Annotated in this window: 58 protein-coding genes and 4 pseudogenes (1 of these 62 only partly in view); 35 read left to right on the forward strand and 27 right to left on the reverse strand. The window is 62.0% G+C overall.

Going from position 1 to position 54,244, the window contains the following annotated elements; translation table 11 throughout:
* On the forward strand, positions 1-877 hold the final stretch of the coding sequence (locus tag HJB91_RS17140; protein ID WP_221155546.1) for a BTAD domain-containing putative transcriptional regulator. It extends 1,130 nt beyond the left edge of the window; the window shows 877 of its 2,007 coding nt (coding positions 1,131-2,007); its start codon lies beyond the left edge, outside the window; its stop codon occupies positions 875-877.
* 341 nt (positions 878-1,218) lie between these two features.
* Here the strand turns inward: HJB91_RS17140 and HJB91_RS17145 are convergent, their stop codons facing one another.
* The gene (locus tag HJB91_RS17145; RefSeq protein WP_210628625.1) at positions 1,219-3,558 is read right to left on the reverse strand and encodes a glucose/quinate/shikimate family membrane-bound PQQ-dependent dehydrogenase; all 2,340 of its coding nucleotides are present in this window, start codon (positions 3,556-3,558) and stop codon (positions 1,219-1,221) included.
* A 141-nt stretch (positions 3,559-3,699) separates the two neighbouring features.
* Complete coding sequence (locus HJB91_RS17150; RefSeq protein ID WP_221155548.1) at positions 3,700-5,202, reverse strand: YdiU family protein; 1,503 nt, start codon at positions 5,200-5,202, stop codon at positions 3,700-3,702.
* Positions 5,203-5,461: 259 nt separating this feature from the next.
* Between HJB91_RS17150 and HJB91_RS17155 the strand changes: the two genes are divergently transcribed.
* Positions 5,462-6,919 (forward strand): MFS transporter, encoded by a 1,458-nt coding sequence (locus tag HJB91_RS17155; protein ID WP_221146860.1) that lies wholly within the window; start codon positions 5,462-5,464, stop codon positions 6,917-6,919.
* A gap of 34 nt (positions 6,920-6,953) precedes the next feature.
* Here the strand turns inward: HJB91_RS17155 and HJB91_RS17160 are convergent, their stop codons facing one another.
* Both HJB91_RS17160 and HJB91_RS17165 read right to left on the reverse strand, forming a co-directional pair.
* Complete coding sequence (locus HJB91_RS17160) at positions 6,954-7,478, reverse strand: DUF1697 domain-containing protein (protein ID WP_221146861.1); 525 nt, start codon at positions 7,476-7,478, stop codon at positions 6,954-6,956.
* A gap of 40 nt (positions 7,479-7,518) precedes the next feature.
* Positions 7,519-9,627, reverse strand: coding sequence for a S9 family peptidase (locus tag HJB91_RS17165; RefSeq protein ID WP_221155549.1), 2,109 nt, complete (start codon positions 9,625-9,627; stop codon positions 7,519-7,521).
* Positions 9,628-9,881: 254 nt separating this feature from the next.
* Between HJB91_RS17165 and HJB91_RS17170 the strand changes: the two genes are divergently transcribed.
* Positions 9,882-10,271, forward strand: a complete 390-nt coding sequence (locus HJB91_RS17170; protein WP_064801273.1) for a DUF930 domain-containing protein — start codon at positions 9,882-9,884, stop codon at positions 10,269-10,271.
* A gap of 101 nt (positions 10,272-10,372) precedes the next feature.
* Complete coding sequence (locus HJB91_RS17175) at positions 10,373-11,158, forward strand: polysaccharide deacetylase family protein (protein ID WP_221122631.1); 786 nt, start codon at positions 10,373-10,375, stop codon at positions 11,156-11,158.
* A 54-nt stretch (positions 11,159-11,212) separates the two neighbouring features.
* Here the strand turns inward: HJB91_RS17175 and HJB91_RS17180 are convergent, their stop codons facing one another.
* Together HJB91_RS17180 and HJB91_RS17185 are read right to left on the reverse strand one after the other, a co-directional pair.
* Positions 11,213-12,505 (reverse strand): FAD-binding oxidoreductase, encoded by a 1,293-nt coding sequence (locus HJB91_RS17180; RefSeq protein WP_210628619.1) that lies wholly within the window; start codon positions 12,503-12,505, stop codon positions 11,213-11,215.
* An 18-nt stretch (positions 12,506-12,523) separates the two neighbouring features.
* Entirely contained in the window at positions 12,524-13,690 is a 1,167-nt protein-coding gene (locus tag HJB91_RS17185; RefSeq protein ID WP_210628618.1) for an AI-2E family transporter, read from the reverse strand.
* A 223-nt stretch (positions 13,691-13,913) separates the two neighbouring features.
* Here HJB91_RS17185 and HJB91_RS17190 point away from each other — a divergent pair, with 223 nt between their 5' ends.
* Positions 13,914-14,297, forward strand: a complete 384-nt coding sequence (locus tag HJB91_RS17190; RefSeq protein ID WP_221146863.1) for a hypothetical protein — start codon at positions 13,914-13,916, stop codon at positions 14,295-14,297.
* A 7-nt stretch (positions 14,298-14,304) separates the two neighbouring features.
* On the opposite strand, the gene HJB91_RS17195 is transcribed toward HJB91_RS17190, so the two are convergent.
* Positions 14,305-15,165 (reverse strand): VOC family protein, encoded by an 861-nt coding sequence (locus HJB91_RS17195; protein WP_221155550.1) that lies wholly within the window; start codon positions 15,163-15,165, stop codon positions 14,305-14,307.
* Positions 15,162-15,254, reverse strand: coding sequence for a twin-arginine translocation signal domain-containing protein (locus tag HJB91_RS17200; RefSeq protein ID WP_221146865.1), 93 nt, complete (start codon positions 15,252-15,254; stop codon positions 15,162-15,164). Before HJB91_RS17200 ends, HJB91_RS17195 begins: the two co-directional genes overlap by 4 nt.
* Before the next feature lie 187 nt (positions 15,255-15,441).
* On the opposite strand from HJB91_RS17200, the gene HJB91_RS17205 reads away from it, so the two are divergent.
* The 4 genes from HJB91_RS17205 to HJB91_RS17220 all read left to right on the forward strand — a co-directional run bounded on the left by HJB91_RS17205 (position 15,442) and on the right by HJB91_RS17220 (position 18,194).
* A complete protein-coding gene (locus tag HJB91_RS17205; RefSeq protein ID WP_210628614.1) occupies positions 15,442-15,861 on the forward strand; it encodes a universal stress protein in 420 nt (139 codons plus the stop codon).
* A gap of 161 nt (positions 15,862-16,022) precedes the next feature.
* Complete coding sequence (gene trhA / locus HJB91_RS17210; protein ID WP_210628613.1) at positions 16,023-16,691, forward strand: PAQR family membrane homeostasis protein TrhA; 669 nt, start codon at positions 16,023-16,025, stop codon at positions 16,689-16,691.
* Between the two features lie 76 nt (positions 16,692-16,767).
* A complete protein-coding gene (locus HJB91_RS17215) occupies positions 16,768-17,319 on the forward strand; it encodes a GNAT family N-acetyltransferase (protein ID WP_405047663.1) in 552 nt (183 codons plus the stop codon).
* Between the two features lie 173 nt (positions 17,320-17,492).
* Positions 17,493-18,194, forward strand: coding sequence for a pentapeptide repeat-containing protein (locus tag HJB91_RS17220; protein ID WP_210628611.1), 702 nt, complete (start codon positions 17,493-17,495; stop codon positions 18,192-18,194).
* 63 nt (positions 18,195-18,257) lie between these two features.
* Here HJB91_RS17220 and HJB91_RS17225 read toward each other — a convergent pair whose 3' ends face one another.
* A complete protein-coding gene (locus HJB91_RS17225; protein ID WP_168294277.1) occupies positions 18,258-18,530 on the reverse strand; it encodes an usg protein in 273 nt (90 codons plus the stop codon).
* 281 nt (positions 18,531-18,811) lie between these two features.
* Here HJB91_RS17225 and groES point away from each other — a divergent pair, with 281 nt between their 5' ends.
* From groES to HJB91_RS17245, 5 genes are all read left to right on the forward strand, one after another.
* Complete coding sequence (groES, locus tag HJB91_RS17230) at positions 18,812-19,126, forward strand: co-chaperone GroES (protein WP_210628610.1); 315 nt, start codon at positions 18,812-18,814, stop codon at positions 19,124-19,126.
* A 49-nt stretch (positions 19,127-19,175) separates the two neighbouring features.
* Positions 19,176-20,804, forward strand: coding sequence for a chaperonin GroEL (gene groL, locus HJB91_RS17235; RefSeq protein ID WP_221122632.1), 1,629 nt, complete (start codon positions 19,176-19,178; stop codon positions 20,802-20,804).
* Positions 20,805-20,898: 94 nt separating this feature from the next.
* On the forward strand, positions 20,899-21,321 hold the full coding sequence (locus HJB91_RS30810) for a hypothetical protein (RefSeq protein ID WP_221165067.1): 423 nt from the start codon (positions 20,899-20,901) through the stop codon (positions 21,319-21,321).
* Between the two features lie 86 nt (positions 21,322-21,407).
* Entirely contained in the window at positions 21,408-22,502 is a 1,095-nt protein-coding gene (locus tag HJB91_RS17240) for a glycosyltransferase family 4 protein (RefSeq protein ID WP_210628607.1), read from the forward strand.
* An 18-nt stretch (positions 22,503-22,520) separates the two neighbouring features.
* The gene (locus HJB91_RS17245) at positions 22,521-24,731 is read left to right on the forward strand and encodes an amylo-alpha-1,6-glucosidase (RefSeq protein ID WP_221146869.1); all 2,211 of its coding nucleotides are present in this window, start codon (positions 22,521-22,523) and stop codon (positions 24,729-24,731) included.
* A 38-nt stretch (positions 24,732-24,769) separates the two neighbouring features.
* Here the strand turns inward: HJB91_RS17245 and HJB91_RS17250 are convergent, their stop codons facing one another.
* Positions 24,770-24,991: a hypothetical protein gene (locus tag HJB91_RS17250; RefSeq protein ID WP_210628605.1), complete on the reverse strand. Its 222-nt coding sequence runs from the start codon at positions 24,989-24,991 to the stop codon at positions 24,770-24,772.
* 214 nt (positions 24,992-25,205) lie between these two features.
* Here HJB91_RS17250 and HJB91_RS17255 point away from each other — a divergent pair, with 214 nt between their 5' ends.
* The 4 genes from HJB91_RS17255 to HJB91_RS17270 all read left to right on the forward strand — a co-directional run bounded on the left by HJB91_RS17255 (position 25,206) and on the right by HJB91_RS17270 (position 26,942).
* Positions 25,206-25,682, forward strand: a complete 477-nt coding sequence (locus HJB91_RS17255) for an Hsp20 family protein (protein ID WP_210628604.1) — start codon at positions 25,206-25,208, stop codon at positions 25,680-25,682.
* 54 nt (positions 25,683-25,736) lie between these two features.
* The gene (locus HJB91_RS17260) at positions 25,737-26,246 is read left to right on the forward strand and encodes an Hsp20/alpha crystallin family protein (protein ID WP_210628603.1); all 510 of its coding nucleotides are present in this window, start codon (positions 25,737-25,739) and stop codon (positions 26,244-26,246) included.
* Positions 26,247-26,311: 65 nt separating this feature from the next.
* A complete protein-coding gene (locus HJB91_RS17265) occupies positions 26,312-26,560 on the forward strand; it encodes a hypothetical protein (protein WP_210628602.1) in 249 nt (82 codons plus the stop codon).
* A gap of 16 nt (positions 26,561-26,576) precedes the next feature.
* Entirely contained in the window at positions 26,577-26,942 is a 366-nt protein-coding gene (locus HJB91_RS17270) for an SPW repeat protein (protein ID WP_210628601.1), read from the forward strand.
* A gap of 178 nt (positions 26,943-27,120) precedes the next feature.
* Here HJB91_RS17270 and msrB read toward each other — a convergent pair whose 3' ends face one another.
* Positions 27,121-27,531: a peptide-methionine (R)-S-oxide reductase MsrB gene (gene msrB / locus HJB91_RS17275; RefSeq protein ID WP_184458808.1), complete on the reverse strand. Its 411-nt coding sequence runs from the start codon at positions 27,529-27,531 to the stop codon at positions 27,121-27,123.
* 187 nt (positions 27,532-27,718) lie between these two features.
* Between msrB and HJB91_RS17280 the strand changes: the two genes are divergently transcribed.
* Positions 27,719-27,934 (forward strand): hypothetical protein, encoded by a 216-nt coding sequence (locus HJB91_RS17280; protein ID WP_210628599.1) that lies wholly within the window; start codon positions 27,719-27,721, stop codon positions 27,932-27,934.
* A gap of 456 nt (positions 27,935-28,390) precedes the next feature.
* Entirely contained in the window at positions 28,391-28,822 is a 432-nt protein-coding gene (locus tag HJB91_RS17285; protein WP_010060045.1) for a MucR family transcriptional regulator, read from the forward strand.
* Between the two features lie 377 nt (positions 28,823-29,199).
* On the opposite strand, the gene HJB91_RS17290 is transcribed toward HJB91_RS17285, so the two are convergent.
* Together HJB91_RS17290 and HJB91_RS17295 are read right to left on the reverse strand one after the other, a co-directional pair.
* Positions 29,200-29,622 carry a SufE family protein gene (locus tag HJB91_RS17290; RefSeq protein ID WP_210628598.1) on the reverse strand — a complete coding sequence of 141 codons (423 nt, stop codon included), beginning with the start codon at positions 29,620-29,622 and terminating at the stop codon, positions 29,200-29,202.
* 497 nt (positions 29,623-30,119) lie between these two features.
* Positions 30,120-30,608, reverse strand: a complete 489-nt coding sequence (locus HJB91_RS17295) for a DUF5330 domain-containing protein (RefSeq protein WP_221155551.1) — start codon at positions 30,606-30,608, stop codon at positions 30,120-30,122.
* A 452-nt stretch (positions 30,609-31,060) separates the two neighbouring features.
* On the opposite strand from HJB91_RS17295, the gene HJB91_RS17300 reads away from it, so the two are divergent.
* The 4 genes from HJB91_RS17300 to HJB91_RS17315 all read left to right on the forward strand — a co-directional run bounded on the left by HJB91_RS17300 (position 31,061) and on the right by HJB91_RS17315 (position 35,841).
* Positions 31,061-32,602 carry a HAMP domain-containing sensor histidine kinase gene (locus tag HJB91_RS17300; RefSeq protein WP_221155552.1) on the forward strand — a complete coding sequence of 514 codons (1,542 nt, stop codon included), beginning with the start codon at positions 31,061-31,063 and terminating at the stop codon, positions 32,600-32,602.
* On the forward strand, positions 32,574-33,527 hold the full coding sequence (locus HJB91_RS17305) for a peptidoglycan-binding domain-containing protein (protein WP_210628595.1): 954 nt from the start codon (positions 32,574-32,576) through the stop codon (positions 33,525-33,527). Before HJB91_RS17300 ends, HJB91_RS17305 begins: the two co-directional genes overlap by 29 nt.
* A gap of 106 nt (positions 33,528-33,633) precedes the next feature.
* Positions 33,634-35,082, forward strand: a complete 1,449-nt coding sequence (locus tag HJB91_RS17310; protein WP_221122646.1) for a methyl-accepting chemotaxis protein — start codon at positions 33,634-33,636, stop codon at positions 35,080-35,082.
* Between the two features lie 414 nt (positions 35,083-35,496).
* The gene (locus HJB91_RS17315; RefSeq protein WP_210631667.1) at positions 35,497-35,841 is read left to right on the forward strand and encodes a DUF1491 family protein; all 345 of its coding nucleotides are present in this window, start codon (positions 35,497-35,499) and stop codon (positions 35,839-35,841) included.
* Between the two features lie 19 nt (positions 35,842-35,860).
* Here the strand turns inward: HJB91_RS17315 and HJB91_RS17320 are convergent, their stop codons facing one another.
* Positions 35,861-36,910 (reverse strand): hypothetical protein, encoded by a 1,050-nt coding sequence (locus tag HJB91_RS17320; RefSeq protein ID WP_221155554.1) that lies wholly within the window; start codon positions 36,908-36,910, stop codon positions 35,861-35,863.
* Positions 36,911-37,725: 815 nt separating this feature from the next.
* Between HJB91_RS17320 and HJB91_RS17325 the strand changes: the two genes are divergently transcribed.
* Positions 37,726-37,893 (forward strand): hypothetical protein, encoded by a 168-nt coding sequence (locus HJB91_RS17325; protein ID WP_221122637.1) that lies wholly within the window; start codon positions 37,726-37,728, stop codon positions 37,891-37,893.
* A gap of 51 nt (positions 37,894-37,944) precedes the next feature.
* On the opposite strand, the gene HJB91_RS17330 is transcribed toward HJB91_RS17325, so the two are convergent.
* The 3 genes from HJB91_RS17330 to HJB91_RS17340 form a co-directional block, all read right to left on the reverse strand.
* Entirely contained in the window at positions 37,945-38,496 is a 552-nt protein-coding gene (locus HJB91_RS17330; RefSeq protein ID WP_210628592.1) for a DUF1254 domain-containing protein, read from the reverse strand.
* On the reverse strand, positions 38,489-39,076 hold the full coding sequence (locus tag HJB91_RS17335; RefSeq protein WP_210628591.1) for a DUF1214 domain-containing protein: 588 nt from the start codon (positions 39,074-39,076) through the stop codon (positions 38,489-38,491). The genes HJB91_RS17330 and HJB91_RS17335 overlap by 8 nt, the downstream gene beginning before the upstream one ends.
* A gap of 174 nt (positions 39,077-39,250) precedes the next feature.
* The gene (locus HJB91_RS17340) at positions 39,251-41,437 is read right to left on the reverse strand and encodes a transglycosylase domain-containing protein (protein WP_221155556.1); all 2,187 of its coding nucleotides are present in this window, start codon (positions 41,435-41,437) and stop codon (positions 39,251-39,253) included.
* A gap of 194 nt (positions 41,438-41,631) precedes the next feature.
* On the opposite strand from HJB91_RS17340, the gene HJB91_RS17345 reads away from it, so the two are divergent.
* On the forward strand, positions 41,632-42,108 hold the full coding sequence (locus tag HJB91_RS17345; protein ID WP_210628589.1) for a YcgN family cysteine cluster protein: 477 nt from the start codon (positions 41,632-41,634) through the stop codon (positions 42,106-42,108).
* Positions 42,109-42,114: 6 nt separating this feature from the next.
* On the opposite strand, the gene HJB91_RS17350 is transcribed toward HJB91_RS17345, so the two are convergent.
* Positions 42,115-42,675 carry a TetR family transcriptional regulator gene (locus HJB91_RS17350; protein ID WP_221124235.1) on the reverse strand — a complete coding sequence of 187 codons (561 nt, stop codon included), beginning with the start codon at positions 42,673-42,675 and terminating at the stop codon, positions 42,115-42,117.
* Between the two features lie 106 nt (positions 42,676-42,781).
* Here HJB91_RS17350 and HJB91_RS17355 point away from each other — a divergent pair, with 106 nt between their 5' ends.
* The gene (locus tag HJB91_RS17355; RefSeq protein WP_221155558.1) at positions 42,782-43,696 is read left to right on the forward strand and encodes an SDR family oxidoreductase; all 915 of its coding nucleotides are present in this window, start codon (positions 42,782-42,784) and stop codon (positions 43,694-43,696) included.
* On the opposite strand, the gene HJB91_RS17360 is transcribed toward HJB91_RS17355, so the two are convergent.
* Both HJB91_RS17360 and HJB91_RS17365 read right to left on the reverse strand, forming a co-directional pair.
* The gene (locus HJB91_RS17360) at positions 43,687-43,851 is read right to left on the reverse strand and encodes a hypothetical protein (protein WP_176439425.1); all 165 of its coding nucleotides are present in this window, start codon (positions 43,849-43,851) and stop codon (positions 43,687-43,689) included. The genes HJB91_RS17355 and HJB91_RS17360 overlap by 10 nt on opposite strands.
* Positions 43,852-43,890: 39 nt before the next feature.
* Positions 43,891-44,208, reverse strand: a complete 318-nt coding sequence (locus HJB91_RS17365) for a hypothetical protein (protein ID WP_210628586.1) — start codon at positions 44,206-44,208, stop codon at positions 43,891-43,893.
* Between the two features lie 29 nt (positions 44,209-44,237).
* Here HJB91_RS17365 and HJB91_RS17370 point away from each other — a divergent pair, with 29 nt between their 5' ends.
* Complete coding sequence (locus HJB91_RS17370) at positions 44,238-44,402, forward strand: hypothetical protein (RefSeq protein WP_210628585.1); 165 nt, start codon at positions 44,238-44,240, stop codon at positions 44,400-44,402.
* A gap of 6 nt (positions 44,403-44,408) precedes the next feature.
* Here the strand turns inward: HJB91_RS17370 and HJB91_RS17375 are convergent, their stop codons facing one another.
* The 3 genes from HJB91_RS17375 to HJB91_RS17385 form a co-directional block, all read right to left on the reverse strand.
* Entirely contained in the window at positions 44,409-44,789 is a 381-nt protein-coding gene (locus HJB91_RS17375) for a VOC family protein (RefSeq protein WP_210628584.1), read from the reverse strand.
* Positions 44,790-44,953: 164 nt separating this feature from the next.
* Positions 44,954-45,859, reverse strand: a complete 906-nt coding sequence (locus tag HJB91_RS17380) for a S1C family serine protease (RefSeq protein WP_210628583.1) — start codon at positions 45,857-45,859, stop codon at positions 44,954-44,956.
* A gap of 149 nt (positions 45,860-46,008) precedes the next feature.
* Complete coding sequence (locus HJB91_RS17385) at positions 46,009-46,953, reverse strand: AraC family transcriptional regulator (protein ID WP_221155561.1); 945 nt, start codon at positions 46,951-46,953, stop codon at positions 46,009-46,011.
* 114 nt (positions 46,954-47,067) lie between these two features.
* On the opposite strand from HJB91_RS17385, the gene HJB91_RS17390 reads away from it, so the two are divergent.
* The 3 genes from HJB91_RS17390 to HJB91_RS17400 all read left to right on the forward strand — a co-directional run bounded on the left by HJB91_RS17390 (position 47,068) and on the right by HJB91_RS17400 (position 50,134).
* Positions 47,068-48,033, forward strand: coding sequence for an SDR family NAD(P)-dependent oxidoreductase (locus HJB91_RS17390; RefSeq protein WP_221124233.1), 966 nt, complete (start codon positions 47,068-47,070; stop codon positions 48,031-48,033).
* A gap of 108 nt (positions 48,034-48,141) precedes the next feature.
* A complete protein-coding gene (locus HJB91_RS17395) occupies positions 48,142-49,545 on the forward strand; it encodes a PLP-dependent aminotransferase family protein (RefSeq protein WP_210628580.1) in 1,404 nt (467 codons plus the stop codon).
* Positions 49,546-49,765: 220 nt separating this feature from the next.
* Complete coding sequence (locus tag HJB91_RS17400; RefSeq protein ID WP_221124232.1) at positions 49,766-50,134, forward strand: DUF983 domain-containing protein; 369 nt, start codon at positions 49,766-49,768, stop codon at positions 50,132-50,134.
* 2 nt (positions 50,135-50,136) lie between these two features.
* On the opposite strand, the pseudogene HJB91_RS17405 reads toward HJB91_RS17400, so the two are convergent.
* Together HJB91_RS17405 and HJB91_RS17410 are read right to left on the reverse strand one after the other, a co-directional pair.
* A pseudogene (locus HJB91_RS17405) lies at positions 50,137-50,292 on the reverse strand (LysR family transcriptional regulator); the annotation flags it as partial.
* Positions 50,289-50,383 (reverse strand): annotated as a pseudogene (locus tag HJB91_RS17410) (glutathione S-transferase); the annotation flags it as partial. The pseudogenes HJB91_RS17410 and HJB91_RS17405, both read right to left, overlap by 4 nt.
* Here HJB91_RS17410 and HJB91_RS17415 point away from each other — a divergent pair.
* Both HJB91_RS17415 and HJB91_RS17420 read left to right on the forward strand, forming a co-directional pair.
* Positions 50,380-50,637 (forward strand): annotated as a pseudogene (locus HJB91_RS17415) (DUF1348 family protein); the annotation flags it as partial. The pseudogenes HJB91_RS17410 and HJB91_RS17415 overlap by 4 nt on opposite strands.
* Before the next feature lie 20 nt (positions 50,638-50,657).
* Complete coding sequence (locus HJB91_RS17420; protein WP_210628578.1) at positions 50,658-51,218, forward strand: TetR/AcrR family transcriptional regulator; 561 nt, start codon at positions 50,658-50,660, stop codon at positions 51,216-51,218.
* Between the two features lie 9 nt (positions 51,219-51,227).
* Here HJB91_RS17420 and HJB91_RS17425 read toward each other — a convergent pair whose 3' ends face one another.
* Positions 51,228-51,389 (reverse strand): hypothetical protein, encoded by a 162-nt coding sequence (locus HJB91_RS17425; RefSeq protein ID WP_210631716.1) that lies wholly within the window; start codon positions 51,387-51,389, stop codon positions 51,228-51,230.
* Between the two features lie 156 nt (positions 51,390-51,545).
* On the opposite strand from HJB91_RS17425, the pseudogene HJB91_RS17430 reads away from it, so the two are divergent.
* A pseudogene (locus tag HJB91_RS17430) lies at positions 51,546-52,240 on the forward strand (hypothetical protein).
* Between the two features lie 13 nt (positions 52,241-52,253).
* A complete protein-coding gene (locus tag HJB91_RS17435) occupies positions 52,254-52,559 on the forward strand; it encodes a Dabb family protein (RefSeq protein ID WP_210628576.1) in 306 nt (101 codons plus the stop codon).
* Between the two features lie 262 nt (positions 52,560-52,821).
* On the opposite strand, the gene HJB91_RS17440 is transcribed toward HJB91_RS17435, so the two are convergent.
* Entirely contained in the window at positions 52,822-54,045 is a 1,224-nt protein-coding gene (locus HJB91_RS17440) for an MFS transporter (RefSeq protein ID WP_221155562.1), read from the reverse strand.
* Positions 54,046-54,244: the final 199 nt, after the last annotated feature.

Raw genomic sequence — 54,244 nt, forward strand, 5'->3', positions numbered from 1 at the left:
GTTCGATCTGCAGGATCAGATTGCATCGAGCATTGTTGGCGCAATAACGCCGAAAGTGGAAGAGGCGGAGATCGAGCGCGCCAAACGCAAGCCGACCGAGAGCCTTGACGCCTATGACTGTTATCTCCGCGGGCTGGCGGCCTTCGATCGGACGGTGACCAACAGATCGGTCGTCGACGAGGCCTTGCGGCTGTTCACGAAGGCGATCGAGCGCGATCCGGATTTTGCCATCGCCCATGCCCGGGCGGCGCGCTGCTATGCGACCCGGAAGAGCAACGGCTGGATGGTTGATCCCGGCACCGAGATTGAAGAAGCGACCCGATTGGCGAGAAGAGCCGTCGGACTCGGCTGGGACGATGCAGTCGCGCTCTCCTACGGGGGATATGTGCTCGGTTATGTCGGCGGCGATCTCGATGAAAGCGCTGCTTGTATCGATCGGGCCCTCTTCCTCAACCCGAACCTCGCCATTGCCCTGGGCGTCAGCAGCTGGGTGCGAGCCTGCCTGGGCGAGCCGGACAAGGCCATCGAACACGCCGCTCTGGCCATGCGCCTGAGCCCCTTGGATCCGCGCCTGTTTGCCTGGCAGTTCAACACTGGGCTGGCTCACTTCTGCGCCGGTCACTACGACGATTCCGCCGCCTGGGCGGCAAAATCCCTGCGCCACCAGCCGAACTACCCGAGCGCGATGCGTGTGATGGCGGCGGCCCACGCCATGGCCGGGCGGAGCGCGGAAGCAGGGGAAACGATTGCGCGACTGCACCTGCTGGATCCGGCGCTTCGGCTTTCGAATCTCGCCGACATTCTGCCACCGTTCCGGCGGCCGGATGACCGCAACCGCTATATCGAAGCCCTTCGTATGGCCGGATTGCCGGAGTAGGCATGCGGCGAAGGAGTTCAATCCGATCTTTGCCGAAGTCGGCCGCATGATTGTCGAGATGGTTTGAGGGAGGAACATGCGAACGGTAGGATCGACAGATCTCCGGTGCGCCCGGAAAACTCCTCCCCAACCCCTCCCCACAAGGGGGAGGGGCTCACCCGCAGCGGGATTTTGCCACTAACATATGCCGCCACATGCTGAGGCGTCGGGGATGAATTTCGACGGTGCAGCAGAGTAGTCTCTCCCCCTTGTGGGGAGGCGAAGGGGTTTTCTCCGAGGTCAGTGTTTTCCTTATACCGTTCAATCGCGTTTGAATGCGGCTCAAGGCCCTGCCTCTCCCATCACGGCAGCGTGTAGGCGATCACATAATCACCGGGCTTGGTGCCGACCGAGCCGTGGCCGCCGGCGACCATGACGACATATTGCTTGTTGTCGTCGGTGGTATAGGTCATGGGCGTTGCCTGGCCGCCGGCCGGAAGGCGCGCCCGCCAGAGCTCGCGTCCGTTCGTCACGTCGTAGGCGCGAAGATAATTGTCGACCGCCGCACCGAGGAAGGCGACGCCGCCCTTGGTCAGCATCGGTCCGCCGATGCCGGGCACGCCGACCTTGAAGGGCAGCGGCAGCGGCGTCATGTCGTGGACCGTGCCGTTCTTGTGCATATAGGCGATCTTGCCGGTGCGCAGATCGACGCCGGCGACATAGCCCCAAGGCGGCGCCTGGCAGGGGATCTGCATCGGCCCGAGGAAGGGACCCATGAAGACACCGTAAGGCGCGCCGTCATTGCGGTTGAGCCCCTGTTCGCTGCCCTTCTCGTCCTGGCCTCGCGGCGGAATGTCGGCCGCCGGCACCAGGCGCGAGGTGAAGGCGAGATAGGTCGGCATGCCGAACATGATCTGCCGCTCCGGATCCACCGCCACCGAGCCCCAGTTGAAAGTGCCGAAATTGCCGGGGTAGACGATCGTTCCCCCGAGAGATGGCGGCGTGTATCGGCCCTCATAGCGGTAGCGGTGGAAGTCGATACGGCAGAGGAGCTGGTCGAACAGCGATACGCCCCACATGTCCTTTTCCTTCAGCGGCTCGGGCGAAAAGGTGAGGTCGGAGATCGGCTGCGTCGGCGAGGTATGATCGCCGGTGACCGCGCCGCCGGGCGCCGGGATTTCCTTGACCGGGATGATCGGCTCGCCGCTGCGCCGGTCGAGCACATAGAGATCGCCCTGCTTCGTCGGGCCGACGAGGGCAGGAACCACGCTGCCGTCCGGTTTGGTCAGGTCGATCAGCGCCGGCTGGGCCGGCACATCCATGTCCCAGAGGTCGTGATGCACCGTCTGGCGCACCCAGCGCAGCTGGCCGCTGGCGATATCGAGCGCAACGATCGAAGAAGAGAATTTCTCGACATTGTCGCTGCGGCCGATGCCGATCTGGTCGGGCACCTGGTTGCCGAGCGGGATATAGACCATGCCGAGCGCCTCATCGACGCTGAAGACCGACCAGCTGTTCGGCGAATTGGTCGTATAGGTCTGGCCATCGGCGATCGGCGTCGTTACGTCCGGGTTGCCGGAGTCCCAGTTCCAGATCAGCGCGCCGGTCCTGACGTCGAAGGCGCGGATGACGCCGGACTGCTCCTCGGTGGAATAATTATCGTTCACCGCCCCGCCGACGATGATCTTGCCGGCCACCGCGACCGGCGGCGAGGTCGAATAATAATAGCCGGCCGGATTGAAGCGCATGCCGGTTTCCAGATGCAGCACGCCCTGATCGGCAAAGCTGGTGCAGATCTTCCCGTCGGCCGCATCGAGCGCGATCAGCCGGGCGTCTGAGGTCGGCAGATAGACACGCTCGGCGCAGGGCTGGCCGGCGGCGACATCAGGATCGGCATAATAGGTGACGCCGCGGCAGGTCTGGTGCTGCCGGTTGGGATTCATGCCCGAATTGGCGTCGTATTTCCATTTCTCCTTGCCGGTCTTGGCGTCGAGCGCAATCGCCCAGTTATGCGGCGTGCAGAGATAGAGCGTGTCCTTCACCTTCAGCGGCGTCACCTGATAGGTCGTCTCGCTGATATCCTCCGGCCGTTTGACGTCGCCGGTCTGATATCGCCAGGCTTCCTTCAGAGTCGAGACATTCTCGACATTGATCTGGTCGAGCGGCGAATAGCGCTGGCCAAAGGGCGTGCGGCCATATTGATGCCATTCGCCGTCGGGCACGTTCCCGCCGAGGGCGGGGGTGGCGGCGGCCGCATCCTTCGGCAGATCGCCGGCCAGATCGTGCGGGTCCGTCGTCATCGAATAGACGGCGACGAGGATGGCGAGAATGACGGGCACGGCGAGCGGCCATGGATTGGCGCCGTAGGTGATGCCGGTCGGGCTGCGAAAGCCGAGCGGCCGGCGGATCCACGGCGTCAGCAGCCAGAGGCCGAGCAGGATGATGACGCCGCCGCGCGGACCGAGTTGCCACCAGTCGAAACCGACCTCCCAGACCGCCCAGGCGAGCGCTGCGACGACGAGCACCGCATAGACCCAGAGCGCCGCCGCCTTGCGCATTAACAGTAGTCCGGCGGTGATGAGGAACATCAGGCCGGCAAACAGATAGAAGATGCTGCCGCCGAGCGTGATGAGCCAGAGCCCCCCGCCACCGAGCGCGACCCCGATGATGATGAAGAGAATGGAGGTGATGACGAGCGCCATAAGGCTGTCTCCCGCTTGGGTTAGCCGGGTGGGGGATCAGCGGAAAAGTACCGCCGGTCAGGCAGATAGAGCGAGGGAGATGCTATTCAACGGCTGCATTTGCCGCAGGCGGGTGTCACGGTACGGTTGTATTGAAGCCGCTTACGTCCCGCAGAAAGTCTGCAGCACCCGTTCCTCCGGCTTCGGAGGTTCCATATAGGCGGTGAAATCCGGCTGGTTTTCGTAGGGCTTCGACAGCACGGTCAGCAGCGCCTCGAACAGCGAGAAATCGCCGCGCTCGACCGCGGCCTCGAGCGCCTGTTCGACCCGGTGATTGCGGGGAATGAAGGCTGGATTGACGCGGCGCATGGCGCTGGCGCGTTCGACCGCCGTCTGCGGATCGCGCGAGAGTCTCTCGCGCCACTGCATCAGCCAGGGCCGACAGGCCTCCGGTTCCCGGAAGCTCCTGGCAAAAGCGGGCTCCGCGCCGTCGTCGCCGGCAAGATCGGCGAGCCGCCGGAAGGCCAGGGTGAAATCGGCGCCCTGCGCCTGCATCAGCGACAGCAGCGCCTGGACGAGGTCGAGATCGCCGTCCTCTTGACCGGTAAGGCCGATCTTATCGCGCATGCCGGCCAGCCACGCAGCCTGGAACCGCTCGCCATAGGCCCGGATCACCGCATTGGCCTTGTCGACCCCCTTGTCCGGCTCGGTATCGATCAGCGGCAACAGCGTTTCGCCGAGTCGGGCAAGGTTCCACTGGCCGATGGCCGGCTGATTGGCATAGGCATAACGGCCATGCTGGTCGATCGACGAGAACACGGTCGCAGGGTTATAGACATCCATGAAGGCGCAGGGGCCGAAGTCGATCGTCTCGCCGGAAACCGTCATATTGTCCGTGTTCATCACGCCATGGATGAAGCCGACATGCAGCCAGCGGGCGATCAGCGCCGCTTGGCGCTCCGCGATTGCCGAGAACAGCGCGAGATAAGGTTCTTCGGCCGCCTTCAGTGCGGGATAGTGCCGGTCGATCACATAGTCGGCGAGGGCCCGCACACCGTCGGTGTCGCCTCTCGCCGCGAAATACTGGAAAGTGCCGACCCGGATATGGCTTGCCGCGACCCGGGTGAAGACGGCGCCTGGCAGCACCTCTTCGCGATAGACCGGGTCGCCCGTCGTCACGGCCGCCAGAGCCCTGGTGGCGGGAATGCCGAGCGCGAACATCGCCTCGCTTATGATGTATTCCCTGAGCACCGGTCCGATTGCCGCCCGCCCGTCGCCGCGCCGCGAAAAAGGCGTCGGTCCGGCGCCCTTCAGCTGGATGTCGAAACGATTGCCGCTGCGGTCGACCACCTCCCCGAGCAGGATCGCCCGCCCATCGCCGAGCTGCGGCGAGAAGCCGCCGAATTGGTGCCCGGCATAGGCCATCGCCAGCGGTTCGGCCCCTTCGGGAACGAGATTGCCGGAAAAGATCGCCGCGCCGTCGCGACGCAGCGCGTCGACGTCAAGCCCGAGCTCGGCGGCCAGCGGCTCGTTCAGCTTGATGAGCCAAGGTTCGGTTACCGGTGTCGGCGTTTGCGGCGCAAAGAAGCGCTCGGGCAAGCCGACATAGCTGTTGTCGAACGGAAAGGCCGCGCCGGACCGGATTTTCTGCGGGGTCGAGGTCATTGTTCATAGGTAGGGCCGGGGTGCCCCGCGTGCAAGCCGGTCTTGCGGCCGGATCGATCGGCCGTCACGCAGATCGCGCCGATGCAAGGAATCGTGATCCGCTTTTACCTCTCGTCAAAGCTGCTTTGCCATAAAGGACATAGCCCCGCCATGATCTCGGGCGTATAGCAGATCATCTCCCCTTGGCCCTGCGCCATGTCATCCCCGCGGCCTTGCTGCTTCCTCTGCTCCGCCGCGCCACCGTGAGTGATTCCGGACGATGTCGGATCAGATTTACCAGGCGCCGATGGTTCGGCGCGCCGCGCCCAATTTCCGGGTGATCGCGATGATCGTCGCGAGTGCGATGCTGATGGAAAATATCGATGCGACCGTGCTGGCGACCGCGCTGCCCACCATGGCTCGCGATTTCGCTGTCAGCGCCCCGGCCATGTCGATCTCACTGACCTCCTATCTCCTCAGCCTGGCGATCTTCATTCCGGCCAGCGGCCGGATGGCCGACAGTTTCGGTTCGCGCACTGTCTTCAGGGCGGCGATTGCCGTCTTCGTCATCGGCTCCATTCTCTGTGCGCTCGCGCCGACGCTGCCCTTCCTGGTCCTGGCCCGGCTGCTGCAGGGCATGGGCGGCGCAATGATGATGCCGGTCGGCCGGCTGGTGCTGATGCGCAGCGTCGACCGCAAGGATATGGTCAGCGCCATGTCCTGGCTGCTGGTGCCCGCGCTGATCGGCCCGATCGTCGGCCCGCCGCTCGGCGGTTTCATCGTTACCTATCTTGACTGGCGCTGGATCTTCTACATCAACGTGCCGGTCGGCATTATCGGCATGATCTTCGTCTCGATCTATATCGACGAGGTGAAGGGCAAGGCGGCCGGCCCCTTCGATACGATCGGCTTCATCCTCTCTGGCATCTCGCTCGGCTCGCTGCTCTTCGGCTTCGAAATGTCGAGCCATGAAGGCGAGGGCGCTTTCTCGATCTTCCTGATATCAGTCGGCCTGCTCTTCGGCCTCGCCTATCTCAGGCATGCCCGCAGGCATCCATCGCCGATCATGGATTTTTCGCTGATGAAGGTGCCGAGCTTCGGCACCTCGGTCATCGCCGGTTCGCTGACGCGCATCACCCAGGGTGCGCAGCCTTTCCTGCTGCCGCTGCTCTTCCAGATCGGATTCGGCCTGTCGGCGGCTGCGGCCGGCCAGATCGTCATATCAACCGCGCTCGGCGCGCTCGCCATGAAACCGATGGCGCGGTTTGTTTTCAGGCGGCTCGGCTTCCGCAGAAGCCTCGTCGTCAACGGCATTCTCGGCACGGCCGGTTATGCCCTCTGCGCCGCCTTCCGGCCGGATTGGCCGATGCCGCTGATTTTCGTCGTCCTGGTGCTCAGCGCCTTCTTCCTGTCGTTCCAGTTCACCGCCTACAACACCATCGCCTATGACGAGATCGAAAAGGAGCGGATGAGCTCGGCCACCAGCTTCTACACCACCTTTCAGCAGCTGATGCTGTCGCTCGGCATCTGCATCGGGGCCTTGGCGCTGCACGGTTCGATGGCCTTCAACAATGTCGAAACGCCGTCGCTTGTCGATTTCTCCACCGCCTTCATCGTCGTCACCATCATCTCGATCACCGCTACCGTCTGGAACCTGCGTTTCTCGCCGACCGCTGGCGAGGAGATCAGCGGCTATAAGGCCAGAGGGATAAAGGTGCCTGGAGAAACAAAGGCTTGACGCGCGTCGCTTGAATCAAATTCTGAGCCAGCCTTCAGTCCTTATCCTCCATGTCAGCCGCCATTTCCGCGAGCTTGCGCACGGTGTTGAGATTGCGCGAGGTCCCGGGCTTCAGCGCCGGCAGCTTCAGTTTCGAGCGGCCGGACCCATTGGGATAATGCACATAGATCTCCCGTCCGGCCAGCTTCGCCTCCTCGCCATCGGGCGCCACCATTTTGTCAAGCGCATCGCCGGACGCCTTTTCGGGCAGGAAGTAGACGAGCAGGAAACTCGGCTTGGCGTCGGGGAAGGGCGCGTCGGCGGCAATCGCCTCGAGTTCTTTCCGGCTGCGCACCATCACGCCCGGCCGCTTGCCCATCTTCTGTCCGAGCGCCGCGTCGAGCTTTTCCTCGACTGCCGTTTCGGACGCATCCGAGCGGAACAGCACATTGCCGCTCTGGATGTAGGTTTTCACGTCGGTAAAGCCGAGGCCCTCGCAGATCGATCTTAGTTCAGCCATCGGCAGCGACCCGGTGCCGCCGACGTTTATGGCGCGGAGGAGGGCGATATAGACGGGCATTTCTGTCTCCTGGGCTGTGCCGTGTGGCATGCCCCAACCCTCACATCTTCCCCGCCACCTTGATCGCAAACGCATACTCGAACGCGATCTCTTCCAGCCGCTGGAAGCGCCCCGAAGCGCCGCCATGGCCAGCGTCCATATTGGTCTTGAGCAGGATCGGCGCTTCGCCGGTTGTCTTGTCGCGCAGTTTCGCCACCCATTTGGCCGGTTCCCAATAGGTGACGCGCGGGTCCGTCAGGCCGCCGAGCGCCAAGATCGGCGGGTAGGGTTTTGCGCCGACATTGTCATAGGGCGAATAGGCGGCGATCTGCTCGTATTCTTCCTTGCTGTCGATCGGGTTGCCCCATTCCGGCCATTCCGGCGGGGTGAGCGGCAGAGTGTCGTCGAGCATGGTGTTGAGCACGTCGACGAAGGGAACGGCGGCGATGATGCCGGCGAACTTCTCCGGCGCCATGTTGGCGACGGCGCCCATCAGCATGCCGCCGGCCGATCCGCCCTCGGCGATGATCTTCGCGTAAGAGGTGAACTTCTGTTGATTCAGATAATCCGCCGCGGCGACGAAGTCCTTGAACGTGTTCGTCTTCTTGTCCATCTTGCCGTCTTCGTACCAGGCAAAGCCCTTGTCCTTGCCGCCGCGGATATGGGCGATGGCATAAACGAAGCCGCGGTCGACGAGCGACAGGCAATTGGTGTTGAAGCCGGCCGGAATGGTAATGCCGTAGGCGCCATAGCCGTAGAGCAGGCAGGGTGCTGAGCCGTCGAGCGGCGTATCCTTGCGATAGAGCAGGGTGACCGGTACTCTCTCGCCGTCCCAGGCCGGGGCGAAGACGCGGCGGGTGACGTAGTCGTCGGGATTGTGGCCGGAGGGCACTTCCTGCGTCTTCAACAATGTGCGCTCGCGCGTCACCATATTATAGTCGTAGAGCTGCGACGGCGTCGTCATCGAGGAATAGGAGAACCGGATGACATCCGTATCGTATTCCGCCGCGCCCGAAAGCCCCAGTGAATAGGCTTCTTCGGCAAAGGCGATCGCATGTTCCTCGCCGGTCGCCCGGTCGCGGATCATGATCCGCGGCAGCCCGTCCTTGCGCTCCAGCCACAGGAGGTGGCGGGCATAGGCCATGTGGCTGATGATCAAAGTCCCGGGCTTATGGGCGACGACTTCGCGCCAGTTTTCCTTGACCGGATTGTCGACCGGCGCTTCCATGATCTTGAAATCCTTGGCGCCGCCGTCATTGGTCAGGATGTAGAAGACATCGCCGCCTTCTGTCAGCGAATATTCGATGCCTTCCTCGCGCGCAGCCACCAGCTTCGGCTCGGCCGTCAGGTCCTTGGTCGACAGCAGCCGGTATTCGCTCGTTTCATGGTCGTGAATATCGATATAGATGAAGTCGTCGAGCAGCGAGCCGCCGACGCCCATGAAGAAGCCGGCATCGGCTTCCTCATAGACCAGCCGGTCTTCCGACTGCGGCCGGCCGACAATATGGTGGAAGACTTTCGACGGCCGGTGGTTCTCGTCGAGCGCTGAATAGAAGAAGCTCTTGCCGTCTGGCGCCCAGACGCCGCCGCCGCCGGTATTCTCGATCCGGTCCGTAAGATCTTCCCCGGTCGCGAGATCGCGCACCTTCAGCGTGAAGAACTCCGATCCCTTGTCGTCATAGCCCCAGATGCCGCGGCTGTGGTCGCTCGAATGGTCGAGGCCGGCGAGGCGGAAATAGGCCTTGCCGGCGGCTTCTTTGTCGCCGTCGAGCAGCACCGTGCGGATCGTCTCGTCGGCAACGTCGCCGTCACGGGGAATGCGGAAATAGCGCGGCTGTTCGCCGCCGGTGACATAGAACGTGCCATAGGCATAGGCGCCATCCTTCATCGGTACCGAGCTGTCGTCTTCCTTGATGCGGCCGCGCATTTCAGCAAACAGCGCTTTCTGCAGCGGCTTGGTGTCTTCCATCGCTGCGTTCATATAGGCGTTTTCGGCTTCGAGATGCCGGCGGATCTCGGGGTCGAGGATCGACGGATCCTTGAACATCGCCTGCCAGTTATCGGCGCGCAGCCAGGCATAGTCATCCGTGCGGGTAATGCCGTGGCGCGTATCGGAGAGGGGCTTTTTCGGTGCGGCGGGCGGTGTCGGCAGGCTCTTGAAAACGGACAAGGAATTGGCTCCGGTGGGAATGTCGGGTTGGCAAGAGATAGAGGCGCGCCGTCGCCGGATCAAGCGGCTAGGCTGTGCCAGGGGTGCAGACGGCCTTCCAGAGCCGAGGAGACGGCACCGCTCGCCCTGCCTTGATGTCACCACAATATTTAAGGAGGTCCGCTATCACAGAGCGAATTTTGCACGTGCCCAGCCCCCGGCAAGCCGCCGGTGGCAGGATGAAGACTGTACAACAGTAAGGGATTTCCTCCGCAATGCCGAAACGCCTTCTCCTGTTTGTATCCCTGGCCGGCTTGGCTGCCCCCGCTTTTGCCGTCGACCCGGCCATCAAGAAGCAGCTGGAAAAACTTGATCCCTCCACCCGCCTGGAACAGAGCTGCGACACGGAAGCGATGAGCCGGATCAACAATGACAGCACCGGCTTCAAGCCCGACAAGGTGATCGCCTATACCTTCAAGGACCCGATCGCCGGCGACAATTCGCTGCAGGCGCCGGGCGCGGTCTTCCGCAGCAAGGGTGATTGGTATCATCTTTCCTACAATTGCATCACCGGCCCGCAGCATATCAACGTGCGCGAACTCGACTATCAGATCGGCGAGAAAGTGCCGCGCGAGAAATGGGACAAATATTATCTCTACGATTGATGCTGCTGCATCCGTCCGGGCTACTACGGTGACATCCGGCCACATGGCGGTATGCAAAAATACCCGCTAGAATCGCCGGATCGAACCTTAGAAGCCCTGATATGAACCGCATCCTCGTCGTTTCGGCGTTCCTTCTGGCCGCGATCTCAGCCGCATCGGCGGACGAGTTGTCGTTGGCGCCGCCAGCTGCTCCGCTCTCGAAGGCGCCGGCGATCAAACTTGTCGAGCCGCATCTGCATATCGCCCGTTCCAACATAGCGGGCCATGCCCGCATCGCGCTCACCTTCGACGCCTGCATGGGGCAGGCGGACGAACGCATCCTTTCGACTCTGGTGCGCGAGCGCATTCCGGCAACGATCTTCGTCACCGCCCGCTGGCTGAAGCGCAACCCGCAAGCCCTTGCCGTCTTCCTGCAGAATCCCAATCTCTTCGAGATCGAAAACCACGGCGAGAACCATATTCCGGCCATCGATACGCCGATGCTCGTCTATGGCATTGCCTCGGCCGGCTCGCCGCAGGCGGTGAAGCAGGAAGTCGAAGGCGGCGCCGCCGCCATGGTCGCATCCGGCATTCCCGCACCGCACTGGTTCCGCGGCTCCACGGCCAAATACGATCTTCCTGCCATCGGCGAGATCCGCGCCATGGGCTATCGCATCGCCGGCTACTCGGTGAACGGCGACGGTGGCTCGCTGCTCGGCGCTGTCATCACCGAAAAACGCATCGCCTCGGCCAAGGACGGCGATGTCGTCATCTCCCACATCAATCAGCCGACCCATGCGGCCGGGGAGGGAGTGGCAAAGGCGCTGGTTGATCTCAAGATGAAGGGCGCGGAGTTCGTTCGTCTGGAGGATGTCGAGGATATGGGCGACGACAAGACGACGGAATAGAGCTGCGGTTGAAGGTGTACCGTGTGGCACGGCACAATAGCCAAAGCGAAGCCTCTACCGCAACGCATCCCCAGTCCCCAACCTATCGTCACCAAACCGCCGTATCCCTGGTCCTTCCCGGTCGAGCGCGAAATCCTCGAACCAGTCGCGATGAATCCCAGCAATCATCGCCCCGACCATCTGGGCGGCGAGATAGGAGAAGGTGATGCCGTTGCCGCCATAGCCGTGGGCGGCGAAGACATGCGGCATCCCGGGCGTCGGGCCGATCAGCGGCAGGCCATCGGCCGTTTCGCCGAAGGTTCCGCCCCAGGCATGGGCGATGCGGGTATCGACTCTCGGCCATAACCGCTTCATCTTCTCCTGGACGGCGCTGATCTTGGCCGGCAACTTTCGGTCCCGCGCTGCGGCATCGGTCGTACCGTCGTCCTCGCCGCCGGCGACGATGCGATTGTCCGCGGTCGTGCGCATGTAGAGGTAGGGATGGCTGTCCTCCCATAGCAAAGCCCTGTCGCGCCAGAACGTGGCGGGGTTCTGCGGCACGGTGGCGAAGGCCCAGCTCGAACGTGTGCGGTGCAGTTTCGGCATGTCGAGGCCCGGCATCGAATAGCCGGTCGCCAGCACGACATGCCGCGCCTCGATGACATAGGCGCCGTCCGTCTCCGCCGTCACGCGATCGCCTTCGCTGTGCAGTGCGGTCACGGAGGCGCTGACCGGCTGCGCGCCGCGCCTGATGGCCATCGCGATCAGCGCCCAGGTGAGCAGCAGCGGATCGGCTTCCGCCGAACCCGGCGAATAGATCGCTCCATCCCGATCGAGCTCGAATTGCGTGAAGAGATCGGGATGTTCGAGATAGACGCCGGGCAGGCCCGCCCGTCGGCGAAGCTGGCGCTCTTCCCTGAGGTCGCGGGCGCCTTCCAGATTGCAGGCGAGATAAAGCGTGTTGCGCGGCCGGAAGCCGCAGGCCACTCCGTTCGCTGCGATCAGCTTCGAAAGACCGGCGACGGCAGCGGCGCTGCGGCGATAGATTCCCGCCGCTCGTTCGAAGCCGTAATAGGCCTCGAGCTGTGTGAGCGTGCTGTCGATTTCCCATTGCAGCATCGCGGTGCTGGCGGCGGTGCTGCCGAAGCCCGGCTCTTCCCGGTCGATGATAACAACGGAAAAGCCACGCGCCGTCAGATGATCTGCGATCAGCGCGCCGGTGATGCCGCCGCCGATCACCGCGACATCGGTCGAAAAGCTCTGCGCCATCGGCCGCCATTGCGGACGTATGGCATTCTTTCCCCAGAGCGAATGGCCGCTGACCATCTGGTCATGATCGGATTCGTCGAGATCGAGATCGGACGCCACTTATGTCTCCTCGCGTGATTACTTCGGCAATTGCGGCTGCGGTTTTTCCTCGATCAGCAGTTCCTCGATGATGGTCATGACGATCAGCGACAGCGGCAGCGCCAGCATTGCGCCGACGGCCCCCCACATCCAGGTCCAGAACAGGATGGCGAGGAAGACGATAAAGGGATTGATTTCAAGCCGCCGCCCCATCACCGCCGGGAAGATCAGGTTCTCCATGACGAGATGCACCGTGAAGAAGGCGGCCGCCGGCACCAGACCGACGATGAAGCCGTCATAGGTGATGATCCCGGCGATCGCGACGGAAAGCGTCATCAGCGTGATGCCGAGATAGGGGATGAAGCTCGACAGGAAGGCGAAGAAGCCCCAGAGCACCGGCGCCGACAGCCCACTTGCATAGGCGATGACGGTCATGACGACGCCAAGCCCGACATAGATCAGCGAGGCGGTGGCGAAATAGAAGCCGAGCACCTGCTCGACGCCATTGATGACGCGGATCGCCGCCAGCCGCTGCGGGCGGGTGCGGAAGGTCATGATGATGGTCTTGCGCAGATTGACGCGGCTGGCAAGAAAGAGCAGCAACGCGGCGAAGAAGATCAGCCCCTGTATCAGTGCCGGCGTCAGGCTGGTTGTCACCACATGCAGCACGTTGCCGGTGTTTTCGAGCAGCGCGCCAATCGACATCGGCCCGCTTTCGAATGTCGCCGGCGTGATGTGCAGCCATTCGATGCGCTCCAGATAGGGCATGATGCGGCTGATCATCCGCTCGATGAAGGCGGGGGCTTCGTTCGCAAGCGTCGCCAGCGGATCGGCAAGCGAACTGACCAGCAGGACGATGACCAAAGCGACTCCGCTTGAAAGAAGGAAAGCGTTGGCAAGCCTTGGCACACCCATTTTGCTGAGGTTTTCAGCGGCGAGGCCGAGGATCATGCCGACGACGACGGCAAGGGTGACCGGAATAAGAATCAGCGACATCATGTAGACGGCGGCAAGGCCGAGGATGGCGAAAATGCCGATGATCGCCCAGGCCATGCTGATGTCGAGCCCGTCCTTCTCAAGCCGATGCACCGGCGGCGACGGCAGTTCCTCCGCTGCCTCCTGCAACGACTGAGCCCAGGCGCTGGTTTGGCGTTCGCCGATGGCGATCTTCTTTGCGTGTTTGCGGATGCCGTTGGCGATGCCCATGTGGTGAGGTCCCCGAAGCCCCATTGCTTCGCCACAAAAACGCGCTGATGCGGTTCCGGTTCCGGTTCCGCGGCCATGGCGCTGTCGTAAAGACATCAGTCCGCCTGCAGGCAAGGGCGCTGATCGCGGAAGTGTCCGCTCCTTCTTCGGCTCGCGCCGATTTGATCCTGCCGCCGGAACAACCTCGCAGGCGCTGGCGTTCGGTCTCGGAAGGAGAGTGCTCATGATTGCAGATCCCGATCAGACGAAAACCACCGAGACCTATTCGACCGATCCCCCTTATGCGGACGAGGCGAGGTTGAAAGCCGCCGATCAGCGGCGTTGGTGGGTCTGGACCGTTCTTGCGGCGGGCGCGGCAGTTCTCATCATTGCCGGCGTGAGCGTTGCGATCTGGCCAAACCCCGGCAACAATGATCCGACCGCGACGGCTTCGACCAGGCCGGATCCGATCAACACGCAGCCCTCCGGTCCCGGCGCCTTCAACAACGACCCGGCCTCCGGCCCTGCACGACCGCCCGAAGCGACAGACCGGTCGCCAACGCCGAGCGGAAACGGCGGCGGACCGACGCAGGTGACGACGCCATCAGGAACCGAGAAGGTCCAATAGCACAGGCTCAGGACGAAAGCGTCAGGCCGATGCCCCAGGGATCTTTGAGGAAGACGCCGCCATCGCGCTTCTCGCTGTTGATCTCCAGCGCGTCGAACCTGGAGACCGCCGCGTCGAGCGTCGCCTTATCGTTGAAACGGATCCGGTAGTCGGAAAGCCCGGTCATATTGTCGGCGCGGGCGGTGGCGCCTCGGCTGTTCCAGATGTTGGCGGCGAGATGGTGGTGATAACCGCCGGTCGCAAAGAAGCTCGCGCCGGGATAACGGGCCATCAGCTTGAGGCCGAGCACGTCCCGGTAGAAGGCGTCGGCCTGCGGGATATCGCCGACCTGCAGGTGCAGATGGCCGATCGCCGTTCCCTCAGCCATGCCGTCCCAGCGATCACTGGGCGCGCTATCGTAGAGCGCCTGCAGGTCCAGACGCCGCGTCGCCATTTCGACCATGCCGTCCTGGTGGAATTTCCATTGCTCGTGCGGCCGGTCGGCATAGATTTCGATGCCGTTGCCCTCGGGGTCGGAAAGATAGATCGCCTCGCTGACGAGATGGTCCGAGGCGCCGTCGAGCACGACATTGTTGTGGGCGGCTTGACGCAGCCAGCGCGCCAGTTCGGTGCGATCGGGCATCAGGAAGGCTGTGTGGAAAAGGCCTGCGGCATTCCGTGGCGCGACTGTCGCGTCCCTTGCCGTCGTCAGCGTCAGCAGCGGATGACCCCCGACCCCCAGCACTTCGCCGCTCGTCGTCTTCTCGATGACCTTCAGGCCGAGCATCGACTGATAGAAGCCGGAAACCAGGCCGAGGTCGGTAACGACGAGATGCGACTGGTCGATGTGAGCAGGCCGCGTCAGCGCATAGGATGTTTCTGTCATCAATGGGTCTCCTGCCTCTGCAGTTGAAGCGTACCGGCGGTGGCGGCAATCATGCCGCCCGTGGCAAATCCGAGGAAGTCTCGCCGGTTCATGCGCCTGGTCTCCTCGGTTGCCGTACTTGATCTCTATATGGTCTATCCAGATTGTTCACAGAAGGCTTGTTTTTGAGGATGAAGCGTTGAGCAGATGTTGACGATGACCTGCACCGGCTTGATCGGAGTCAATGCGCCCGTATCTTCATCTGAGCAAGCTTATGCATCTCAGTCATGGAGGGAAGCCATGTACAGGAAAATCATCGTGGCGATCGCGCTCGGCAGCCTCGACAGGGGAGAGAACATTCTCCGCAAGGCCGCCTCGCTGCTCGACGCGGGCGGCCAGATTGTCGCGCTCAACGTCGTCGAGGATGTGCCGACCTATGTTGCGATCGAACTGCCAGCCAATATGCTCGAGGACGCCATGAAGGACGGCCGCGAGAAGCTGGAAGCGCTGGTCGCCGCAACCGGGATCGCGGCGACGATCGACATCCGCAACGGCCCGCCGGCCAAGGCCATCATCGCGGCCGCCGAAAGCTACGGCGCCGACCTCATCATCCTCGCCTCGCATATTCCGGATTTTTCCAACTATTTTATCGGCGCCACGGCCGACCGCGTCGTACGGCACGCCAAGTGTTCAGTGCTGGTCGAGCGGCAGAAGATCTGAATCTTCGCCGCTCCATTTTCGAGTGCTCTTCCCAGTCGTCGAGGCGGGGCAGACCTCGCGCGGTCTGTCACGAAGATTTACTGCCCGCGCGATGCGCCGCAGTTGCGCCCCCGCCAGTTCGGTGCGACCATCGCAATCGGGTACGAAACGGGTTGGCGTGCATGGCCGAGTTCAACGGCATTCGCTGGGCTTACGACAGATACGAGTTGATCGCCGACGGCATCGTCCATGGCGTCGGTCTCGTGTTGGCGCTGATCGGCGCCACCGCTCTGATCTTTTACGCCACGGTTTGGAGCTCCCACGGCGCGCTCGCCGCCGCCTGGATCTATGGCGTCGGACTGGTGCTGACGCTTGCCATCTCCTTTTCCTACAATGTCTGGCCGGTCTCGCGCACCAAATGGTTCCTGCGCCGCTTCGATCATTCGGCGATCTTCATCCTGATCGCCGCCACCTATACGCCATTCCTCGAGCGCGGCGCCGACGATCCGCTGCTCTTCTTCATGCTGGTGGCGATATGGCTGTTCGCTGCCGTCGGCATCGTCCTGAAATGCGCCTTTCCCGGGCGCTACGACCGTCTCGCCATCCTGCTTTACCTCGCCATGGGCTGGAGCGGCGTGCTGGTGGCGGGGCCCGTCGCCGCGCGCATTCCCTCCGCTTCGATGCTGCTGATCATTATCGGCGGCGTCATCTATTCACTCGGCGTCATCTTCCATGTCTGGGAGAAACTGCGTTTCCAGAACGCCATCTGGCACGGTTTCGTCGTCATTGCAGCGGCCGTGCATTATTCCGCCGTCTTCGCTTGTTTCAGCCTGCCAATGCCGGGCTTCTGAGCTGCGGCCTGCCCGAGACCGTTCCGCAAGCCTTTCTCTGCCGTATCAGCCGTTTACATCTTTCGAACTGCGGCGTATGCCAACCCGCGCAGTCAATCCGAACCGGGTCATCATGACAGACGCCGTCCTCCTCCGCGACGCCACCGAAGCCGATCTTCCCGCCATCCGGGATATCTACAATCATGCCGTCGAGCACACGACGGCGATCTGGAACGAGACGCTCGTCGATCTCGAAAACCGACGGGAATGGCTGAGCGCGCGCAACGGCCGCGGCTTTCCGGTCATCGTCGCCGACAAGTCGGGTAAGGTCGCGGGCTATGCCTCCTATGGCGACTGGCGCGCCTTCGAGGGCTATCGCCACACGGTCGAACATTCCGTCTATGTCGAGAAAGATCATCGCAGCGCCGGCATCGGCGAGGCCCTGATGCGCGAATTGATTGCGCGTGCGGCGGCCGCCAATATCCATGTGATGATCGCCGGCATCGAGGCCGACAACACCGCCTCGATCCGGCTGCACGAAAAGCTCGGCTTCCGTATTGTCGGCAGATTTTCCGAGGTCGGCACCAAGTTCGGCCGTTGGCTGGACCTCACCTGCATGGAGCTTCGCCTGCCCGGCGAGGCCGATTGACCTACTTGCTCGGGCAAGGCCGACGGAGGATGAGCGCTCGCCGGACGGAGTGACCGGCAAATCATTGCCGGAGCGGTCACTATCTTTTTATTGTATTCTGAGCTGTGTAGAAAAGAGAGGCCGCCTGCTTCGCGAGAGGCGGCGTGATAAGCGTCATGGAGTTCAACAGTTCAATGGTAATGCATAGATCGCCGCTCGGCCTCCTTGCCTTCCTTCTTCTCGCCGCTGCTCCGATTTCCTCGCGTGCTGCCGATTGTGGCAGCACGGCCTCGCCGAAGCTCGACTGGCAGGAATGCACGAAGAAAAACCTGATGTTGCAGGGCAGTGACCTCCAAGGCGCCAATCTCTTCAGCACCGATTTCTCGCTGACCGATCTCAGCGGTTCGAATTTCAAATCCGCCAATCTGGAAAAGGCGAGCTTGGTGCGGGCCTCGCTTGAGGGGTCACATGCCGAAGGGGCCAACTTCGCCAAGGTCGAGGCCTATCGCGCCAGCTTCGCCAATATTGCCGCCGAAGGCGCTTCCTTTGCCGGCGCCGAGCTGCAGCGCGCCAATTTTGCCGGCGCCCGGCTCTCCGGCGCGAGCTTCGAAAAGGCCGAACTCGGCCGCGCCGATTTCGACAAGGCGGTGCTGACGGGGGTGAAATTCTCTTTCGCCAATCTCTCCCGCGCTGACCTTTCCCACGCCACCTTCGAAGGCCCGTTAATCTTCGAGCGCGCCTTCATGTTCTTGACTCGCATCGAAGGCCTCGACCTCTCGGCTGCCGCCGGGCTCGAACAGGCACAGATCGACCTCGCCTGCGGTGACGCCTCGACCAAACTGCCCGCCGGCCTCTCGGCGCCGCCGACATGGCCTTGTCCGGCTGAGCACGAGTGATTACCAGGCGACACTATACGCCTATGGCAACACGCACGTCTCTCTTGGATGGTTCGGTTCGACTTAGTGGAGTTTGAACTCGCCCATGACGCGGCGCCACTCGTTCGGCCCGATCAGCCGCTGGTGGGTGTAGCGAACAGAATGCAACGGCCCGTCGAGGGAGGACTGCCAGAACTCGAGAAACTTATGCATCTCCGGAAAGTCCGGGGCAAGATCGTAATCCTGCCAGACATAGGTCTGCAACACGGATTCAAAATCAGGAATGCGATAGAGGATATGTGCAGTGGTCAGCCCATAGCCGTTCAGCTGACGTTCCAGATCTGAGGAAAATCGCATACTTCATCTCCGTTTCGTGACGCTCGAAAGGTGGCGCAAAATTTTGCAGCCATCAACGGATTTCTGAAACGCGTCCACCGTGTTTATTGTGCCTTTACAGGATGTTAGCAGCCACTTCGCACGAGTGCTAATTTTTTTATGGCGCCCTCTTGAAATGGAAAAACCGCAAAACCAGATCATTGCGCGCAGAACGCTCGATCGAGGTTTTGCACCCGCCCGGACTGGTCATCCGGTCCGGCCAGGGGAATAACATCACTATTGTTTGTCCATTGGAGGAAAACATGTCGTTCCGACCGCTTCATGATCGCATTCTCGTCCGCCGCGTCGATTCCGAGGAAAAGACCAAGGGCGGCATCATCATTCCCGACACTGCCAAGGAAAAGCCGCAGGAAGGCGAGGTCATCGCCGTCGGGCCCGGTGCACGCAACGAGGCCGGCCAGATCCAGGCGCTCGACGTCAAGGTCGGCGATCGCGTTCTGTTCGGCAAGTGGTCCGGCACTGAGATCAAGATCAACGGCGAGGACCTGCTGATCATGAAGGAAAGCGATGTCATGGGCATTATTGAAGCCCAGGCGGCCGAAAAGATCGCCGCCTGAGGCATGTCCGCGCATGAGTCAAAAAGCTGCCTATTGAAGGAGTGAAAGAATGGCTGCGAAAGAAGTGAAATTTCATAGCGATGCCCGTGAACGCATGCTGCGCGGTGTCGATGTGCTGGCCAACGCCGTAAAGGTGACGCTGGGTCCGAAAGGCCGTAACGTCGTGATCGACAAGTCCTTCGGCGCGCCGCGCATCACCAAGGACGGCGTTTCGGTTGCCAAGGAAATCGAGCTCGAAGACAAGTTCGAAAACATGGGCGCGCAGATGCTGCGCGAAGTCGCATCGAAGACCAACGACCTCGCCGGCGACGGCACCACGACTGCGACGGTGCTCGCCCAGGCGATTGTCAAGGAGGGCGCCAAGGCGGTCGCCTCCGGCATGAACCCGATGGACCTGAAACGCGGCATCGATCTCGCCGTCGACGCTGTCGTCGCGGAACTGAAAACTAACGCCCGCAAGATCTCCAACAATTCCGAAATTGCCCAGGTCGGCACGATCTCCGCCAATGGTGATTCCGAGATCGGCCGCTACCTTGCCGAAGCAATGGAGAAGGTTGGCAACGAAGGCGTCATCACCGTTGAAGAGGCCAAGACTGCCGAAACCGAACTCGAGGTCGTCGAAGGCATGCAATTCGACCGCGGTTATCTGAGCCCCTATTTCGTCACCAATCAGGACAAGATGCGGGTCGAACTGGAGGATCCCTATATCCTCATTCATGAGAAGAAGCTGTCGAACCTGCAGTCGATGCTGCCGGTTCTCGAAGCCGTGGTTCAGTCCGGCAAGCCGCTCCTCATCATTGCTGAAGACGTCGAAGGAGAAGCCCTTGCGACCTTGGTCGTCAACAAGCTGCGCGGCGGCCTGAAGATCGCTGCCGTCAAGGCGCCTGGCTTCGGCGACCGCCGCAAGGCCATGCTTGAAGACATCGCCATCCTGACCGGCGGCACCGTCATCTCCGAAGATCTCGGCATCAAGCTTGAGAATGTGACGCTCAATATGCTCGGCCGGGCAAAGAAGGTGGCCATCGAAAAGGAAAATACCACCATCATCGACGGTGCTGGTTCGAAAGCGGAACTCGACGGTCGCACCGCTCAGATCCGCGCGCAGATCGAAGAAACCACCTCCGACTATGATCGCGAGAAGCTGCAGGAACGTCTTGCCAAGCTCGCCGGCGGTGTTGCCGTCATCCGCGTCGGCGGCTCGACGGAAGTCGAAGTGAAGGAGAAGAAGGATCGCGTCGACGACGCGCTGCATGCAACACGCGCGGCGGTCGAGGAAGGCATCCTGCCCGGTGGAGGTGTGGCGCTGCTGCGCGCGGTCAAGGCGCTCGACAATTTGAAGACTGCCAATGACGACCAGCGGGTCGGCGTTGAAATCGTGCGCCGGGCGATCGAAGCCCCGGTTCGCCAGATCGCCGAAAACGCCGGCGCCGAAGGCTCCATCATCGTCGGCAAGCTGCGTGAAAAGAGCGAATTTTCCTATGGCTGGAACGCCCAGACCGGTGAATATGGCGATCTCTACGCGCAGGGCGTCATCGATCCGGCCAAGGTCGTTCGCACCGCACTTCAGGATGCAGCTTCGGTTGCCGGCCTGCTGGTGACGACGGAAGCGATGATCGCCGAAAAGCCGAAGAAGGAAGCTGCTCCGGCCATGCCCGCCGGCGCCGGCATGGACTTCTAAGCGATCGCTCGGCCCGCTCTGCCCTCGGGGCGGGCCGTGCTACGCACTACCGAATGAAACAAGTTCCATCGGTCGACATCAATGGAGCCAAGCTATGAGAAAGGAAAACATCAGCAATTCCATACAGCAGAATGCCGTGGCAGCTATCAGTGCGGCGCATCTGCTTCATCCGGCGAAGCATTTCGGTCACCCGCGTGACGTGCTTGCCGCCGCCGAGATCGACAACGACGAGAAGCGGGCAATTCTCGCTTCATGGGCATCCGATATCTTCGCAGTCGAATCCGTACCAGCCCTCCGCCTTTACCCTGGGGCCGAAAGAGCTGTATCCTATGACGAGATCCTTGAAGCGCTGAAGGCTTTGGATAATGGCGATCGCCCATCCGCGAGGCAGGATACGTCCGCTTCCCTGAGTTCCCACAGGACCCGTCGTCGAAAACCACCCACCCCCCGATTTCCCGGCCTTTGCTTGTGCAGCTATTGGAAAGGAGGACGGCGCCGACCGCTGTTCGAAACCTGACTCTCCGTCTGGCCTGCCGTGTGCCTCTCGAAGACGCAGGCATGATTTTTGCCGACGGCTCTTTGCTCAACTGAGGAGTTTTGCCGATGAAGATCGCTCAGATTGCACCGCTCGCCGAGAGCGTTCCCCCAAAGCTGTACGGCGGGACGGAGCGGATCGTTTCCTACCTTACTGAAGAACTCGTGGCAAAGGGACATGAGGTCACGCTCTTTGCCAGCGGCGATTCCGTCACACGGGCGACACTCGTGTCGTGTGCGGACGTCGCCTTGCGGCTCAACCCTGCGGTCAGGGACCATCTACCGCATCAGGTCGTGATGCTCGAGGAGATCCGGAGGCGGGCGCATGAGTTCGACGTGCTGCATTTCCACATCGACCTGCTGCATTTCCCGCTGATCCGCGATTTCGCCGATCGCACCGTGACCACGCTGCACGGGCGGCTCGACTTGCCGGATCTCAAGCCGTTCTACGCCGCTTTCCCCGATATTCCATTGGTGTCGATCTCCAATGATCAGCGTCACCCGATGCCACCAGTCGACTGGCGCGGGACGGTCTATCATGGTCTCCCGGCCGATCTTCTTCCATTCACGGAGAACCCTAGGGGTAACTACCTGGCCTTCCTTGGTCGGATCTCTCCGGAAAAGCGCCCCGACCGAGCCATTCAGATCGCGGCAAAAGTCGGCATGCCTCTGAAGATCGCCGCCAAGATCGATAATGCCGACAAGGTCTATTGGGAAACCGTCATCGAGCCGATCGTTAAGAGCCATCCGCATGTAGAATTTATCGGCGAGATCGACGAACGTGAGAAAGCTGACTTCCTCGGAAATGCAGGCGCTCTGCTCTTCCCGATCGACTGGCCGGAGCCCTTCGGGCTGGTGATGATCGAGGCCATGGCCTGCGGCACGCCGGTCATCGCTTTCGGCTGTGGCTCGGTTCCCGAGGTCATTGACAATGGCATCTCCGGCATCCTGGTCGACAGCGTCACCGAGGCGGCCGAAAATGTCGAATGGGCGCTGCGCCTCGATCGGCGCAAGGTGCGGGCCGCGTTTGAAAAGCGCTTCACCGCACAGCGAATGGCGTGCGACTATCTCGACATCTATCGCAACCTGCCGGGCGTTCGCATCAAAGCCGCGCCCCTCCGCCGGTCGAATGGTCAAGCGCTCGACCTGCAGGCTGTCGCCTGAGGCAAGGAGGAGGAGACCATGTCGAACGTATCTGCGGACAGCAACCCCGCCACAGCATCGTCAGGCGTGGTGGCGCCCGTCGCTCAGTTCTTCATTCCGGCCGCCGCATCGCTGCAGGAGCGCCGGCCGCGTACATTGAAGCACGGCGATACTTTCGCCGTCTTCGACCATAATGGCGATGCTCTTTCCGGTCCCGGCAGCCCGGAAGGCCTTTTTCACCGGGACACTCGTCATCTCTCGCATCTTTACCTGACGATCAACGAACAGCGGCCGATGCTGCTGTCGTCGACGCTGCGGGACGACAATGCGACGCTGACCTGCGATCTCACCAATCCTGATCAGTTCGATGAGAAAGGAAGGCTGGTTCTGGGCCATGACGTGATTCATCTGCGCAGATCGCGCTTTCTCTGGAATGCCAGTTGTTATGAACGGCTGGCTGTGAGGAATTATGACGAGCGGCGGCAACAAGTTCGCATTCAGATCTCGTTCGGGGCCGATTTCGCCGATCTTTTTGAAGTCCGCGGCACCGCAAGGGCAAGGCGAGGGCGCCATCTTCCCGCCGTCGTAGAACAGGATTGGATCCTGCTTTCCTATATCGGCCTGGACGGTCGCAAGCGGTCGACGCGCCTTTCCTTCATGCCGGAACCGGCCGAGGTTCGTAGCGATCTCGTCACTTATGACCTCCATCTGGAGCCGCACGAGACCAAATCGCTCTTCATCCAGATCGCCTGCGACCATACGTCCGCCGATCGACTGAGCCGTCTTTCCTTCTTCCTTACCTTGCGGGATGCCCGCCGCGCGTTGCGTGCCTCCTCCTCGCGCGCGGCGTCGGTCACAACCTCCAACGAGATCTTCAACGAAGTCGCGCGACGCAGCGCCTCCGATCTTTACATGCTGATCACCGACAAGCCGGAAGGCCCCTATCCCTATGCTGGTATTCCCTGGTTCAGCACTGTTTTCGGCCGCGACGCCCTGATCACGGCGCTTCAGACGCTTTGGCTCGATCCGGAGATCGCCCGCGGGGTTCTCGGTCATCTTGCAGCCAATCAGGCGACGGACGTCGATCCTGCTTCAGACGCCGAGCCGGGCAAGATCCTGCACGAAGTGCGTTGCGGCGAAATGGCCGAACTCGGCGAGGTTCCATTCCGGCGTTACTACGGCAGCATCGACTCGACGCCGCTCTTCGTGATGCTGGCCGGCGACTATCTCAAACGAACCGGTGATCTTGCGACCATCGACCGTATCCTGCCGCATGTCGAAGCGGCACTGACCTGGATCGACGAACATGGGGATCGCGATGGAGACGGCTTCGTCGAATACGGGCGGCTGACGGAAGAAGGACTGATCAATCAGGCGTGGAAGGATAGCAACGACTCGGTCTTCCATGCCGATGGCACATTGGCCCGAGGCCCGATCGCGATCGCCGAAGTCCAGGCCTATGTCTACGGCGCTTGGCAAAGTGCTGCCGAAATCTTCCGGTGGAGGGGCAAGCCGGAACGCGCGGCGAGCTTTCTCGCGCGCGCGGAGGGACTGCGCCGCGCCTTCGACATGAGCTTCTTCGATGAGGAACTCGGCACCTATGTGTTGGCTCTCGACGGGGATAAACGGCCTTGCCGGGTCCGATCCTCCAATGCCGGCCACGCTCTGTTCACCGGTATTGCTTATCCCGAACGGGTCGCACAGGTGACCCGCACCCTTATGAATGCGTCGTCCTTCTGTGGCTGGGGCATCCGGACGATTCCCTCGACCGAAGCACGTTACAATCCTATGAGCTACCACAATGGCTCGATCTGGCCACATGACAATGCCATGATCGCCAGTGGTCTTGCCCGCTATGGCTATCGCGCCGAAGCCGCGCGAATCTTCGAGGGGCTGTTTGCCGCTGCGACCTATATCGACCTGCGGCGGCTTCCCGAACTGCTCTGCGGCCTGCCGCGTCAGCGCGCACGCGGACCGACCTCTTATCCGGTTGCCTGCTCGCCGCAAGCATGGGCAGCAGCAGCCCCTTTGTCGCTGCTGCAATCCTGCCTCGGTCTCGACTTCGATCCGAATAGTTTGCAGATCAGCTTCAGCGTGCCGCGGCTTCCTTCTTTCCTCGATGAGGTGATCTTACAGCGCCTGCTGATCGGCAATTGCTCGGCTGACGTGGCCATCCGCCGGTCGAGACACCAGGTCGTGGTCGATGTCATCAATCGACAGGGCAATGTCAGCGTGCTCACCACGGCCTGATGAAGGACCGAGCAGGAAAGACGGGTCGACCGCCTTTTCTAATCCGGTTCCTCTTCGTCCGACCTCAGCAGGTCAACAAGCGCAGCAACCCTGCCGGTCGGTAGATGCCGCCCTTCACCCACCAGGGCCTCGTCATTGTTGGCCCATGCAAACGCCTCGACAAGCTCGGTTTGGGTTGCACCTGTCGCGATGATCTCGGCCACAAGCGTTTTGTCTGCAGGTCCAAGGACGGCGACGACGTCGTGTGAAGTCATTGTCATAACCATTGCTCCTCGCTCAAGCTCCAAAACATATGGTGGCGTCTTCGAAAAGATCAATTTTTTTCGTTAAGAAATTCGATCCCCTTGAAACTGTAAGACACTGAATTATATCAGTATTGTCGATCGCCCAATAGGGATCGGCAGAAAGTCCAGGAGACGCCGGTCGCTCTTGGCGTCTCCTTGTGTCCATGTTGCTTGCAAGGAGGATATGGCTATGAGGACAAACCTCGATTTCTCTCCCCTGTTCCGGTCGAGCATCGGCTTCGAGCGAATGTTGAACGCGCTTGAGGCTGCAGGCCGCGCCGAGACAATCGACAACTGGCCGCCTTACGATATCGTCAAGGCTGGTGAGAACGACTACCGCATTGCCATGGCAGTGGCGGGCTTTTCGCAGGACGAGCTGGCAATCACGCAAGAGCAGAACATGCTCATGGTATCGGGGCAGAGGGCAGAGAGCGAAGATGTTCAATACCTGCATCGCGGAATTGCCGGACGCTCGTTCCAGCGCCGGTTCGAACTGGCCGATCATGTGAAGGTTGTCGACGCCGGTCTTGCCAACGGTCTGCTGACCATCGATCTCAAGCACGAAATTCCTGAAGAGATGAAGCCGCGCCAAATCGAGATCGGAACTGGTCACGTAATGCCGAAGGCCGAGACGAAGCAGATCGAGGGCGAGACACAGGCGGCCTGAGCGTGGCGCCAGACGCCGTCTGGCGCCCATGAACCATCAGAAAGGAGTAGAGCCATGAGTGTTCGTGATTTGATTCCCTGGGGCCGCAACAACGGCAATCAGATGCCGAGTCTCCTTCGCGACGACGACCGCGATCCTTTCCTGTCGCTCCACCGCGAGGTCAACCGGCTGTTCGACGACGTTTTCCGCGGTTTCGGTTCCAGCTTGCCGTCACTTCGCGGCGCCAGCGGCTTTGGTGCCGGCTGGCCGAGCGTGGAGATCTCAGACACCGACAAGGACATCAAGGTGACGGCCGAAATACCCGGCCTTGAGGAAAAGGACATCGAGGTCTTACTCAATGACGGCGTACTGACCCTGAAGGGTGAGAAGCGTTCGGAAACGGAAGACAAGGAGAAGCAGTTCTCGGAGCGCTACTATGGCCGCTTCGAGCGACGCATCCCGCTCGGCACCGAGGTCAAGGAGGACCAGGTCGACGCCACCTTCAAGAACGGCATCCTCACCGTCACTTTGCCCAAGACCGAAAAGGCGCAGTCACAGGTCAAGCGCATCGCCATCAGAAGCTGACGAGCGCGGCGGCCGACACCTGGCCGGCCGCCGCTCATCCTTCACCAGTTTGGGAAGGATAAACGATGAAGATTATCGGACGTACACACCGCGAAAACACAGCACCGATCTCCCGCTTCCGCGCCTCGAACGACGATCGGCGCAGCCGTCTTCCTTTCACAGTTCCGCAGTTCCAAGAGAACAGCGTCGCCCGCATCTCATTTCTGGCTTCCCACTACACCGTGACCGAGTTTTGCGGCGACGGCGATTCAAGCGCCGTCGCCGCAACCGTCTTCTGCCCGCAGGAGGCGGCCATTGATGATGCAACCAACTAAGAAGGAGAAATGATCGATGCTGAAGTCTCTGTCTTCCAACAACCGGACGGCTTTCGATATCGTCAATATCGTTGCCGGTCTTGGCCTCTTCATCTCGCCCTGGCTGTTCGGTTTCTCCGCTGAGACCTATGCCGCCTGGAATGCATGGATCGTTGGCGCGGCCATCACCCTGATCGCCGTTGCCGCTCTCTATGCTTTCTATGAGGCCGAGGAATGGTGCAACCTGGTCCTCGGGCTATGGGCTGTGATCGCTCCTTGGCTCCTCGGCTTTTCAGCCGTGGCAGCGGCCATGTGGGCGCATGTGATTGTCGGCCTGGTCGTCGCTGCCCTCGCAGCGGGCAGCATCTGGTTCAGTCATAACCATCCGTTGTCGACCGCATGACTGAATGCGAACGGGCTCGGGCGTCCGGGCCCGTTCGCCTTACCACTCCGCCCGCCGTCCCTGGAGGAGAGGCTTGGCGGCCGATCAGACTGGTTGACGACCGCGACGCGGTGATCGCCATCGATGGGTGCGCGGCTCTCCGTGCAAGGGCGGCGGATCGACGATCATTGGTTCAGCGCTATTCGGGCTCGAACACCATGGCATGGCCATTGATGCAGTAACGCAGACCGGTTGGCGGCGGGCCGTCGGGGAAGACATGGCCGAGATGGGCGTCGCAGGTGCCGCAGCGGATTTCGGTGCGCACCATGCCGTAGCTGGTGTCGCGATGCTCGGTCACCGCATCGGGAGAGACCGCTTCGAAATAGCTCGGCCAGCCGCAGCCGGCGTCGAATTTCGTGTCGGAGCGGAAAAGCGGGGCGTTGCAGCCGACGCAGCGGTAAAGCCCCGTCTCGAAGGAATCCCAGTAAGGGCCCGTGAAGGCGCGTTCGGTGCCGTGCTGGCGGGTGATGCGGTATTGCTCGGGCGTGAGCTGCTCTTTCCATTCGGCGTCTGATTTATGGATCTTGGCGGTGGTTGCAGTTTCGGACATGACGTGCTCCTTTCGCCGAAGGGCGGTTCCGTTTCGCCAGAAATGTGGTGCGCCGTCTTTGTTTCATCAAGCCTCCGGCGCCGGGCCGCGGGAATCGCGGCATGCAGCTATCAGGAAAGACGTCCGCTTTTACATCTATTAAGGGTTTTCTGTTAGGGTTAATGTTACGTGCATTGAGGAGCCATTGGTGTTTGAAGCCGCAATCGTCCTGCTCTACGGCCTCGTGGCCGTGACCGCCATGGCGGTCACGCTGCTGGAGGGCTGGGCCAATCACGCCGGTTTGACGTTTCATCGTCTCGCCGGACTTGTCGCCTGCCTGCTCTGGCCGCTGACGCTTCTGCTCTTCGTCCTGCACGGCTCGGTCGTCCGGCTGCTGACGCGTCTCTCCCGCTCGCTGGCCTGATCACGGCAACTCTCTGAGCCCGGCAATTGGCGTCTTAACCTGTTTCACGCCGAACTTATGCACAGGAAGCTGTGAGTAAAGCTTGGCCTAAAGTCCTATAATTCTTCATCAGCCATTTTTTCTCAAGAAAAACCACAAATAATAATTGGCCTTTCGGCCAAACGATGGTATTTGAAAATGCAAGTAGAATTCTGATTGTGAATTACAATCCTACTGCTTCCAAGTCCCTCAGTTTTGATTTTTCAATGTCTAACTGGGGCCATCGCCTGGAGCAAGACGGTAGTGGTTTTCGGTCAGGCAGTATAAGAACAGGTCTCGGACTTCGGAATCTAGGGGTGGATTTCACGTTTTTCGAAACAGAAGATTGCTTCCTGTGCTTTTGCTGTTCGCTTCTACGAGGCGGGTCTTTGGCGTGACAGTCAAAGATCGTTTGAGCATGCTAACAGGAGAAAAAATATGACGGATATGGCGACCGGCAATGGGCCGGAGCTGCTTGTGGAACTGACGGCCGACATCGTCGCGGCTTATGTCAGCAACCATGTTGTCCCGGTCAGCGACCTGGCAAATCTGATTTCCGACGTGCATTCGGCACTTAGCAACACATCCGTACCGCAGCCCGCTGCGGCTGTCGTCGAAAAGCAGAAGCCAGCAGTCTCTGTCCGCAAGTCCGTACAGGACGAGCAGATTACGTGCCTGGAATGCGGCGGCAACTTCAAGTCCCTCAAGCGTCACCTCATGACGCATCACAGTCTCTCGCCGGAAGAATACCGTGAGAAATGGGACCTGCCGACCGACTACCCGATGGTAGCGCCCGCTTATGCCGAAGCGCGTTCGCGCCTGGCGAAGGAGATGGGCTTGGGTCAGCGCCGCAAGCGCGGCCGCGGCTGAGCTTTTCCGCTGTCAATGACAAAAGCCGGGTCTTGTGCCCGGCTTTTCTGTCTGTACCGCAAACCTGAAACCGAAAACCGGAAGCCGTTTCCGGGCGCTATCCTGGTCCGGCCCGTTAAATGAAAGCAAGATTCAGACTTTAGTCCGAACGACCCCAGAGTTCATCCTGTTCCGGATGAGGATAATAATCTCCCCGACTATTCCGCCGCTATCGCAAGTCATGCACGGGGCAGACGGGATATTATCAGGGAACCTATCTTACGCTTTGGAGCGCGACGTAGAATGTATTCCTATACTATAAGAAAGTGTTAATATAGTCGGTTGGCCGTTTCCGCAAATGCGCAATCCGCCGCGCTCGCCGACCGAATCAATGACGTTCACGCCGCGGCGCGGACTATCGCCTCTTCCCGGATTCGCTTCACCATCGAGCGCAGCCCGTTCGAGCGCTGCGACGACAGGTTCTCCACCAGGCCGATCTTCGAGAAGATCTCGAAGGCATCAAGCGCAGCGATTTCGGAAGCCCGCTTACCGGAATAGGTGGCAAGCACGATGGCGACGAGGCCGCGCACGATATGCGCGTCGGAATCGCCCTCGAAACTCATGATTGGGTTTTCCGGATCGCCCGACGTATGCGTCACCAGCCACACCTGGCTGGCGCAGCCCATCACCTTGTTCTCCGAGGTGCGTTTTTCCTCGGCGAGCTCGGGCAGCGCCTTGCCGAGTTCGATGACATAGCGGTAACGGTCTTCCCAATCGTCCAGGAAGGCGAAGTCATCGATGATCTGGTCGAGGGATGCCATAAAAAGCCTTTCACCTTTTTGCATGCTGGCAAAACGACACGGCAATTTTGCGTCCGGACATGCTCTAGGACTGCATATAGGTGATAGACCGACAGATTTGAACCGCTAAAGCGCGCAGTCTTTCTGATGCGGCGCTTCAGCTTTTGTTTTTACGCATGTCGTTATCGAAATCCACCGCACATTCTTGTGCGACATGCTCTCAAAAGAAACGCCGTGAGGGATGGGCATCCTCACGGCGCAGCAATCTGCTGAATTAAACAGGGCAGGCACGTCAGGCATGGGGCATTTCCGCGTCATGCGGACCACCGATGCAAGCTCTAAAGCATGTCGCGCAAAAGTGTGCAGCGGTTTTGCGTGAACGACATGCGGAAAACCAAGGGCCTAAAGCGCGGCAGGCGAATCTCAAAGATCGCACCGCGCTTTAGAATTCCAGTGTGACGCAGTCCCGCGTCCGAACGTTGCTTATGTGCGGCGGGCCGGTTGCCCGCGCAATTTCGTCAGATCGCCGGCTTCGGCGTCGGCAGCGGGATCGCGCCGGTTACCACCGTCTCGGCTTCATCGTCGACCGGCGGTCGGTAAGGCATCGGCTGGTTGAGCGCAGCCTTTGCCTCGCGCACCTTCTCCTGGACGGAAGGGGAGGCAAGCGAGGGCATGGCGGGCGCTGTCCGGTTTGCCGGCTCGGCAAGCCTTGCGGGCGTCGTCGGTTCGTCGGTGAATTGGCTGTCGAGAAGTTCGTAAGCGACACGGGCGCCCTCACGGGCCCGGTAGCCGAGCGCCGTCAGGGTCTCGGCGCCTTTGGCGCAGACATCCGGCTTTTCCGAGCACATGCCGGTGAGATAGTCATAGGCGCCGCTCGCCGCCGTAAACGCGTCTGAGAGCTGCAATTGTGGGCCGCCGGCAAGCTTGTCGGATCCCTCCGTGCTGAAGACGGAAAGAAGCACGAGCACTAGGCCAAACCAGAAGGATCCTTTGATCAGAAACCACATTGTCGTTGCCCATCCTGTTTTCCCGTCCGGTTCTTATCGCCGAATCAGGCCGGTTGTCCGGTGTGCTCTCACCCTATCGGCAAGTTGCGAATGCCGCTTTTCAAAACTCGTGCGCATTTGCGGCAAATTTAACTCAAATTTTAGCGAAGCGCATTTGAGCGGCATTTAAGTCAAATGCGAGCGATTGTTGTTAAGCATCAGGGCAGCACCTGCCTGCAATTGCAGGGCTTTTGCCGGCTCGCCTTGCCACAGGAGTTAACGCAGTGCTGAAATATGAAGGAAATCCGCCGCTTACCGGCCATTAACCACAAGAAGCGAAGGAGCTCTCGGATGCTTCAAAACGGGAATTTCTGCTCTTTCTGGCTGTGAACAGCGCCTTTGCCTTATCCTTTCCTTAAGTCGCGGGGGCCTATTGTCCGGATCGACAGACAGCCTCTTTGGGCGGGTATTGCGTGCGAGTATTGAGTGACATTGGCGGCTGGGCGACGGCCCTCGTAGACCGAGCGGCGACAAGCTGGCTTTCCCGGACGGGTGGCGGCGAAGCCGTGCGCCAGCGCGAGCTTGCGATTCTGCGGCGCCTCGTGCTGCTCTCCTCGGCCGCTCTCGTCGCCGCGCCTGTCGGGCTTTCGGCGGTCACCAGCCCCGCCGTCGCACTGCCGGCCGGCGTCGCCATGGTCTGCGCCGCCTTTCTCTTTTCCGCCGTCGGCAGCATTGCACTTGCCCGCCAGGGCTCGTCGGCCGGCATTGCCACACAGTCGGCCGAGGACTTCTTCCTCGACGTCACCCCCGGCCTCGTCTTTTTCCTGGATCCGCACGGCAGCGTCGCCACCATAGGCGGCCGCGACCGGCGCGATTTCCTTGCCTGGATGCGCGATCCGAAGGGCAGGGGCTTCCTGGAGCAGGTGCATGTCTCCGACCGCATCCTGTTCCTGCAGGCGCTCGATGAGCTCAGGCGCGGCGAAGATGCCGCAAGCGTCGATCTGCGCCTCGACCGGCCTTCGGTCTCGCGCGATCAGCGCCAGTTCGCCTATCTGAGAATGGACATGACGGCTCGCCGTGATGCCGATGGCGAGCTTGCCGCCGTCATCGCCCAATTGCGCGATGTCTCCGTCGAGCAGCAGCTGCGGGCCGAAGCCCAGAACCGTGCGGCCGAGGCCGAATCGGCAAACGACGCCAAGTCGCGCTTCCTCGCCGCGGTCAGCCACGAGCTGCGCACGCCGCTGAACGCCATTCTCGGCTTCTCCGATATTCTGATCGGCGAATATTTCGGCAAGTTCGAAAATGACCGCCAGCGCGAATATGTCGGTCTCGTCCGCGAGTCCGGCGCGCATCTGCTCTCGGTCGTCAATACCATGCTCGACATGAGCAAGATTGAAGCCGGCCGCTACGAACTGATTCTGGATGCCTTCGATATTTCAAGCTCCGTCAGATCCTGCGAATCGATGCTGGCATTGCAGGCCAAGACCAAGGGCGTCACGCTGACGAGCCGGATTCAGCGTGGGCTTGGCGAGATCGTCGCCGATCAGCGCGCCATCCAGCAGATCCTCATCAATCTCGTCGGCAACGCCGTGAAATTCACCGAAGCCGGCGGCGTCGTCTCGGTCGATGCGGCGGCGCGTGACGGCATCCTGAAGCTGACGGTCAGCGATACCGGCATCGGCATTGCCGCCGATAAGCTGGCGATGCTCGGCCAGCCTTTTGTCCAGATCCAGAACGATTACACCCGCCGCTTCGAGGGCAGCGGTCTCGGCCTCTCGCTGGTCAAGGGGCTGGTGGCGCTGCATGGCGGGAATTTTGCCATTGCCAGCCAGCCGGGCGAAGGTACGATCATCACCGTCGAGATTGCGGTGGATGGCTCGGGCGCCCGGCGCGCCGAACACGCCGGTCATGGCGCGACCGTCGAATTTCCGCCGCGGCTGAAGGACGCGGTCGGTACCGGAGCAGAACTGGAAGAGAGGCTTTTCGATGGCCGCGCGCAAGCGAAAATCGCCTAAGGGAAAGAAGCGACGGCAGCAGCCGGGCCTTGTCGTGTCCGGTGCGGCCGCTCTCGGCGGCCTCGGCCTGCAGGGCGCATCCGCGCTGGGTGGTCTCGGGCTGCAGGGGGCGTCCGCGCTCGGCGGCGTCATTGGCCGCAATCCGTCGGTCGCCGGCGGCATGATCGCCTTCTTCGTCATCTTCTCCTTCGTTGCGGCCAATGCCCTCTGGTATCAGCCTGGCCTGCATCCGCACCCGATTTTCCGCACCCGCGACCCGCAGTCCCCAAACGTGCTCGGCGCGCGCCGTCCGGCCGACGAACAACCGGCTGACGTCACCACCTTCCGGATCGAACGGCCGGAGGATGCCGCCACCACCAGCGGGACGCCGGTGCCGGCCGCACCCGCTCAGCAGCCGAGCGAGCTGGTCATGGACATCCAGCAGCAGCTGGTGCGCCGCGGCCTCTATAACGGTATCGCTGACGGCATCATCGGCCCCCGCACCAGTGCCGCCATCCTGTTCTTCCAGGAGACCGTCGGCATGGCCCAGACCGGGGAAGCGACGCCGGAGGTGCTGGCCGCGCTGAAGACCGACGCTGCCGGCCCCTCGACCGTGCCCGTGGAAAAACCGCGTGAGGATGTCACCTCGAAGGCGGCGGCGGAGGACCCGGTCGCTGCTGCGATCCGCAGCGCCGAAAAGACCGTCAAGACGGCTCCGTCAGCCGCAAAGCAGCTTCCATCGAGCGAGCTTGCCACCGTCGACCTGGTGCTGAAGATCCAGAAGGGCCTTTCCAATATGGCCTATGCCAACGTTGGCGTCGACGGTGTGGCCGGCGAGCAGACTCGCGCCGCCATCCGCCACTTCCAGAAGCACTACAACCTCCCCGAAAACGGCGAGCCGAACGAGGCGGTGCTGAAGAAGTTGAAGGAAATCGGTGCGATCTAAGGCGTTCGCGCCACAGTACAACCTAAGTCTAAGACCCCAGCTTCGTTTGCAACTTGTTAACCATGTTGTCCGAAGCTTTGCCAATTGCGGCGGGGGAATGTCGGTCATGCATGCGCTGAAGGCGATAGACGATCTGACCGGAGAACCGACGGTCGAAGCGGAAAGCCCTGATCGCGAGGGATTGCGCCACATCCTGCAGCGCCTTGCCGAAGAAGCCTCCACCCTTGGCATCGATCTCGTCGATATTGCCGGCGCCATCCAGGACATGGCGGCGATGTCGGCGCGCCATGCCTCCGCCTTCGATCATGTCACCAGCACCGCACTTTCGATTGCCGAGACCAATCGCTCGGTAGCCCTGTCGCTGCGCGAGACCGACCGCACGGCGGCCGAAGCCCGCCAGATGCTGAAGGAGTCGGCCGACCGCATGTCCGGTTCCGTTGCCGAGATCGGCCATATGGTTCAGTCCTCCAACGTCATCGGTGCTGAAATCGCCAGCTTCTCGAAATCGCTTGCCGATGTCGACAAGATTGCCGAGGAGATCAGCACCATAGCCCGCCAGACCAACCTCCTGGCGCTGAACGCCGCGATCGAGGCGGCGCGCGCCGGCGATGCGGGCAAGGGTTTTGCCGTCGTCGCCGCCGAAGTGCGCGCTCTTTCGCTGCAGACTTCGAAGGCGACGGGCTCCATTCAGGACACGCTGGATGGGCTTCGGGTGAAGATCGACCGGCTGTCGGCGGTCGGCGGCGATGCCCGCGACAGTGCCGCCGGCGTGCGCGACAAGTCGGAGGCGATGCGCGGCGCCTTCGAAAGCATGGAACATGTCATCACCCGCATTCTCGACAGTTCGACCGTCATGGCCAACACCACCGAGGCGGTCGACCAACAATGCGCCGGTTTCGTCCAGAAGCTCGGCGAAATGTCCGGCGAGATCGCCGGTTCGAATGTCAGGCTGCAGCAGGCGGCAAAGCGCGTCGACAGCGTCGTCGGCCTCTCGGAAACGCTGATTCAGCTGACGGCGAGCGCCGGCGTCAAGACCGCCGACAGCCGTTGGATCGAGGAAGCACAATCCGTGGCAAGGCAGATATCAGGCGTTTTCGAACGCGCCGTCGCCGACGGTCAGATCGGTTTCGACGCCCTCTTCGACCGGCGCTACCGGCCGATGGCTGGCACCGATCCGGTTCAGATGATGGCTGCCTTCACCGAACTCACCGACCGTCTGCTGCCGCCGATCCAGGAGCCCGTCGTCGCCCTGGACGAGCGCGTCGCCTTCTGCGCGGCGGTCGACGAAAACGGTTATCTGCCGACTCATAACCGGAAGTTCTCGCAGCCGCAGCGGCCGGGCGACATCGTCTGGAACACCGCCAACTGCCGCAACCGCCGCATCTTCGCCGATCGCGTCGGCCTTGCCGCCGGCCGCAGCACCGCACCTTTCCTCGTCCAGACCTACCGGCGCGACATGGGCGGCGGCAATTTCGTGATGATGAAGGATATCTCCGCGCCGATCACCGTCAGGGGCCGCCATTGGGGCGGCTTGCGGTTGGCGGTCAAGGTCTGACGCATCCGCCAAAGCTCGGTTGCGGATTGCCGGCCCCGGCGCGCCGGTCTTAGAGGTTTTCCGGGTTAGATTGAAGCATTCTGCCGGAGCAGGTTTTCGTCAGGGCAAAGGCGATTGGCGACGGGCATACCCCAGGTACGTCCGAGCCGATCGCCTTTGATCCTGGCGGAAACATGCCCGGCCCACCGGCCGCACCGCTTCGCCGTGGCGAAGCGACAAGTGCGTCCGGCGATTCCAAAGTCTTGCAGTTTTGCCACGCAAATCTGCGGGATGTTGGCTGAAACGGGCCGGCTGATCGACCGGCCGGCTTGGCCGCAGAGTTGGGCTACGACGCACGCCGGCCGGTCGACCATCCTCTCCGTTTGAGCCAACAGAATGCTTCAATCTAACTCGGAAAGGCTCTATACCGCCCCGATGAGATTACGCGCCGATATCTTCGTTTCCTCGCTTCTGCGCCGCGTCTTCGCAAGCGGCGATTTCGCCGCTGTGGAGAAGAAGGGCGCGGAGGAGGCGGGCGCGATCTTCATCCGCCAACACTTTCGCGATGGTCTGGAAACGCTCTATGCGCCGGCGCCGCAGACCGCCTTCGGCGAAGACGAGATCCGCGACCGGCTGTTCGAAGTCCGCCTCGCGCGCAGCGAGCCGCAAGCGGTGCGGGCGATGCTGGATCGCGAACGCCGCTTCGACCCCGATCTCTGGATCGTCGAGCTGGAGGCGGAGGAATTGGGGGACATAATCCCGCTGGCGGGGGATCGCTGAGAGTCAGGTCTTCTTCAACTCAACGCGACCGCCGCCCCAGCGCGCGTATGTCGCGCTGCACCGGCGCCTGGCGGGCGAAGCGGTGGGTTTCGGTTTCCCGAGATGTGCGCGAATCGGTGGTCTCGGCCTTGTAGGTGTAGCGATCGGCGCGCCGCCAGGCCTCCACCCTTTCGTGGCATTCTTCCGGATCGAGCGCATCGAGCACCATCCAGCCGCGCGTCACATTATGCTGTTGTTCGGCAAGATGCGGATAGAATCGTTCCAGCACGAAGACAGCGTCGAGAAAGCCCATGCCGAGGCTCGTCAGCGTCGTGGCGAGCTGCTGGCCGGAGAGGTCGAGCATGATGCGTTCGGCAAGCCAGCGGCTGGCGGAAAGCGCATCGGCGAGTGCGGTGGCGAAATGCGTCGCCTCGTGCGAGCGGGCGAAGCGCACCAGCAGCGCCTCCTGAATGTCGGTGAGGGTGCGCAGGCCGAGCCTGTCTTGATCGTTGCGGCCGAGATGGCCGGCAAGATCGAGGATGCGACCGCGCAAGGCCTCTTCATTGGCGACCCGCTGTTCCTCCAGCGCTTCGGCCTCGTTGCTCTCCACCTGGACTGGCGAAAGCGGGACGGCCAGCGCTTCCGTGATCGGCGCCGAAGCGGTGGCGGAGCGCGGCTGGGTCTGGCGCAGCGCCACCAGCGCGTCGATGACCTTCGGTGAGAGCGAATCGCGGCTGACGATCGCCTTGACATGCGCCGCACCCTGCATGCGGGCGATGGTGATCAGCGTGTCGTCGGCAACGGCCTTCGAGGCGATAAGGAAAGGCGCGGCGATTTCGATCGGCTGATTGCCGATGAACAGCGCCACGGCTGCCGGCATGGTCTCGCATTGGGAAAGGGCGGCGACTGCCTGGCGCTTGGCTTCGTCGGAGGAAGCTTGGAACAGCGGTGTGAAAAGCTCGGCGAATTGGCGCAGTTCGGATCGTGTCGGATGAGACAGGCTCTCGAAACTGCTCACAGTCGCCATCAACACCACGTCCTTTTTCCTGACGGCCAACGGGCCCTCTAGGTCTCGAAACCGGTCACGCACAAGCACACCCTGAAAACGCAGAACCAAGGGAAACCATGGGGCCGATAGCGCTGGCGGGGACGCCTCTCGGACCACACGGATATGAACAAATCCTACACTTGTACGGTTAATGGATGCTGAAGATTTTATTAAAATGATACAGAAATATACCCGAGGAACCTGCGAATAATGGTTAGCCGGCAATGGAAAGGCTATGGGCTCCGAAAGGGCGCTGCGGCGGCAAGCAAACCGGTCCTCCTCCTGATCGGGTCCGGCGATGCGCCATCGCTTGCAGCAGTTATCACCATGCCGCAACGAGAAAGCCGCTTCGCGGACGGCGGGAATTGCAATCGGCGCGCCTCTAAAACGAGTGGGCACCCAGGATAAACCGAAGCCCGCGCTGATCTGCCACAACAAATATTTCTGTGCCGCATATTTGCAACAGCGGCTCTGGATAGATCGCTGTATCGTCGTCAACTATATGAATTTCTTGTAATTTTATATTGCTCGCTGCCTTCCGGTCTTTCAGCGGGGCATGAAACCAAATCGACTCCTCAAGCGTTGAAGAGGAAGTTACGGAAACTGTGTTTGGCATCCGCTGAATATTAGTAAACTGTTAACTGTCATGTGTCTCAATTCGGACAGGAACGACGCGATTTGAGTATTTGGATCGTCGAAACTCCGCATCACGGTATTTCAATCAGGTGCCGTGGGAAAGGCGCGAATGCCCTCGGTCCGGCCATGCCGGCACCGCAGGACGCGCCGGCTCGCAGAGTGGCGGGCAGGGTGAAATCCATCGCAAGTTCATCCGTCTCGGGCAGTGCATGGAGACGAGAATGGCAATAGTAGTCGCATTGGCGGATCGGCGGCCGCGGGCGCCGCGTCGCCTGGACAAGGAACCGCGCGAAGCCAAGATTCTCTGGTTCACGGGGGTCCGCTATGAGCGGCTCGCCGAGAGCCCTAGACATGGTCCGGCGCCCGCGCCGCGCGCCAGAAAGAAGTAAGCGCCTCTTCAACCCCGGAGCGTGATGCCGAATTGAGAACAGACATTCCGCTTAATTGCCGGGGGTGAATTGCTCACAGCCCGCTTCCGTCAGGAAGTTGCGTGCTGCTTCATCGAAGCTTGCCTGCGGTGCCAGCGTCCGTAGCACGGCATAACCATCCGGCCTCGCCATTTCCACCAGGATCGCTTGGTCCAGTTCCTGCGGCAGGTTCTTGCGCAGGTCCGTCAACTGGATCGGGCCGCCCGCCAGAACGTCGAGCGCGCCGCCCACCGAGGTCCGGTCGTTCATGCTGAACACCTCGTTGGAGGCGCTGTCGTAGATCGCGATCGACCAGAAGGGGACGTTGCCCTTGGCGGTGAAATGCACCGGCGCATCCTCGACGTCGAAGGAGCAGACGGCGGTCCGCAGGAAGGGGTCGCCATTGGCGAGACCAGCCTCGTCGTACTGCTCGCCGAGCAGATAGAAATTGTTGAGATCGCCTTCCGCCGCCACGCGGGTCGCCGCATCCCTGCCGGTGAAATGCGGCAGGGACAGGATGATGACGAGATGCAGGAGCGCTGCGCCGAAAAGACCGGTCAGGACGGCGAAGAAGATCCTAAGCATTGCCGCATCCGGTCTTGGTGAGCTTCGGCATGGCGAGATCGATCACGCCGGAGCTGCCGGCGGTTGGCGTGTCGAACAGCGTCAGCACCAGCCGGAAAGTACCGGCCTGCGGCAAGGCCAGCCAGTTGCCCGGCTGAGCGGCGGCGGAGATCTCGATCGAAAAGCTGCTGTCGGGCTGGCGCAGCACCGTCCAGGAATTGAGCGCCGCCGGAAGCCCGGTCTTCACCGCCGCCGGATTGCCGCCATTGTCGGCGGTAAAGAGCGTCCAGAGCCGGGCGGGCGGCGTCTGCCCGCTGAGGCTGTAGCGGCAGCCGGCGTTCAGCCGTGCACCGTCGTCGTCGACGCTCGCCGTGAAGGTCAGCCCCTCGGCGCTGCCGTAGAGCAACTTGCCGGCGCGTGCCCGGTGCGATTTGGCGTAAGGATCGGCATCGACCGTCTGCAACGCCGGAAAGGCCTCCCAGGCGCCAAGCTTGATCGCCCCGAAACCCTGTGTCGCATCCAGCGCATAAAGCGAAATCATGATGCCGCCGCCGAAGGCGACGATCAGCGTGATCAGGATGAAAAGGGGGAATCGAAACACGTCATGACCTTGGAAACCGGGATGACAGGGTTAGCACTGATTCTGGCAGGGTGGAATGCCGCGCCATGACATGGACGTCGATCTGTCCAGATCGCGGGGCACGCGCGTTGGACGCGGATGAGGGGCGGGTCTCGCCGATCTCCGACACGAACGAGCGCAGCGACCACGCAGCGTCTACTCCGAGCTTGCCACCTTCGCCGGCGTCAATGGCGCGGCGGCCTTCAGCTTCCCTCCGAGCTTCTTAAGGATATCAGTCGATTGGACCGAGAGCATGCGCGGCCGGATGAGCTGCGGCAGTCCGTCCTGCGGCTTGGCGGCGAACGTCTTGGCAAGATCCTTTTCCGAGAGCAGGGGGTTTTCGACGCCGGGGATGGGGCGCAACGTCACACCCTGATGGGCGTAGTCCATGGCGCGCTTGAAGGTCATTGCCGGCAGTGAGCCGCCCGTCATGTTGTTGGTCGAGGTATAGTCGTCATTGCCGAACCAGACGGCGCAGGTGTAATTGCCGGTGAAGCCGACAAACCAGGCATCGCGATAGGCCTGGGTCGTGCCGGTCTTGCCAGCTGTCAGGATGCCGTTGTCGAGGGCCGCCTTGCGCGCCGTGCCGACATAGGGAACGCGCGATAGCATCTGGTTCATATAGACATCGGCCTGTTCGGACAGCACGCGTTTCGGCGCCGGCTCGTCGTGGTCGAAATCGTAGAGCACATCGCCTTCGTAATCGAGGATCTGGGTAATGCCGTGGCGGCGCGACTGATAGCCGCCGGCCGGGAAGGTGGCATAGGCCGTCGCCTGGTCGAGCACCGTCACCTCCGATGTCCCGATCGGGATGGTGACGTCGTCGCGGATCGGCGTTTCGACGCCGAGATTCTTCGCCATTGCCCGGATCGGCTGGATGCCGAGCTTTTCCTTGGCAAGCCGCACCGGCACGGTATTGATCGACTGGGCGATCGCCGTCTCGAGTGTGATGCGGCCGACATAGCGGTTCGCATAATTGTGCGGGCTCCAGTTGCCCCACGAAATCGGGGCGTCGACGATCGTCGTCTGCGGTGTCATCCCGCTCTCCATCGCCAGCGCGTAGGTATAGACCTTGAAGGAGGAGCCCGGCTGGCGCAGCGCCTTGGTGGCGCGGTTGAACTGGCTCTCGCCGTAATCCCGCCCGCCGACCATGGCCCTGACGGCGCCGCCGTTCTCGATCATCACCATGGCGCCCTGCTTGGCGTGATAGGCCTCGCCAAATTCACGCAGCGATGTCTCGACCGAATCTTCGGCCGCCTTCTGGATGCCCATGTCGATCGTCGTGCGCACGATCAGCGAATGCTGGTGGAAGCGCGGCGAAAGACGTTGCACTTCGTCGAAGGCCCAGTCGAGGAAGAAATCCGGCGATTCCACCTCGTTGCGGTCGACGACGGTCGCCGGATTGCGCCGGGCGGCGATCACCTGGCCCTCCGTCATCAGCCCACTCTGCACGAGATTGGTCAGCACCTCGTTGGCGCGGGCACGCGCGGCTGGCAGGTTGACATGCGGCGCATATTTGGCCGGCGCCTTGAACAGGCCGGCAAGCATTGCCGACTCGGCAAGGTTCACATCGGTAATGTTCTTGCCGAAATAGAATTGCGCCGCTGCCGCGGCACCAAAGGTGCCGCCGCCCATATAGGCGCGGTCGAGATAGGTGGAGAGGATTTCCTTCTTGGAGAGATTGGCTTCGAGCCATAGGGCCAGGAAGGCTTCGGTGATCTTGCGGTCGATCGAGCGCTCGTTGGAGAGAAACAGGTTCTTGGCGAGCTGTTGCGTCAGCGTCGAGCCGCCTTGCACCACTTCGCCGGCCTGGGCGTTGGTGACCATGGCGCGGAAGAGGCCGATCGCGTCGATGCCGAAATGGTCGAAGAAACGCCGGTCTTCGGTCGCGAGGACGGATTTGATCAGGGAATCCGGCAGCTCGTCGATCGGGACGGAATTCTGGTGGATGACGCCGCGATGGCCGATGACGTTGCCGTAGCGGTCGGTGAAGGTGACGGCGAAATCGCCGCGATTGCGCCAGTCCTCCTTGGTCGCCTCGAAGGCTGGCTGGGCAAGCACCAGCATCAGCACCGCGCCGGCCGCCCCGAGGGTCAGCCCTTCGCCGGCAAGTTCGAAGATCATGCGTTTCCAGCCGCGAACGCGAAAGCGGCGGAAGAAGATGGTGGTGTCTTCCCAGATCTCGGCGGCGCGGAAGCCGGCGTTCCAGACGGTCGAATCGATCCATGAATCGATGCGCAACAGAATGTGGCGGCTCTTCGGCGGCCGCCTGCCCGCCGCGTCACCGGTTCGTTTGTCTGATTCCCTTTCAGGCCCTTTTTCAGGGTTGTCCGGATCCTGCACGTCCTGTATTCCCGCCTGATCGCGCTTGCCTCATGTCCGGCCGCCGGAAAGCGACGAAAGCGCGAGGCCCTCAAGGCCCGAAAAGCTCTCCGATACCAGGAGCATGCTGAAGAATTGATTGATTTTATGGCGGATAACAAGAGAGATAGAGCGGCGGTCACGTGAAATTGGGCCGCTGTTGCAAGAAACGGACGATGACCGATCTGCCCTTCTGGAAGAAGAAGACCCTTGCCGAAATGAGCCCCGCCGAATGGGAAAGCCTCTGCGACGGCTGCGGCCTCTGTTGCCTCAACAAGCTCGAGGAGTGGGAGAGCGGCGATATCTATTTCACCTCGGTCAGCTGCAAACTGCTCGACGGCCAAAGCTGTCGCTGCTCCAGCTATCAGAACCGGTGGGATTTCGTGCCTGACTGCGTGCAGCTGACCAGGGAGAACGTGCCTGAGATCGCCTGGCTGCCGCCGACCTGCGGCTACCGGCTGATTAATGAGGGCCGCGATCTCTACTGGTGGCATCCGCTTGTCTCCGGCGATCCCGAGACCGTCCATGCCGCCGGCATTTCCGCCCGCGGCCGCACGATCAATGAAACCGAGATCGATATCGATGATCTCGAGGATTATGTCGTCGACTGGCCGCTGACCGTGGGTGCGGAAAAGGATGAAGAAGAAGCGTGAGCGGGGTCAGGATTTCACCGCAGTCAGGAAGCGCCGCAATTCCGTCTCCACATAGGCGGCCACCGGGCCGCCCGCGCCAAATCCCCACCAGGTGAGCGATCCCTGCCATTGCGCCAGCATCAGCCGGGCGATCGTTTCCGGCGCCTTCGCCGAGCCGAAACAGCGCGCGATCGCCGCTGTCAACGCCGTTCCCCAAGCCGCCCCGCGGGCGCGCAGCACCGGATCGCGAAAATCTTCGCGCAGCACTAGCAATCCCTCGCCATAGGCGGCGGCATCATCGCCATATTCATGCGACAGGCCGACGAGCAGCGCGACGGCGCCGTCCGGCGTCTTCGGCACGGCGCCGGCAAGGCGCGCCGTCTCCGCATCCAGCCGGTCCCAGGCGTAAAGCAGCGCGGCGCGCAGCATCGCCGCCTTTGTCCCGAAACGCTGAACCAGGGTTGAACCGGAAAGACCGCTCGCCTTCGCCACCGCGGCAAACGTCGCCGCATCCGGCCCTTCCGCATGGATCAGCGCCAGCACCATGGCGAGAAGCTGTTCGTCGGACAGGGTGCGGCGGCGCGGCATGAAATTCCTCTTGCGTTCATTTTGAATATGAACGAACATTCGTTTATATTCAACCAAAGCCAGTCGCAGTCGGCCGGCTCCCGGTTCTAGCGTGGAGGATGGAGACGTGACAGCGGACTTGCGCGAAAAAGTGGCCTTGGTGGCGGGCGCCACGCGTGGCGCCGGCCGAGGCATTGCGGTCGAACTCGGTGCTGCCGGCGCCACCGTCTATGTCACCGGCCGCACGACACGCGCCCAGCAGTCCGACTATGCCCGGCCCGAGACGATCGAGGAAACGGCCGAACTGGTGACGTCGGCGGGCGGCAAGGGCATTGCCGTACAGGTCGATCATCTCGTTCCGCATGAGGTCGAGGCGCTCGTCGCCCGCATCCGGGCGGAAGCCGGCCGGCTCGACATCCTCGTCAACGACATCTGGGGCTGCGAGAAGCTGTTCGAATGGGACAAGGCGGTCTGGGAGCATTCGCTGGACAAGGGCCTGCGCATGCTGCGGCTCGGCATCGAGACGCATTTGATCACCGCCCATTACGCGCTGGCGCTGATGATCGAGCGGCCGGGCGGGCTGCTGGTGGAGGTAACCGACGGCACGGCCGAATACAACGCCGCGCATTACCGGCTCTCGCCGTTCTACGACCTCGTCAAGACCGGCGTCACCCGCATGGCCTGGGCGCATGCCCAGGATCTGGCCAGACACGGCGCCACCGCCGTTTCGATCACGCCCGGCTGGCTGCGCTCCGAAATGATGCTGGAGGCCTATGGCGTGAGCGAGGAGAATTGGCGCAACGCGACCGGGGTGCAGCCGCATTTTGCCATTTCTGAAACCCCGCGTTTCGTCGGCCGTGCGGTAGCGGCCCTGTCAGCCGATCCCGACCGCGCCCGCTGGAACGGCCAGTCGCTGTCGAGCGGCGGGGTGGCGAAGGCCTATGGTTTCGACGATGTTGACGGTTCGCGGCCGGATTGTTGGCGTTACCTAGTGGAAGTGCAGGAACGGGACAAACCGGCTGACGTAACTGGCTACCGGTGAGGCTGACCGCCGCCCTTGGGCGCGCTGCTGCCATGAGGCGCCGTTTGGGCCGCCGTCTTCATCTGCCCGGCGAAGCTGGTTTCCGGCTTCGTCGCCAGCTTGTCCTTCTTCGGCTTGCGGGCCTCGCGATTGCTTCTCAGCTGTCCCTTTGCCATGGATGGATCTCCCTTTAGATCGGAATTGAAAGCCACGCACTACCGGCCTGCGGAATTGCCCGGCCGCGTCGGTCGGCGCTCGCGCGGCAATCCCTGGATCGCATAGCGGTTACAGACGGGGGTGACCGGTTTCTGTTGCTTCTTCGGTCTGCCGAAATGGTATTCGAGCGCCCGCAAGAGCATGGCCGGCGAGGTGACGCCCTCCTGGAACAGCTTGATCAGCAGCATGGCTGCGGCGTTGCAGGTCTGTTCGTCGCCGGCCGGTATTCTTGCTTTGTAGCCCGCGGTGTCGAGCACACCCTGAAGCATATCGAGATCGGATGACGTCAGATAGGGCTTATCGGAAGTGGAAGACATCGAAGTCCCCTTTCGTCGGGGCGGGGGTTATGAAACCCTCAGTCGGCAGCGCCCGTGCGATGGCTGCCGAAGCCGAAACAATGCGCCTTTCGCTGGGGCAACGCAACGGGATTTTTGCGGCTGGCGGACGGGTGAGGGCTGCCCTCGGCCCGGCGGCCGCAAGGGTGATGGCGATCTCCAGAGCTACGGCCTGACGGCCGTTATATCTCGCCTTTGTGGAAATAGGCTTCGAGGCGATAGCCGTCCGGATCGATGACGAAGGCGGCGTAATAGAAGCGGCCGTAATCCGGGCGGATACCCGGTTCACCGTTATCCGTGCCGCCGGATTCGATCGCAGCCGCATAAAACGCGTCGACCGCGGCCTCGTTCGGGGCGACGAAGCAGAAATGCAGCCCGGATTGCATGTCGGCCACAACGGGATGGGCAACCTGCATCACCCAAAGGCCGACCTGTTCCGAACCGTAGCCGATCATGCCGTCGGAATTCGACAGGCGCTCATATCCGAGCGGCGCCAGCGCTGCGTCGTAGAAGCGGCGGGCTCTTTCGAGATCTTTGACGCCGATGGAGATATGATCGAACATGGACCGCAAACTCCGTTGATCCCAGGATTGACGGCAGCATCTTTCAATGGCAGTTCCGAGTCAACGAACGAACTTGGCTCGCTCGTAGGTGGGCCGCATACCGGACCGGCCTGTGAAGCCAGCCGCGGTTTCAGTCTTCGACGGCAGTCACGCGCGATGCGGCCCTATTGCAGCTGCGGCTTTTTCAGAAAGCTGTTGCGGTCGGCGGATTTGATCCGCAGCCAGGCTTCCCGGCCGTTGCGCAGAATTCGCATCGGAATCTCGGCGCCGGCCGGGCCGCTGCTCCAGAGCTTTCGGTAGAAATCGGCCAGGCCATCGACCTCCTCGTCGCGGATTTCCGAAATGATGTCGCCCTGACGTAGGCCGGCCTCGGCGGCCGGACCGCCTTCGGCGACGCTCATCACCACCACGCCACCACTGCTTTCGGCGGAGAATGCGCCGAGCCAGGGCCGCGGCGGCTTGTTGACCTGGCCGCGGTTCAAGAGATCGTCCAGGATCGGCGGCAGTAGATCAATCGGAACGACCATGTTGATATCGGCGACCTCGCCGTCCTGGCTCATCTGCAGGCGAAGCGAACCGATGCCGAGAAGCTTGCCGTCCGCGCCGATCAGGGCTGCGCCGCCCCATGCGGGATGGGCCGGCGCAGTAAAAATCGCCTCCTCCAGCAGATATTCCCAATAACCGGCGAATTCCTGTCGGGCCACGATACTTGCCTGGACATATTCGCCGATGCCGTCGGCAAGCACGACGGGATCGCCGGGCTTTGCCGCGGCCGCATCGCCAAAATCCACTGCTGGCGCGTTCAGGACGCCGAGCGCCTGCACCAGCCCGAACCCGCTCTCCTGGTCATAGGCAAGCGGATGGGCGGGAACCACCCGGCCGTCCAGCGTCGTCAACCAGACTTCGTCGGCCTCGGTGATGAGGTAACCAATCGTCAGCACCAATCCATTGTCGCGGATGACCACGCCGCTGCCCTCACGGATGGTTCCCAGCGTCTCCGCCGTGAAGGCATCTTCCGGAATGGAGGAGCGGATGCCCACGATTGACCGCAAGATGGGATTGATATTCATGCTTTCATCCTAATGGAGTGCCGGTACGGAATAAGACCGGCACATTCATTCTTGGATAGGTAAGAGAGTGGGCGACGGGTGCAAGACCGTGTCAAACGGAATCTCCGCCGGCCGATGCGCGATTGCCCGCTAATGGCACACGATCAGGTTCATCGAGCGCCAACCTCATTTCGCATGGTATCGCCGACCTGCTGAGCGGCACCATATTGCCGAGGTGAGCACCCCATGACCCGTTTGAAAGCGGTGCTGAAGGCGCTTTCCGAATCATAACCGAGCGACAGGCCGACGCTCGCAATTGCTTCGGCCGGATTTGCCAGCCGGTCTGCCGCGACAAGCATGCGCCAGCGCGTCAAATAATCCATCGGCGCCAGCCCGACCTTTGCCTTGAAATGGAGGGCAAAGGTGGACCGAGACATCGACGCCCGTTCGGCCAGCAACTGCAACGTCCATTTGCGTGCCGGATCGGCATGCATGGCCGCGAGCGCCGCTCCGATCCGCCTGTCGGTGAGTGCGAAAAGCCAGCCGACGCCGCGGGCATCCGGCGATGCGATATAGAGGCGCAACACCTGCATGAGCATCACATGCGCGAAATGCTCTGCCATCAGAAAACCGCCGGGTTGTCGGTCGCGCAGTTCGCGCGTCATCCGATCGAGCGACCAGCGCAGCACGGCGGCGTGATCGGAATCCCTTTTCACATGAACGATTGTCGGGAGGATGCCGAGAAGGATGTCGGAGTTTCCTCCCGAAAAGGAAAAACGGCTGCCAATCAGGAAGAAATCGCCCCCGCCGTTGCAGGTCGCAATTCCATCGCGGGCAATCGAATAGATCGCCTCGCATGGCATCGCTTCGACAGATGGATCACTGGCGAGACGAAAAGCCCGGCGGCTTGTCAGGAGAAAGCAGTCGCCTTCCTCCAGCCGGACGGACTCGGCAACGCCATCGACGCTGAGCCAGCACGCCCCGGAAATGACCGCGTTGAACTTGATGCCTTCAGGAGGTGGAAAATCGAGCGCCCAGGCGCCGCCGGCATTCAGTCCCGCGGAGACATAGCTTCGAGGTTTGAGCAATGCGAGGACATTGGATAAAGGGTCCATGCGGAAATTCCGGACGATAACGAAGAGGTGACGGACTCTAGCGCATGGATCGTCTGATCGCCACGCCCTATCCTCGCGACTGTCCTACTAGAAACGTTAATGAAGGCAATTATCATGAATGATAAGCAAGTCCCTATCGGCTCCGGCTTCGGAGCCCGCACGACCGCTGTCGAGGTCGTGGCCGGCCTTGATCTTTCCCGCAAGTGCGCCGTCATCACGGGCGGCCATTCCGGCCTCGGGCTGGAGACCACACGCGCTCTGGTTGGCGCTGGCGCTAGGGTAATCATCGGGGCAAGGAACATTGACGCGGCCCGAGACGCCGTTGCCGGCATCGATGGCGTACAGGTCGAACGGCTGGATCTCTCCAATCTGGAAAGCGTCCGCCGCTTCGCCCAGCGCATCGTCACGGCCGGCCGCAGCATCGATATTCTGATCAACAGCGCCGGCATCATGGCCTGCCCGGAGACCCGCGTCGGCGATGGCTGGGAGGCGCAATTCGCAACGAATCATCTGGGCCATTTCGCTTTGGTTAACAGCCTTTGGCCGGCATTGTCGCGGAATGCGCGTATCGTTTCGGTTTCATCAGGCGGCCATCGGATCTCCGGCATCCGATGGGACGACCTGCAGTTCGAGACTGGCTACGACAAATGGCAAGCCTATGGGCAGTCGAAGACAGCCAATGCGCTTTTCGCCCTGCATCTGGACAGGCTCGCGCGCGGCGTTGGTATCCGCGCGTTTTCGCTGCACCCGGGCAAGATCCTCACGCCACTGCAGCGGTATCTTTCACGAGAGGAAATGGTGGGTGCGGGGTGGATCGACTCGAACGGCAATCCGATCGACCCGACATTCAAGACGCCGTCGCAAGGCGCCGCTACCCAGCTATGGGCGGCGACCTCACCTCAGCTCGAGGGTATGGGAGGCCTCTATTGCGAAGATTGCGATGTGGCGAACAGGGCGATCGATGGGAAGCCGGGCGGCGTGAGCGATCACGCCGTTGACCCCGAGCAGGCCGAGCGGCTGTGGGCCCTGTCGGCCAGGCTGAGCGGCATCGACGCCTTCGCGTCACCATCAATGCGGTGAGACATCCAGTCGGCGTCGGCTTCCGTCGCGGAGGCTGACTTTTTTCGTGACAGTGGGGAGATGCAACAATATACGGTCAATGCTTCCATTATGTTGATCGGATCAAGAATGAAAGACTGGCATCCCGACCTGAGCCGCAGCAGCAGCCCGCGTTACATGGCGATCGCCGATCTGATCGAAATGGATCTGCGCAGCGGGCATCTGGCGGTCGGTGACCGGCTGCCGCCGCAGCGCGAACTTGCCAAACGGCTGAACGTCGATTTCACGACGGTGGCGAGAGGTTACGTCGAGGCGCAGAAGCGCGGCCTGGTGGATTCCCATGTCGGCCGAGGCACTTTCGTCACCGGCGCGGCGATCAAACACCGCCAGGACTGGGGCGTCGGCGCCGCACCCGACCCCCGGCGAGCGGCCGTCGTCGACTTCTCGATGAACCTGCCGCCGGAACCTGACGATCCGGAACTGATCGCCCGCATGCGCGAGGGCATGTCGGCGGTGGCGGCGAGCCTGATCCCGCTTCTGCGTTATCAAGGCTTCGGCGGTTCCGGCATGGACAAGGAGGCCGCCGCCGCCTGGCTCGGCCGCCGCGGTCTGACGCCTTCGCAGGAGCGGATCTTCGTCACGCCGGGCGCCCATCCGGCCCTTCTGGCGATCTTCGGCCTCCTGGCAAAGCCCGGCGAGACCGTGATTTCGGAAATCGTCACCTATCCCGGCATGCGCTCGATCGCAGCCCAGTTGCGGCTCAATCTTGCCGGCCTGCCGATGGACGGAGACGGGATCCGGCCCGATGCTTTGGCCTCGGCCTGCGAGCGGTTGAAGCCGAAGGCGCTCTACCTCAATCCGACGCTGCAGAACCCGACGACGTTGACGATTCCAGCTGGCCGCCGCGAGGAAATCGCAGCTGTCGCCCGCAAATATCGTCTGCCGATCGTCGAGGACGATGCCTACGGCTTCATTCCGCAGGAAGGGCCTGCGCCGCTTGCGGCAACGGCGCCCGAGCTGACCTGGCATATCGGCGGCCTGGCGAAATGCCTCGGCGCCGGCCTGCGCCTTGCTTATGTCGTGGCTCCGGACACCAGGGCAGTGTGGCCCTTCGTCGGCGCCATGCGCGCCAACAATGTCATGGCCTCGCCGTTGAATATGGCGCTCGCCACCCGCTGGATCGAGGACGGCACGGCCGATGCGATCCTCCGCTTCATCCGCGCCGAGGCGGGCGCCCGCCAACAGATGGTCGCCGCCATCCTGCCCGCCGGCAGCTACCGCGCCGATCCGATCAGCTTCAATATCTGGCTGCCTTTGGCCCACGGCTGGACCCGTTCCACGTTCGGCAGCCATATGCATTCCTCCGGCATCGGCGTGGTGGCAAGCGATGCCTTCGCGGTCGAGGGCGCCGCACCCGAGGCCGTCCGCGTCTGCCTCGGCGGCCCGATCGCCCGGGCAAAATTGCAGGGCGCATTGGAGTTCATGGCCCATGCGCTGGAAGGCCCGCCGGAAATGGCGGGTTCGTTCTTCTGATCCGGCGATATCGCGGCTGAGCCTGCTAGAAGAAAAACGGAATTGGTCTAGGCGGGACGCTCTTCGAATGGATTTACGACAAGCCGCGACCGGTCCTTGACCGGTCGACTTGCTTGTGCGGCAATCTGGCAGATTGATTGGTCTATTCCATATAATGTATTTATATTGAATGCACTCATTATGCGGCATTGACTGAGCCGCGAGATAGGACAAGGTCATCATGGATACCGAATATCCCCCGCTTCCTCCGATGCAGACCGGCATCAGGGGACGCTGCCCGCGCTGCGGCCAAGGCCATATGTTCAAAGGCTTCCTGACGCTGCAGCCGCAGTGCGAAGCCTGCGGTCTCGATTATTCTTTCGCCGATCCGGCCGACGGCCCGGCCTTTTTCGTCATCTGCTTCGCCTGCATCCCGAGCGTGCTGCTCGGCGTCTGGCTGGAGGTGGCATTCGCGGCGCCGATCTGGGTGCAGCTTCTCGTCACCGGTCCCTTCATGCTCGCCACCTGCATTCCGCCGCTCCGGCCGCTGAAAGGCTGGCTGGTCGCCAGCCAGTATTTCTACAAGGCGGAAGAAGGCAGGCTTGCCTAATGCTATTTCAGCGTTGCGCGCAGGCGCGGCGTTGCGAAATTGATGAGGGCGCGCAGTTTCAGCGGCACCAGCCCCCGCGAGGGATAGACAAGATGCACCGGCGCCGGCTGCGGTTCGAAATCGGCAAGCAGCGGCACCAGCAGGCCTGCCTTCGCGGCACCTGACCAAAGGGATTGAGCTTGCGGAAATCCGGCGTCTTGTGGGCGCACCTGCCGCCAAATCGACCTCGACCATTTCATAGGGCACACCAGCTGATCAAGGAAATCTGGGCCTTTGCCGATAATCGCATCGCCGTGCGCTTTGCCTATGAATGGCGCGAGGACAGCGGCAACTGGTTTCGCTCCTACGGCAATGAGAATTGGGAATTCGACGCCACCGGCTTGATGCAGCGCCGTTTTGCCTGCATCAACGATCTGCCGATCCGGGAAACGGAGCGCAAATATCACTGGCCGCTTGGCCGGCGGCCGGACGACCCTCCCGGCCTGACCGGGCTCGGCCTTTAGAATGGGATGAACTTGGACCGGTGAAGACCGTCTACGAACGCGCCGACATCGTACCGCTGCTCGCGGAAGCCTTCCGCGAGCTCGGCTATGAGGGCGCCACGCTCAGCCGCATCACCGAACGCACCGGAATTGGCAAGGGCAGCCTTTATCACTTCTTCCCCGGCGGCAAGGAGGAGATGGCCGGCGCCGTGCTCGCCGATGTCGGTGCCTGGTTCGAGCAGGCGATCTATCGGCCGCTGAGGAATGACGACGCCCGCCAGGCGATTGCGGCGATGTGGATCAATGTCAATGACTACTTCCGCGCCGGCGGCCGCATCTGCCTCGTCGGTGCCTTCGCGCTCGACGACACCCGCGATCGGTTTTCGTCTGCGATCGCCGATTATTTCTTCCGCTGGATCGAGGCGTTGAGTTCGGCGCTGACGCGGGCTGGCTGTGCTGAAACAGAGGCGCAGACGCTTGCTGAGGAAGGCGTCTGCGGCATTCAAGGCGCGCTGGTGCTGTCGCGCGCGCTCAGAGATGGAACGGTCTTCGCCCGGTCGCTGGAAACGCTGGCGAGCCGGCTTGAGGCTGCGACGCGATGAGGGCAGGCCTTACATCTGCACCGCTTTGCCTGTATCTCTCAGCGCTGTTGTTGAGGCTCCCGGATCGGGGCGGGCATTCTCGCGCTCAAGGCGAATCTGGCGCCACTCATTTTCCATCTGGTCGAGGACATGCTGGGGAATGGTGGTCTGTGTGTTGGCCGGCGCCTGCATCGGAAGTCTCCTCTTGTGGTGGTAAGGCTTCAGGGCAAGAAAATGCATTGCACAAGACAAAACGGGTGTAAATCAGGGGCTTAGGCACTTCAAACGATTAAGTTTATTTTAATCGATTAAGACGGTTTTAACCGTGGTGTTCACGGGGAGCGCGGAATGGTTGTCCACATGGACCGGGTATTCTTTTTTGATGCGGTGCAGCAAGAGCTCTTCAAAGGAGAGCTGACTCAGCCTCAGGTAGTGGGGATGACGGCGATTCTCGATGCCTGGGAAAAGCGCTCTGTTGAGGCCGACCGCCGGTGGCTCGCCTATATCCTCGCTACCGCCTTTCATGAGACCGCCTATACGATGCAGCCGGTGCGTGAGACGCTGGCGGAAAGCGATATGCGCGCGGTCGAGATATTAGAGGCAGCCTTTGCCGCAGGCCGGCTCTCCTGGGTGAAGACACCCTACTGGCGGCCGGATGAGGATGGCCGCTGCTGGCTCGGACGCGGCCTGGTGCAGCTCACCCACAAACGAAATTATGAGGCGATGAGCGTGCTGACCGGCATCGATCTGGTTGCCGATCCCGATCGGGCGATGGAGATGGAGGCGGCGGTGACGATCCTGATCGAAGGCATGCTGCAGGGCAGCTTTACCGGCCACAAACTCGCCGATCACCTGAATGCGACGACCGAGGACTGGGTCAATGCGCGCCGCATCGTCAACGGCACCGACCGGGCCGAGAAGCTTGCGGGTTACGCCCTGGCCTTCCATGCGGCACTGCGTCCGGATGCCGCGCAGGGCCGGCCGCGCGGTTGAAGGCCCGGCGCGCGCATGTTATCGCGCGGGCAAACCCCTCTGGAATCTGACAGGAGCTTCCGCGTGATCCGCCATATCGTCTTCTTCACCGTGCAGGAGGAACATCTGGAGGAGGTGAGGGCGGGTCTTTCGATCCTGACCGCCATTCCATACCCGCGCCTGCTGGAAATCGGCACCAATGTGAAGACCGATCAGCTCGGCACCGAGATCGATCTCGTGGTCTATGGCGAATTCGACGATGAGGCGGCTCTCGCTGCTTATAAGGCGCACCCCGATTACCAGCGTTCGATCGAGCGCGTGCGCCCGCTCCGGGAAAAACGCATCGCTGCCGATTACGACAGCCGCACGGCCGTGACGCGGCCGCTCTGACGCCGGCCATCTTCCGGTCGCCGCGCTTGGGGCGATCGTGGAAATCGCCGTTTGTTTTCAGAGAGATGAGCGATTTTTCGGATTCAAGTCGTTGCGACACGGACCGACCTTCTGAGACACCGGAATCACTTTTCGAGAAACCCGCCGCAAGGGACTCAAAAGACTCGCCGATCGCGACGGGCATGGCTCGTCGGAACAGCTGCAGCGGTCTGAAGATGCTGATCGAGAGATGTTCGGAACCGCTGACCTCCAGGCCCGAGCCTCACGAAACGACCGGGCTCGGCTCCGGTGCCCCGGCGCCCCGCACCAGCGTCATCAGCATCAGCACGAGAGTGAGCGCGAAAGCTGAGAGAACGGCGCAGGCGAGCAGCGCCGGACCGGTGCCGGCGCGATCTAGAATGGCGGTGAAGACGACGGGAGCGATGGCGTTGGCGAGGTTCTGCGGCAGTGACAGCCGGGCCGAATGCAGGCCGAATTCGCTCGGCGAGAACAGCGCCAGCGGTAGCAGGGCCCGGGCGACGGCCGTGACGCCCGAGCCGAAGCCGTAAAGCAGGATGAAAGTGACGAGGACCGGCGTCGATGGGCCGGCTGTCAGCATGATCAGAAAGCTGATCACCGTCAGGCTGATGCCCATGACGGCGCTGAGGATGGGGTTGCCGCGGCGGCCGAGCAGCATGTCGAGGAAACGGGCCGAGATGCCGAGGGCGCCGCGCGCCGAGCCGAGCTGCAGCGCCAGGGCCGGTGAAGCCCCGGACTGGCGGAAGATTTCGAGCAGCGATGGGGCGATGCCGAAGGTGACGAAGGTCGAGATCGTTGTCACCGCGGCAATCAACAGGAAGGCCTTGCGCTGAGCCGTCTTCGACAATGGCACCGGCGGGATCTCCGCCGCGCTGCTCTCGGCATGCCTCACGATCGGCTTCGGCAGAGCGAAAAGATGCAGCGGGAGGCAGACGAAGAATTGCAGCGCCGCGCAGAAAACAAAGGTGAGCTGCCAGCCGACCGCCTCGTTGAGCAGGCTGAGGATCGGCCAGAAGATGGTGCTCGATAGCCCGGTGAACAGCATGAGGATGGCGATGACGCGTTTGCCGTTTGGCCCTTCGCGTTCGACGACGGCGGTATAGGCCGGTGCCGAGAGACCCAATGCGCCGCCGATGCCGATGACGAGCCAGGCGGCGGCGTAGAGCAGGATGCCGTTTGCCACCGCCAGCAGAGAGAGGCCGAGCGCGAAGATCAGCGAGGCGGCCGAAAGCACCCGGGCAGCGCCGTAGCGGCCGAGCCAACGGCCGGTCGTCGGGCCGGCGATGGCGCTGACCACCATCCTGAGCGTCAGGCCGGCAAAGATCACCTCGTTCGCCACGCCGAGAGCCGGCGCCACGGCGCGGCCCATGACGCCGAGCATGTCGAACGTCGTGCCCCAGCCGATCAGCTGGGTAACGGCAAGCACGGTGACCGTCTGCGCCGAACGGAAGCGGAAGGAATTTGGCATCGGGGCTGAAAGGGTCTGAAATGCGGGGGCCAGCAAGGGATAGCAGTTTCAACCAGCCGGCGAAAGCTGCGATCGGCAATTCCGCTATGCCTGCCGCCTGCGTCTCTTTTTTGAACGATGAAAAGATGCACGGATGACATGAGGGATCGGTACAATTTGAGGACGACCCGCTGTGCCCCTGCCGCGTGCCGCCACCGGC

Source organism: Rhizobium sp. NLR10b (assembly GCF_019685435.1).
Classification (GTDB): Bacteria; Pseudomonadota; Alphaproteobacteria; order Rhizobiales; family Rhizobiaceae; genus Rhizobium.

Coding starts and splice junctions, on each gene's coding strand:
- groL (WP_221122632.1), top strand. CDS start 19,176: ATGGCTGCGAAAGAAGTGAAATTTCATAGCGATGCCCGTGAACGCATG.
- HJB91_RS17265 (WP_210628602.1), top strand. CDS start 26,312: ATGAAGATTATCGGACGTACACACCGCGAAAACACAGCACCGATCTCC.
- HJB91_RS17170 (WP_064801273.1), top strand. CDS start 9,882: ATGCCGAAACGCCTTCTCCTGTTTGTATCCCTGGCCGGCTTGGCTGCC.
- HJB91_RS17375 (WP_210628584.1), bottom strand. CDS start 44,789: ATGTTCGATCATATCTCCATCGGCGTCAAAGATCTCGAAAGAGCCCGC.
- HJB91_RS17425 (WP_210631716.1), bottom strand. CDS start 51,389: ATGCAGGCGCCGGCCAACACACAGACCACCATTCCCCAGCATGTCCTC.
- HJB91_RS17370 (WP_210628585.1), top strand. CDS start 44,238: ATGAAACCCTCAGTCGGCAGCGCCCGTGCGATGGCTGCCGAAGCCGAA.
- HJB91_RS17270 (WP_210628601.1), top strand. CDS start 26,577: ATGCTGAAGTCTCTGTCTTCCAACAACCGGACGGCTTTCGATATCGTC.
- groES (WP_210628610.1), top strand. CDS start 18,812: ATGTCGTTCCGACCGCTTCATGATCGCATTCTCGTCCGCCGCGTCGAT.
- HJB91_RS17365 (WP_210628586.1), bottom strand. CDS start 44,208: ATGTCTTCCACTTCCGATAAGCCCTATCTGACGTCATCCGATCTCGAT.
- trhA (WP_210628613.1), top strand. CDS start 16,023: ATGGCCGAGTTCAACGGCATTCGCTGGGCTTACGACAGATACGAGTTG.
- HJB91_RS17330 (WP_210628592.1), bottom strand. CDS start 38,496: ATGCTTAGGATCTTCTTCGCCGTCCTGACCGGTCTTTTCGGCGCAGCG.
- HJB91_RS17310 (WP_221122646.1), top strand. CDS start 33,634: ATGCATGCGCTGAAGGCGATAGACGATCTGACCGGAGAACCGACGGTC.
- HJB91_RS17225 (WP_168294277.1), bottom strand. CDS start 18,530: ATGCGATTTTCCTCAGATCTGGAACGTCAGCTGAACGGCTATGGGCTG.
- HJB91_RS17395 (WP_210628580.1), top strand. CDS start 48,142: ATGAAAGACTGGCATCCCGACCTGAGCCGCAGCAGCAGCCCGCGTTAC.
- HJB91_RS17440 (WP_221155562.1), bottom strand. CDS start 54,045: ATGCCAAATTCCTTCCGCTTCCGTTCGGCGCAGACGGTCACCGTGCTT.
- HJB91_RS17285 (WP_010060045.1), top strand. CDS start 28,391: ATGACGGATATGGCGACCGGCAATGGGCCGGAGCTGCTTGTGGAACTG.
- HJB91_RS17350 (WP_221124235.1), bottom strand. CDS start 42,675: ATGCCGCGCCGCCGCACCCTGTCCGACGAACAGCTTCTCGCCATGGTG.
- HJB91_RS17345 (WP_210628589.1), top strand. CDS start 41,632: ATGACCGATCTGCCCTTCTGGAAGAAGAAGACCCTTGCCGAAATGAGC.
- HJB91_RS17400 (WP_221124232.1), top strand. CDS start 49,766: ATGGATACCGAATATCCCCCGCTTCCTCCGATGCAGACCGGCATCAGG.
- HJB91_RS17205 (WP_210628614.1), top strand. CDS start 15,442: ATGTACAGGAAAATCATCGTGGCGATCGCGCTCGGCAGCCTCGACAGG.
- HJB91_RS17325 (WP_221122637.1), top strand. CDS start 37,726: ATGGCAATAGTAGTCGCATTGGCGGATCGGCGGCCGCGGGCGCCGCGT.
- HJB91_RS17160 (WP_221146861.1), bottom strand. CDS start 7,478: ATGCCCGTCTATATCGCCCTCCTCCGCGCCATAAACGTCGGCGGCACC.
- HJB91_RS17240 (WP_210628607.1), top strand. CDS start 21,408: ATGAAGATCGCTCAGATTGCACCGCTCGCCGAGAGCGTTCCCCCAAAG.
- HJB91_RS17145 (WP_210628625.1), bottom strand. CDS start 3,558: ATGGCGCTCGTCATCACCTCCATTCTCTTCATCATCATCGGGGTCGCG.
- HJB91_RS17255 (WP_210628604.1), top strand. CDS start 25,206: ATGAGGACAAACCTCGATTTCTCTCCCCTGTTCCGGTCGAGCATCGGC.
- HJB91_RS17250 (WP_210628605.1), bottom strand. CDS start 24,991: ATGACAATGACTTCACACGACGTCGTCGCCGTCCTTGGACCTGCAGAC.
- HJB91_RS17290 (WP_210628598.1), bottom strand. CDS start 29,622: ATGGCATCCCTCGACCAGATCATCGATGACTTCGCCTTCCTGGACGAT.
- HJB91_RS17295 (WP_221155551.1), bottom strand. CDS start 30,608: ATGTGGTTTCTGATCAAAGGATCCTTCTGGTTTGGCCTAGTGCTCGTG.
- HJB91_RS17360 (WP_176439425.1), bottom strand. CDS start 43,851: ATGGCAAAGGGACAGCTGAGAAGCAATCGCGAGGCCCGCAAGCCGAAG.
- HJB91_RS17215 (WP_405047663.1), top strand. CDS start 16,768: ATGCCAACCCGCGCAGTCAATCCGAACCGGGTCATCATGACAGACGCC.
- HJB91_RS17315 (WP_210631667.1), top strand. CDS start 35,497: ATGAGATTACGCGCCGATATCTTCGTTTCCTCGCTTCTGCGCCGCGTC.
- HJB91_RS17380 (WP_210628583.1), bottom strand. CDS start 45,859: ATGAATATCAATCCCATCTTGCGGTCAATCGTGGGCATCCGCTCCTCC.
- HJB91_RS17260 (WP_210628603.1), top strand. CDS start 25,737: ATGAGTGTTCGTGATTTGATTCCCTGGGGCCGCAACAACGGCAATCAG.
- HJB91_RS17385 (WP_221155561.1), bottom strand. CDS start 46,953: ATGGACCCTTTATCCAATGTCCTCGCATTGCTCAAACCTCGAAGCTAT.
- HJB91_RS17150 (WP_221155548.1), bottom strand. CDS start 5,202: ATGACCTCGACCCCGCAGAAAATCCGGTCCGGCGCGGCCTTTCCGTTC.
- HJB91_RS30810 (WP_221165067.1), top strand. CDS start 20,899: ATGAGAAAGGAAAACATCAGCAATTCCATACAGCAGAATGCCGTGGCA.
- HJB91_RS17305 (WP_210628595.1), top strand. CDS start 32,574: ATGGCCGCGCGCAAGCGAAAATCGCCTAAGGGAAAGAAGCGACGGCAG.
- HJB91_RS17175 (WP_221122631.1), top strand. CDS start 10,373: ATGAACCGCATCCTCGTCGTTTCGGCGTTCCTTCTGGCCGCGATCTCA.
- HJB91_RS17155 (WP_221146860.1), top strand. CDS start 5,462: ATGTCGGATCAGATTTACCAGGCGCCGATGGTTCGGCGCGCCGCGCCC.
- HJB91_RS17220 (WP_210628611.1), top strand. CDS start 17,493: ATGGTAATGCATAGATCGCCGCTCGGCCTCCTTGCCTTCCTTCTTCTC.
- HJB91_RS17200 (WP_221146865.1), bottom strand. CDS start 15,254: ATGAACCGGCGAGACTTCCTCGGATTTGCCACGGGCGGCATGATTGCC.
- HJB91_RS17185 (WP_210628618.1), bottom strand. CDS start 13,690: ATGGGCATCGCCAACGGCATCCGCAAACACGCAAAGAAGATCGCCATC.
- HJB91_RS17190 (WP_221146863.1), top strand. CDS start 13,914: ATGATTGCAGATCCCGATCAGACGAAAACCACCGAGACCTATTCGACC.
- HJB91_RS17390 (WP_221124233.1), top strand. CDS start 47,068: ATGAATGATAAGCAAGTCCCTATCGGCTCCGGCTTCGGAGCCCGCACG.
- HJB91_RS17245 (WP_221146869.1), top strand. CDS start 22,521: ATGTCGAACGTATCTGCGGACAGCAACCCCGCCACAGCATCGTCAGGC.
- msrB (WP_184458808.1), bottom strand. CDS start 27,531: ATGTCCGAAACTGCAACCACCGCCAAGATCCATAAATCAGACGCCGAA.